This window comes from Acinetobacter sp. YH12218, from assembly GCF_013417925.1.
Taxonomy (GTDB): Bacteria; Pseudomonadota; Gammaproteobacteria; order Pseudomonadales; family Moraxellaceae; genus Acinetobacter; species Acinetobacter amyesii.
The window spans coordinates 1-42,221 of the sequence record NZ_VPDB01000031.1; the positions used below are offsets into that span (position 1 = coordinate 1).

44 protein-coding genes, 4 tRNA genes and 1 pseudogene are annotated in these 42,221 nt (G+C 39.6%); 31 read left to right on the top strand and 18 right to left on the bottom strand.

Annotation, left to right across the window (positions count from 1 at the left end):
• Positions 1–335 precede the first annotated feature (335 nt).
• Positions 336–1,778 carry a SulP family inorganic anion transporter gene (locus tag FTV03_RS09995; RefSeq protein ID WP_180041312.1) on the bottom strand — a complete coding sequence of 481 codons (1,443 nt, stop codon included), beginning with the start codon at positions 1,776–1,778 and terminating at the stop codon, positions 336–338.
• A 215-nt stretch (positions 1,779–1,993) separates the two neighbouring features.
• Between FTV03_RS09995 and FTV03_RS10000 the strand changes: the two genes are divergently transcribed.
• Positions 1,994–2,605 (top strand): glutathione binding-like protein, encoded by a 612-nt coding sequence (locus FTV03_RS10000; RefSeq protein WP_078188886.1) that lies wholly within the window; start codon positions 1,994–1,996, stop codon positions 2,603–2,605.
• 67 nt (positions 2,606–2,672) lie between these two features.
• Here the strand turns inward: FTV03_RS10000 and FTV03_RS10005 are convergent, their stop codons facing one another.
• The 6 genes from FTV03_RS10005 to FTV03_RS10030 all read right to left on the bottom strand — a co-directional run bounded on the left by FTV03_RS10005 (position 2,673) and on the right by FTV03_RS10030 (position 6,224).
• On the bottom strand, positions 2,673–3,245 hold the full coding sequence (locus FTV03_RS10005; protein WP_180041314.1) for a hypothetical protein: 573 nt from the start codon (positions 3,243–3,245) through the stop codon (positions 2,673–2,675).
• 181 nt (positions 3,246–3,426) lie between these two features.
• Positions 3,427–4,212 (bottom strand): thiazole synthase, encoded by a 786-nt coding sequence (locus FTV03_RS10010; protein ID WP_180041316.1) that lies wholly within the window; start codon positions 4,210–4,212, stop codon positions 3,427–3,429.
• 12 nt (positions 4,213–4,224) lie between these two features.
• The gene (gene thiS, locus FTV03_RS10015) at positions 4,225–4,422 is read right to left on the bottom strand and encodes a sulfur carrier protein ThiS (RefSeq protein ID WP_111885686.1); all 198 of its coding nucleotides are present in this window, start codon (positions 4,420–4,422) and stop codon (positions 4,225–4,227) included.
• 57 nt (positions 4,423–4,479) lie between these two features.
• Positions 4,480–4,845, bottom strand: coding sequence for a DUF423 domain-containing protein (locus tag FTV03_RS10020; protein WP_180010328.1), 366 nt, complete (start codon positions 4,843–4,845; stop codon positions 4,480–4,482).
• Between the two features lie 171 nt (positions 4,846–5,016).
• Positions 5,017–5,886: an RNA polymerase sigma factor RpoH gene (rpoH, locus tag FTV03_RS10025; RefSeq protein ID WP_078188879.1), complete on the bottom strand. Its 870-nt coding sequence runs from the start codon at positions 5,884–5,886 to the stop codon at positions 5,017–5,019.
• Positions 5,887–6,029: 143 nt separating this feature from the next.
• A complete protein-coding gene (locus FTV03_RS10030) occupies positions 6,030–6,224 on the bottom strand; it encodes a sulfurtransferase TusA family protein (RefSeq protein ID WP_078189214.1) in 195 nt (64 codons plus the stop codon).
• A 415-nt stretch (positions 6,225–6,639) separates the two neighbouring features.
• On the opposite strand from FTV03_RS10030, the gene FTV03_RS10035 reads away from it, so the two are divergent.
• Together FTV03_RS10035 and rhlB are read left to right on the top strand one after the other, a co-directional pair.
• Positions 6,640–6,852 carry a cold-shock protein gene (locus FTV03_RS10035; protein WP_005014923.1) on the top strand — a complete coding sequence of 71 codons (213 nt, stop codon included), beginning with the start codon at positions 6,640–6,642 and terminating at the stop codon, positions 6,850–6,852.
• Between the two features lie 99 nt (positions 6,853–6,951).
• Complete coding sequence (gene rhlB, locus FTV03_RS10040) at positions 6,952–8,103, top strand: ATP-dependent RNA helicase RhlB (RefSeq protein WP_180003018.1); 1,152 nt, start codon at positions 6,952–6,954, stop codon at positions 8,101–8,103.
• Between the two features lie 100 nt (positions 8,104–8,203).
• Here rhlB and FTV03_RS10045 read toward each other — a convergent pair whose 3' ends face one another.
• On the bottom strand, positions 8,204–8,593 hold the full coding sequence (locus FTV03_RS10045) for a hypothetical protein (RefSeq protein WP_078188876.1): 390 nt from the start codon (positions 8,591–8,593) through the stop codon (positions 8,204–8,206).
• Positions 8,594–8,805: 212 nt separating this feature from the next.
• On the opposite strand from FTV03_RS10045, the gene FTV03_RS10050 reads away from it, so the two are divergent.
• The 14 genes from FTV03_RS10050 to FTV03_RS10115 all read left to right on the top strand — a co-directional run bounded on the left by FTV03_RS10050 (position 8,806) and on the right by FTV03_RS10115 (position 22,365).
• On the top strand, positions 8,806–9,396 hold the full coding sequence (locus FTV03_RS10050; RefSeq protein ID WP_171525909.1) for a nitroreductase family protein: 591 nt from the start codon (positions 8,806–8,808) through the stop codon (positions 9,394–9,396).
• A 60-nt stretch (positions 9,397–9,456) separates the two neighbouring features.
• Positions 9,457–10,530 (top strand): NAD(P)H-dependent glycerol-3-phosphate dehydrogenase, encoded by a 1,074-nt coding sequence (locus FTV03_RS10055; protein ID WP_180041318.1) that lies wholly within the window; start codon positions 9,457–9,459, stop codon positions 10,528–10,530.
• Positions 10,531–10,609: 79 nt separating this feature from the next.
• Positions 10,610–11,065 carry a histidine phosphatase family protein gene (locus tag FTV03_RS10060; protein ID WP_078193626.1) on the top strand — a complete coding sequence of 152 codons (456 nt, stop codon included), beginning with the start codon at positions 10,610–10,612 and terminating at the stop codon, positions 11,063–11,065.
• Positions 11,066–11,092: 27 nt separating this feature from the next.
• Positions 11,093–12,232 carry a type II secretion system protein GspL gene (gene gspL / locus FTV03_RS10065; protein WP_180041320.1) on the top strand — a complete coding sequence of 380 codons (1,140 nt, stop codon included), beginning with the start codon at positions 11,093–11,095 and terminating at the stop codon, positions 12,230–12,232.
• Positions 12,232–12,711 (top strand): type II secretion system protein GspM, encoded by a 480-nt coding sequence (gene gspM, locus FTV03_RS10070; RefSeq protein ID WP_180041322.1) that lies wholly within the window; start codon positions 12,232–12,234, stop codon positions 12,709–12,711. The genes gspL and gspM overlap by 1 nt, the downstream gene beginning before the upstream one ends.
• A gap of 90 nt (positions 12,712–12,801) precedes the next feature.
• A complete protein-coding gene (locus FTV03_RS10075) occupies positions 12,802–13,803 on the top strand; it encodes a quinone-dependent dihydroorotate dehydrogenase (protein WP_180041324.1) in 1,002 nt (333 codons plus the stop codon).
• Between the two features lie 5 nt (positions 13,804–13,808).
• Entirely contained in the window at positions 13,809–14,396 is a 588-nt protein-coding gene (locus FTV03_RS10080; RefSeq protein ID WP_078188866.1) for a CvpA family protein, read from the top strand.
• Between the two features lie 24 nt (positions 14,397–14,420).
• The gene (gene purF / locus FTV03_RS10085; protein ID WP_078193623.1) at positions 14,421–15,959 is read left to right on the top strand and encodes an amidophosphoribosyltransferase; all 1,539 of its coding nucleotides are present in this window, start codon (positions 14,421–14,423) and stop codon (positions 15,957–15,959) included.
• A 91-nt stretch (positions 15,960–16,050) separates the two neighbouring features.
• Positions 16,051–17,940: a M48 family metalloprotease gene (locus tag FTV03_RS10090; protein WP_180007308.1), complete on the top strand. Its 1,890-nt coding sequence runs from the start codon at positions 16,051–16,053 to the stop codon at positions 17,938–17,940.
• Positions 17,941–18,114: 174 nt separating this feature from the next.
• Complete coding sequence (locus tag FTV03_RS10095; protein ID WP_180041326.1) at positions 18,115–18,762, top strand: hypothetical protein; 648 nt, start codon at positions 18,115–18,117, stop codon at positions 18,760–18,762.
• 20 nt (positions 18,763–18,782) lie between these two features.
• A complete protein-coding gene (locus FTV03_RS10100) occupies positions 18,783–19,754 on the top strand; it encodes a D-glycerate dehydrogenase (protein WP_180041328.1) in 972 nt (323 codons plus the stop codon).
• 85 nt (positions 19,755–19,839) lie between these two features.
• Positions 19,840–21,279, top strand: a complete 1,440-nt coding sequence (locus FTV03_RS10105; protein WP_180026850.1) for a M48 family metalloprotease — start codon at positions 19,840–19,842, stop codon at positions 21,277–21,279.
• Positions 21,280–21,400: 121 nt separating this feature from the next.
• Positions 21,401–21,760 carry a hypothetical protein gene (locus tag FTV03_RS10110; RefSeq protein WP_168378953.1) on the top strand — a complete coding sequence of 120 codons (360 nt, stop codon included), beginning with the start codon at positions 21,401–21,403 and terminating at the stop codon, positions 21,758–21,760.
• Positions 21,761–21,807: 47 nt separating this feature from the next.
• Positions 21,808–22,365, top strand: coding sequence for a GNAT family N-acetyltransferase (locus tag FTV03_RS10115; protein ID WP_180041330.1), 558 nt, complete (start codon positions 21,808–21,810; stop codon positions 22,363–22,365).
• A 112-nt stretch (positions 22,366–22,477) separates the two neighbouring features.
• Here the strand turns inward: FTV03_RS10115 and FTV03_RS10120 are convergent, their stop codons facing one another.
• Positions 22,478–22,924 (bottom strand): GatB/YqeY domain-containing protein, encoded by a 447-nt coding sequence (locus FTV03_RS10120; RefSeq protein WP_180010337.1) that lies wholly within the window; start codon positions 22,922–22,924, stop codon positions 22,478–22,480.
• Positions 22,925–22,963: 39 nt separating this feature from the next.
• The gene (rpsU, locus tag FTV03_RS10125) at positions 22,964–23,179 is read right to left on the bottom strand and encodes a 30S ribosomal protein S21 (protein WP_001136722.1); all 216 of its coding nucleotides are present in this window, start codon (positions 23,177–23,179) and stop codon (positions 22,964–22,966) included.
• Positions 23,180–23,325: 146 nt separating this feature from the next.
• Here rpsU and tsaD point away from each other — a divergent pair, with 146 nt between their 5' ends.
• Positions 23,326–24,342, top strand: coding sequence for a tRNA (adenosine(37)-N6)-threonylcarbamoyltransferase complex transferase subunit TsaD (tsaD, locus tag FTV03_RS10130; RefSeq protein WP_180010338.1), 1,017 nt, complete (start codon positions 23,326–23,328; stop codon positions 24,340–24,342).
• A 132-nt stretch (positions 24,343–24,474) separates the two neighbouring features.
• The gene (locus FTV03_RS10135) at positions 24,475–24,864 is read left to right on the top strand and encodes a hypothetical protein (protein ID WP_180010339.1); all 390 of its coding nucleotides are present in this window, start codon (positions 24,475–24,477) and stop codon (positions 24,862–24,864) included.
• 249 nt (positions 24,865–25,113) lie between these two features.
• On the opposite strand, the gene FTV03_RS10140 is transcribed toward FTV03_RS10135, so the two are convergent.
• On the bottom strand, positions 25,114–25,992 hold the full coding sequence (locus tag FTV03_RS10140; RefSeq protein WP_180041332.1) for an ATP-binding protein: 879 nt from the start codon (positions 25,990–25,992) through the stop codon (positions 25,114–25,116).
• Between the two features lie 189 nt (positions 25,993–26,181).
• On the opposite strand from FTV03_RS10140, the gene FTV03_RS10145 reads away from it, so the two are divergent.
• The 6 genes from FTV03_RS10145 (at position 26,182) to FTV03_RS10170 (ending at position 29,077) form a co-directional block, all read left to right on the top strand.
• Positions 26,182–27,693 carry a DUF3336 domain-containing protein gene (locus tag FTV03_RS10145; RefSeq protein WP_180041334.1) on the top strand — a complete coding sequence of 504 codons (1,512 nt, stop codon included), beginning with the start codon at positions 26,182–26,184 and terminating at the stop codon, positions 27,691–27,693.
• Positions 27,671–28,495 carry a protein kinase gene (locus FTV03_RS10150; RefSeq protein WP_180026843.1) on the top strand — a complete coding sequence of 275 codons (825 nt, stop codon included), beginning with the start codon at positions 27,671–27,673 and terminating at the stop codon, positions 28,493–28,495. The genes FTV03_RS10145 and FTV03_RS10150 overlap by 23 nt, the downstream gene beginning before the upstream one ends.
• Before the next feature lie 107 nt (positions 28,496–28,602).
• A tRNA-Leu gene (locus FTV03_RS10155) sits at positions 28,603–28,687 on the top strand.
• A 37-nt stretch (positions 28,688–28,724) separates the two neighbouring features.
• Positions 28,725–28,798 (top strand) — tRNA-Trp (locus FTV03_RS10160).
• A 36-nt stretch (positions 28,799–28,834) separates the two neighbouring features.
• A tRNA-Leu gene (locus FTV03_RS10165) sits at positions 28,835–28,919 on the top strand.
• Between the two features lie 73 nt (positions 28,920–28,992).
• Positions 28,993–29,077 (top strand) — tRNA-Leu (locus FTV03_RS10170).
• A gap of 307 nt (positions 29,078–29,384) precedes the next feature.
• On the opposite strand, the gene FTV03_RS10175 is transcribed toward FTV03_RS10170, so the two are convergent.
• Positions 29,385–29,588, bottom strand: a complete 204-nt coding sequence (locus FTV03_RS10175; RefSeq protein ID WP_078188846.1) for a hypothetical protein — start codon at positions 29,586–29,588, stop codon at positions 29,385–29,387.
• Between the two features lie 482 nt (positions 29,589–30,070).
• Between FTV03_RS10175 and FTV03_RS10180 the strand changes: the two are divergent.
• Positions 30,071–30,296 (top strand): annotated as a pseudogene (locus FTV03_RS10180) (hypothetical protein).
• A 92-nt stretch (positions 30,297–30,388) separates the two neighbouring features.
• Here FTV03_RS10180 and gloB read toward each other — a convergent pair.
• Positions 30,389–31,120, bottom strand: a complete 732-nt coding sequence (gene gloB / locus FTV03_RS10185) for a hydroxyacylglutathione hydrolase (RefSeq protein ID WP_180002990.1) — start codon at positions 31,118–31,120, stop codon at positions 30,389–30,391.
• A 109-nt stretch (positions 31,121–31,229) separates the two neighbouring features.
• Positions 31,230–31,838: a flavin reductase family protein gene (locus FTV03_RS10190; protein WP_180002988.1), complete on the bottom strand. Its 609-nt coding sequence runs from the start codon at positions 31,836–31,838 to the stop codon at positions 31,230–31,232.
• Between the two features lie 104 nt (positions 31,839–31,942).
• Here FTV03_RS10190 and FTV03_RS10195 point away from each other — a divergent pair, with 104 nt between their 5' ends.
• Together FTV03_RS10195 and FTV03_RS10200 are read left to right on the top strand one after the other, a co-directional pair.
• Positions 31,943–32,764 (top strand): PhzF family phenazine biosynthesis protein, encoded by an 822-nt coding sequence (locus FTV03_RS10195; protein WP_180041336.1) that lies wholly within the window; start codon positions 31,943–31,945, stop codon positions 32,762–32,764.
• Between the two features lie 149 nt (positions 32,765–32,913).
• Positions 32,914–35,682 (top strand): pitrilysin family protein, encoded by a 2,769-nt coding sequence (locus FTV03_RS10200; protein ID WP_180041338.1) that lies wholly within the window; start codon positions 32,914–32,916, stop codon positions 35,680–35,682.
• A gap of 80 nt (positions 35,683–35,762) precedes the next feature.
• Here the strand turns inward: FTV03_RS10200 and FTV03_RS10205 are convergent, their stop codons facing one another.
• Positions 35,763–36,827, bottom strand: coding sequence for an amidohydrolase (locus FTV03_RS10205; protein ID WP_180007295.1), 1,065 nt, complete (start codon positions 36,825–36,827; stop codon positions 35,763–35,765).
• Between the two features lie 172 nt (positions 36,828–36,999).
• Positions 37,000–37,401 carry a DUF3144 domain-containing protein gene (locus tag FTV03_RS10210; protein ID WP_078188837.1) on the bottom strand — a complete coding sequence of 134 codons (402 nt, stop codon included), beginning with the start codon at positions 37,399–37,401 and terminating at the stop codon, positions 37,000–37,002.
• A 106-nt stretch (positions 37,402–37,507) separates the two neighbouring features.
• Here FTV03_RS10210 and FTV03_RS10215 point away from each other — a divergent pair, with 106 nt between their 5' ends.
• Both FTV03_RS10215 and FTV03_RS10220 read left to right on the top strand, forming a co-directional pair.
• Positions 37,508–38,140 carry a hypothetical protein gene (locus FTV03_RS10215; RefSeq protein ID WP_180007293.1) on the top strand — a complete coding sequence of 211 codons (633 nt, stop codon included), beginning with the start codon at positions 37,508–37,510 and terminating at the stop codon, positions 38,138–38,140.
• Positions 38,141–38,586: 446 nt separating this feature from the next.
• A complete protein-coding gene (locus FTV03_RS10220; protein WP_180002979.1) occupies positions 38,587–38,757 on the top strand; it encodes a hypothetical protein in 171 nt (56 codons plus the stop codon).
• 100 nt (positions 38,758–38,857) lie between these two features.
• Here FTV03_RS10220 and FTV03_RS10225 read toward each other — a convergent pair whose 3' ends face one another.
• On the bottom strand, positions 38,858–39,289 hold the full coding sequence (locus FTV03_RS10225) for a hypothetical protein (protein WP_168378945.1): 432 nt from the start codon (positions 39,287–39,289) through the stop codon (positions 38,858–38,860).
• A 223-nt stretch (positions 39,290–39,512) separates the two neighbouring features.
• Positions 39,513–40,973 carry an inorganic triphosphatase gene (locus FTV03_RS10230; protein ID WP_180041340.1) on the bottom strand — a complete coding sequence of 487 codons (1,461 nt, stop codon included), beginning with the start codon at positions 40,971–40,973 and terminating at the stop codon, positions 39,513–39,515.
• 321 nt (positions 40,974–41,294) lie between these two features.
• On the opposite strand from FTV03_RS10230, the gene FTV03_RS10235 reads away from it, so the two are divergent.
• Positions 41,295–41,678 (top strand): DUF962 domain-containing protein, encoded by a 384-nt coding sequence (locus tag FTV03_RS10235; protein ID WP_168378946.1) that lies wholly within the window; start codon positions 41,295–41,297, stop codon positions 41,676–41,678.
• The last annotated feature ends 543 nt before the right edge of the window (positions 41,679–42,221 follow it).

Below are 42,221 nucleotides of genomic sequence, written 5' to 3' on the forward strand. Positions count from 1 at the left end.
CATGAGAAAGCCCATATAAATGGGTAGAGTACAAGTTGCTGTAGAAGCATTTTTAATTCGTCTGATCACAGATACTTTATAAAGTATTTTAATACTTTTTTGAATCCGTCAATGCGTAAGTCCTATAGTTATAATTTTATGAGATGAATTATACAGTTAAATCGAATGAATGGTGAATTTTTCGCTTTTTTATAGGCTTAGTATTTTATGTAATGTCATTACAAATGAGACTTTGATTATTGAAACCCTTTGCTATATATATCCTGCTTAGGGTCCCAATAGGTCGCGCTTTATTGAAAATTGATTTGATTCAAAGTGAATATTTCAAAAATCCATTAGTCACTGACACGGTCAAGTAAAGTGCTACTTGCTTCATTTAAGCCAAAAACCTCTACTTGAATCTGTTTTGACTCAAATTTTTGCACGACATTTTTTAAAATATTGACGGAAGTAATATCCCAAATATGTGCATGACTCAGATCAATTCGCACATGACTAACCCTCTCCTGAAAATCAAAAAATTGATAAAAACTCTCAGAGCTACTAAAGAAAATTTGTCCATAGACTGTGTAGCTACGAATATTGTCTTTAAGTTCTGATGTGACTTTTACCGAACTTTCCAGTTGATTGATAATAAACAACGCAGAGAGGAGCACACCAACCAATACGCCAAGCGCCAAATTATGTGTTGCAAGCACCACGATCACCACAGTAATCATCACGACATTAAAAGACATTGGATGCTTTGAAAATTGCTTGACTGAATTCCATTGGAACGTAGTGAATGACACCATGACCATAATCGCGACTAAGGCCGCCATTGGGACATAGGCCAACCAGTCTTTTAGGAACACCACTAAGCACAACAAAAATACACCTGCAACCAAAGTGGAGAGACGAGTTCGCGCGCCAGAGCTAACATTAATAATCGACTGACCAATCATGGCGCAACCTGCCATGCCGCCCATAAAGCCACTGACAATATTGGCAATCCCTTGACCACGACATTCCTGATGACGATCTCCTTCGGTTCCAGTGACTTCATTGATCACTGTCGTGGTCATCATGGTTTCTAATAGGCCAACTGTTGCTAGGGTGATGGAATAAGGGAAAATAATCGTGAAGGTTTCAAGATTGAAAGGAATTTCAGGAATCAAGAAAATAGGTAGAGTCTCTGGAAACTTACCCAAATCACTCACAGTACGCAGGTCTGCACCTAGAAATAATGCCAAGCCACTGAGGACAATAATGCAAATCAGCGGTGATGGAATAGCTTTGCCAATTTTAGGTAGATATGGAAACAGATAAATAATCGCAAGCCCTAAAAGCATAAACACATAGCCCCAACTATCCATCTTTGACATTTCAGGTAGCTGTGCGACAAAAATTAAAATCGCGAGTGCATTTAAAAAACCATACACCACTGACTGCGAGACGAAGCGCATAAGTTTTGCGACTTTAAAATAGCCAGCAATGATCTGAATCACACCAGTCAAAACCGTGGCAGCCAAAAGGTATTGCAAACCATGATCTTTGACCAAAGTGATCATAAGTAAGGCCATCGCACCCGTAGCAGCTGAAATCATTGCTGTACGACCACCAAAAAAGGCAATGGTGACGGCGATACAAAACGAAGCGTACAAACCAACCTGAGGGTCAACCCCAGCAATGGCTGAAAAGGCGATCGATTCTGGAATTAGCGCCAGTCCAACTACTAAGCCAGCGAGCACATCGGTACGAATATTGGAAAACCATTGTTCTTTTTTAAGTTGTAACACGGTAACTTTTCATCAAATCTTAAACGCGGCTATGTTAAAACAACTGAGTATAAAAATGCATAACAGATTGACTTGAAATCTTCTTGATAATGGACAATAGTCAATGAGTATATGTGTTTCAGCATTTACGCTTTTTTGCAATTTACAGGTTTGATCACTTGAAAGTTTGACAGAAGAGATTTAAAACATTGAATAGTACATAACAAGGATCAGATATGAAGCTTTATTATTCTCCAGGTGCATGTTCATTAGCATCACATATAATTTTAAATGAAATTAATGTCGATTTTGATTTGGTCCGTGTTGACCTAAAAAACCATAAAACAGAAAAAGGGGTGGATTATTACGAGATCAACCCAAAAGGTTATGTACCTGCATTAGAAATTAACCCAGGTTTGATCCTGACCGAGAACGTGGCCATTTTACCGTTCCTTGCACAGCATGATCCAAAACAAGATTTAATTCCGCCATCAGGTTTAGGTCGTGCCAAAGTTTTAGAATGGCTTGGCTATTTGAACTCAGAATTACATGATGCTTATGCCGTATTCTTTGGTGCTCCACTAGATGCAGACGCTAAAGAAAAAGCTTATGCAGAAATTGATCGTTTATTGACATACATCGATAAAGCGATTGGTGAATCAGATAACGACTATTTGGTCGATGATAACTTTGGCCCAGCAGATGCTTATCTCTTTGTACTGACAAATTGGTCAAATGGCATCGGACATGATTTAACGCCATATAAAAATATCATTGCATTGCGTAACAAAGTTGCAGAGCGTCAATCAGTTCAAATTGCGATGCGTGATGAAGGATTAATTCCTTAAGTTGTGTATTCAAATTGAATTAAAAAAAACCGCCGAAATTGGCGGTTTTTTATTGCTCAGGTTTAGCTTAATACTCGAACTGTGTATAGAAATCATCAAAGTTAATATTTTTAAGCGTCAGTTGCTGTGGTGCTTTGAAGGTTGACCATTTGGTCTGAGTTTTGGCATCTTCAAACATATTGCCGCCTACAATTTCCTTACGTTTTAAGGTCGAAAAATTATAGCTTTTCGATGTTTCTTCACCAGAAGCTCGGTGAAAGCTATTGTAGTCAAAACCAATCAGGTCAAAGCGTTGATTTTGCCAACGGAAGGTATAACTATGTCGGGGCCATTCCCAGCCACCACAAGCCATAAAATAACTAAAATGAACGAGTAAATTGCCTTTACTGATTTGGATGTCTTCTGCTTCAGCAAGTGGATCAAGTAAGCATGAATTGGGCTGCTGAGCGACTGGGATACTGTTGTTTTCAACGATACGTTGATATCCCTTTGCGGTTTTAAAAAATACGATGAGTTGTCGTGGATGGTTATGAACGACTTTGCCATCGTCATCATAGGTCACCACATCGACTTTTTGTTTTTCCACGATCATCGCAATATCTGGCATTTGATCTTTGTTTAGGTCGCCAGTCGTAGCCATCAAAATCTCCCAACCTTGAGGCGCGAGTGATTTGGCTGTGCTGGGCACTTGGGCAGACAGCCAACTAGATGCGACACAAAGACTCAAAGTACAAAATATATGGGATATTTTCATTGTTATCAGGTTTTCAAAATCAAAAAAAGGACTCAATAGAGTCCTCTTTTATACCGTGAATGAGTTCTTATTTAAAGAAGTATCCAGTTTCAGGTGAACTGGCATTTGCCATGCGTTTACGCGGCATACGTCCTGCTAGGAATGCTTCACGACCTGCTTCAACTGCTTTTTTCATCGCTGAAGCCATCAGAACAGGGTTTTGTGCAGCTGCAATTGCTGTATTCATTAATACGCCATCACAGCCCAATTCCATCGCTATCGCTGCATCACTTGCTGTACCTACACCCGCATCGACCAAGACAGGCACTTTGGCATTGTCTTTAATGATCGAAATAGTATGTGGGTTGAGAATGCCTAAACCTGAGCCAATGAGACTACCTAAAGGCATAATCGCTACACAGCCCATGCTTTCCAGTTCTTGTGCCACAATCGGGTCATCTGAGGTATAAACCATGATTTCAAAGCCATCGTCAATCAATGTACGTGCAGCTTTTAAAGTCTCGGTAATATTTGGATATAAGGTTTTCTCATCGCCTAAAACCTCAAGTTTAACCAAATTGTGACCATCTAATAGTTCACGCGCCAACATGCAAGTACGGACCGCACTGTTCGCATCGAAACAACCTGCTGTATTTGGCAAAATCGTATATTTTTCAGGTGGAATTACAGAAAGCAAGTTCGGCTGGTCTGGATGCTGACCAATATTCACACGGCGAATGGCAACGGTCACAATTTCAGCACCACTGGCTTGAATGGCCTGGTCAGTTTCCGTTAAGTCCTTGTACTTACCTGTACCAACTAAAAGTCGTGAATTAAATGTACGTGAACCAATGATTAGGGGTGTATCTTCCATGGGAGCTCCATTTTAGCCGCCACCTACGGCATGAATAATTTCAATATGATCTTGCTCTGCAATTGGGGTTTGTTCCAATTTACTTTTCGAGATGATCATTTCATTTTTTTCAACAGCGAAGCGTTTGCCTTCCAGTTGTAATTGTTGAACCAATTGCAAGAGGTTGACACATTCGGTTTGTGTAGCTTCGCCGTTTAAATAGATTTGCATTTGTGGATTCCGTTCTTGCTGCCTTACCTATTGAATAAGGCCAAAATCTGTTGTTAATTATTTTGCGTATTTAAATGCATTCCAGGCCAATATGAGCCATCCAGCAATCATCAACGCTCCACCAATTGGGGTAATGGCACCGAGACCGCGTGGTAAGCCTAGAGCCATCACATATAAAGAACCACAGAAGAAGAAAATACCAACTTGTATAAGGAGGAAACTAGCTTTTATTGGAAGTTGGGGAATGACTTTAGATAAGATCGCGAGGGCAAGTAAGCCCAGTGCATGATAAAAGAAATAGTCCGTTGCAGTTTGCCACCAAGCCAATTGGGCTTCAGTCGCGCGCGCTTTTAATCCGTGTGCACCAAAGGCACCAAGCATCACAGCAAAAGCTAAGTTAAGTGCGGAAATGGCAATCCACATGTGCATTCACCTTAACAAAATTTGCGCATAACCATAGCATATTTAGTACCTTGGGTTAAAGCAAAAATGCCCAAAGTTTTTGTGTTGCAGTTTGTCATTCGACAATATTCAGGCATAAAAAAAAGAGCATCGAAATGCTCTTTTTTAGTATGACTGGGAAAAGTCTTCAACTTAGTTTGAAGACATTGCGACTTTAATTTTTTCCATCGCATTTTTTTCCAACTGACGAATACGTTCAGCAGATACATTATATTCCGCCGCTAATTCATGCAGTGTCGACTTTTCGTCATCTAACCAGCGACGTTGTAAGATGTTACGTGAACGATCATCCAGCTGATCCATGGCTTCATGTAAAGCTGAAGTACTTTGTTCTTCGTAGTCTTCATCTTCCGCTAAACGCGCAGGGTCGTAACGGTTATCTTCGAGATAAAGGGCAGGAGCAACATGAGTCGAACCTTCATCGTCATCATCACCTTGAGCTTCAAACGCAGCATCATAAGCGGTTAAACGGCCTTCCATTTCCAAGACTTGTTCGGGTGTCACATTTAAGTCATTGGCAATTGACTGTGCTTCAGCCAAAGTTAATTTTTTAGACGACTTTTTTAAGCTACGTAAATTAAAGAATAATTTACGCTGTGCTTTAGTGGTCGCAATTTTGACAATACGCCAGTTACGAATCACATATTCATGAATTTCTGCTTTAATCCAATGCACAGCAAAAGATACGAGACGTACGCCCATATTTGGGTCAAAACGTTTTACCGCTTTCATTAAGCCCAAGTTACCTTCTTGAATCAGGTCACCTTGTGGCAAGCCGTAGCCTGCATAGCTACGTGCGATATGCACAACAAAACGAAGATGCGACATCACCAGCATTTTAGCTGCGTCTAAATCTTGGTCATAATAATAACGTTCGGCCAGCTCTTTTTCTTGTTCGGCCGATAAAATTGGAATCTGATTAACAGTACTAATATAAGCACCAAGATTCACCCCAGGTGCCGATAATGACAGGGGCATCAATTGATTGCTGCTGTCACTCATGTTTTCTCCTTGAGAACTAAAAATGGGTAAGCCCAATAACTAAGATTCATCTTAATCCAATATTTCCGTAAATTATGGAAAATTGGGTATAGAAATGTAAACTTTTATTCAATTATGAAGCAATTTAGTTTAACTGAATCTTTTTAAGATTCAATTAAGTAATGAAACTCAGAATCGGAAATTTTGCGCATTTCACAGTTTAACTGATGTATTTGACAGTATCGTGATACATCTTGTTGGCTGTGCGGATCGGATGACTTTAACAATAAAGATTGGTCTGGACTTTTCTTTAAAGCTTTTTTGAGCATCAATAGTGGCATCGGGCAGGGTTTACCCATTGCATCTACAGTTAAAAGCGAATTTTGGCTGTCACTCACGAAGCAGATCCAACATGTTTACATTTCAATGGAAATATTAGCAAATACAGTGCCAAATCCCAACCTAAAATAGGTAAAAATCCTTTGTAATTTATAACTCAAACGATGTGAAAAAATAAGAATATTCAAAAGGAAAATAGATCAAAAAAATCTATTAATTGCGGTAAACCCGTGTTAAGCTCGTTGCGTTGTTAAGATTTTTGTTGGCTGTGAAGCCTCTTAACTCTTGATATATTTGGATGTAACCGGGATTTTGTTGATAGTTTTACAGAATGATTACAAGCTTAGAAATAAAAATATTTTTTTTAACCTTGTTTGGTCTGCTGTTTGCAACACCGGGTGGTCCTTCTTTTTTAAATACGATAAGGATTAACTTATGACAGCTCGTGAACAAGGCGTTGTTAAATGGTTCAACGACACTAAAGGCTTTGGCTTTATTCAACGTAACGGCGGCGACGACGTATTCGTTCATTTCCGCGCAATTATGGGCGAAGGCCACCGTTCACTTCGTGACGGCCAACGCGTAGAATTCAGCGTTGTTAAAGGTCAAAAAGGCTTCCAAGCTGAAGAAGTACAACCTTTAGACTAATCGTCTGAATGTACTCAAAAACGCTCCAATGTAAATTGGGGCGTTTTTTGTTTATAATGCTTCAGCAATTTTGTGATTATTCAATTAGGGCACATCTATATGTCATCAGGTTTTGAAACCTTAAATTTACATCCGAACCTTAAAAAAGCCATTGATGCTTTGGGTTTTAAGGATATGACGCCTATTCAGCAAAAGGTTTTAAAATTTACATTGGCTGGACATGACGCTATTGGTCGTGCTCAAACTGGTACTGGGAAGACTGCGGCTTTCTTGGTCAGTGTGATCAATGACTTGTTGAATAATCCAATTAAGGAACAGCGTTATCGTGGTGAACCGCGTGCATTGATTCTTGCACCAACCCGTGAGCTTGCATTGCAAATTGAAAGTGATGCTAAAGAATTAGTGAAATACACTGATCTCAATGTCATGACTTTGCTCGGTGGGGTAGATTTTGATAAGCAAAAAAATCTATTAAATCGTAATTTTGTCGACATTATGGTTGCAACCCCAGGTCGCTTAATTGACTTTGTGGAACAAAAAGAAGTTTGGCTCGATCAAATTGAATTTTTAGTGATTGATGAAGCTGACCGTCTTTTAGATATGGGCTTTATTCCTTCAGTTAAACGTATTGTGCGTTTCTCACCACGTAAAGAACAACGCCAAACACTAATGTTCTCTGCGACGTTTAGTTATGACGTGCTCAATCTTGCACAGCAGTGGTTGTTTGAGCCCGTTACAGTTGAAATTGAGCCTGAAAAGAAAACCAATGCAGACGTTGAGCAACGTGTCTACATGGTGGCGAAGTCTGATAAATATAAATTATTGGAAGACATCTTACGAGATGAACCAATTGAAAAGGTCATGATCTTTGCCAACCGTCGTGATCAAGTGCGTAAACTTTATGATCATCTCAAAAAAGACGGTTATAAAGTGGTGATGTTGTCAGGTGAAATCGCTCAAGATAAGCGTTTGAAAATGCTTGATCAGTTTAAAAATGGTCAACATAACATCATGATTGCAACAGACGTTGCAGGTCGTGGTATCCATGTCGATGGCGTTTCTCATGTCGTGAACTTTACACTTCCTGAACAGTCTGATGATTATGTACACCGTATCGGTCGTACAGGTCGTGCAGGAACACGTGGTGTCAGTATTAGTTTCTTGTCTGAAGATGATGCTTTTTCACTACCTGAAATTGAAAAAGCTATTGGTCAAAAATTACCTTTAACCCGTTTAGACGGTTATTGCTAATTTTTGCTTCTAAAAAAGCCTGCAGATTTGCAGGCTTTTTTATTTCATGTTGACTATTTCATTTTGAGTTAATGACAAAACTAAATCACAAACTAACGTTTTAGTTTGCACGGCAACTAAAGGTTAGTACAGTTTGGTAATCATCATCTTTGCTGATGCTGCCGCTATTTCCTGTAATGGTGCCAAGTACGCCAGCCGCCGCCTGAATCATTTGACCTGTCTTTTCATCGACCACGCCTTTTAATACACCGTTGTATTCTTGCTTTTCATCTACCACGACAGGGGTCGCATTTTTACCACAGGTACTATTTGCAGCTGCAATTGCATTATTTTTTGCCGCTAAACTGGTTTTACCTACGGCGGTCACTTCATATTGATTATTTGGTTTTTGAATCGCTAAAGATTTTGTTGGCGTAGATGTACATGCAGCTAAAAGCACAGTTGCGCTTAGCGTGCTAACAATGGCAACAGTTTTGTTGAATTTTTTCATGCGGTGCCCCGAGTTAGAAATAATTTGATTTATTTGAACATAAAATTTCTTATAGAACAGGGAACTGCTGTACAAGTTATGCGGTTTTTTTATAGTAAATCTGTGAATAAAGCTGACTTAACAAATAAGCACCGAGTCTGACGTAAACATTCTAGAGTAAGTTATTGAGAATATGCTAATCTTGAGCAAACGTTTTAAAGTACAGTGTATAGATGTCAATTCTAAAATCAGCAGTTGATACAGTTCATCAAAATATTCATCAGCGTCAGTCGATTGGTCATTTAATTGAACCTGCGCCGAATGCTGAGCAATTGGAAAATGCGTTTCAAGCCGCTTTAACGGCGCCAGATCATCATCGTCTTAAGCCTACGCGTTTCGTGATTATTCCTGAAACTGAACGTGAAGCATTTGGTGAATTACTTTCACATGCCTTAGCTGATACTGGACAAACAGAAGAAGCGCAGTTGGAACGTGTGAAACACCATCCATTTCGTGCGCCACTATTGGTTTTGGCTTTAACTCAATTACAAGATCATCCCAAAGTTCCGCATTTCGAACAAATTTTAAGTTCAGGCGCAGCAGTACAAAACTTTTTGCTCTCTCTACAAGCACAGGGCTTTTCAACCATGTGGCGTAGTGGGGCGGTGGTTGAATCTAAATTGTTTAAACAAGCCTTAGGCTTAACGGAAAATGATTTGATTTCAGGCATTATTTATATCGGTACAGCAGTGAAAGCAATTCCACCGCGTGCTGAAATACAGTCTGCTGACTTTGTAAGCCATTGGCATAAAGCAAACCAATAAAAGTGAAAAATAGTTCGATTGAACAAGATCGATCAGTAAAGAAATTAGGATAAAAGAACAATGTCAGAACTTGATTTTGCAAGTCTTGTTAGCCCTGTGTCAGTTGACCAAAAAACTGCACTGCGTGTTACGGTATTGGGTGGCGGGAGTTTTGGTACTGCGATGGCCAATACCGCAGTACGTAATGGCTGTGACACCATGATATGGATTCGTGATGAGGCGGCGGCTGCGGATATCAATGCAACACATATCAATAAACGTTACTTGCCAGATTTTCAATTAGAAGCTGGGTTGCTCGCTGTTTCAGATTTAGAAAAAGCAGTATGTAATCGTGACATTATTTTAGTGGCCATTCCGAGCCATTCTTTCCGTAGTGTTTTACAGCAGATCAAGCCTTTTATCACGTCACAAGCAGTGGTGTCTTTAACCAAAGGTATTGAAGCCAATACCTTTAGCTTTATGAGCGATATTATTCGTGAAGAACTTCCTGAAGTCCCTTATGGTGTGCTTTCAGGGCCAAACTTGGCGAAGGAAATTGTTGCAGGACAACCAGCAGGAACAGTGATCGCAAGCCAATCTGAGCTGGTTCGTTATGCAGTTCAACAAGCGCTACACAGTGCGTTGTTCCGTGTATTTGCCAGTGATGATGTGCATGGCGTGGAATTGGGCGGTGCTCTGAAAAATATCTATGCAGTCGCGATGGGTCTAGCTGCGGCTTATGGTGTCGGTGAAAATACCAAGAGTATGATTTTGACACGTGCTTTGGCAGAAATGAGCCGTTTTGCAGTGAAATTAGGCGCAAACCCATTAACATTCCTAGGTTTATCTGGTGTCGGTGACTTATTTGCAACTTGTAGTAGTCCACTCAGCCGCAATTACCAAGTCGGCTTTGCACTCGGTAGTGGTAAAAGCTTAGAACAAGCTACCAAAGAACTCGGACAAACTGCGGAAGGGATTAATACGATTGTGCAAGTACGCGCACGCTCTGAAGAGCTCGGTGTGTATATGCCAATTACCAGTGCCTTGTACGAAGTGATTTTTGAAGGTGCGCCGGCACTGAATATTGCATTGTCACTGATGAAAAATGGCCATCGCAGTGATGTTGAATTTGTCTTGCCACATCAGCAAGTTTAAGTTTGCTGATTAATATGCAATACACATAGCTTTGTCATACTGGCTGTATATAATGTGCGGAATAGAATAAGGAAATTTTATGCAACTGACATTGGTTAGGCATGGCGAAGCTGCTCCGCCAGTAATGGGGAATGATGAAAAGCGTCCTTTAACAGCGCGCGGACAAACTCAAGCGGCAGAAACTGCAGCATATTTGAAAGATATAATTCAACCAGACGTTTTTGTGGTGAGTCCGCTACTGCGTGCGCAGCAAACACTTTCATCTTTGCAAAAACATTTTCCACATGTGCCTGTGGTTATTTGTAATGCCATCAAACCGGAAGATGATGCCAAAGTTGCAGTGGAATGGTTGTCACATTTACCGTATGAGTCTATTGTGGTGGTGTGCCATATGAACGTTGTGGCACATATGGCCAGTGTTTTGGTCTCAGAATATTTTAATCCCTATGCTTTGGCAGAAGCGCGCATTTATGAACAAGCGGTCATTGCTCCAGGGTTATCAACACAAATTAAAACGTTTATACCATCAACATAAAAACCAATTAAAACGGCAGAAAAATTAATGTTGTATTTATGGATGCCCGAAGCCAATGGGGTTTGGCAATGGTCAGAAGGGGATTTCTGGAAGCAGTCATCGACACTTGAACAGTTGATTCAGGAAATTCAGCCACATGCGGGAAAGGAAGCGGTTGTTTTCTTTCCGAGTCGTGATGTACAAATCATTCAGCAAAATTTTCCAAAAAACCAATATAAAAAACTTGGCCCAGACGGCGTAAAATATTTACTTGAGGAATATGTCATTTTGCCTTTGGATGCAATGAAAGTATTGCATCATTTTCAAAGTCCAGATGAATTAACGGTCATGGGGATTGCACATAGTGCAGTCGAAACGATGCAGCATGCTTTGACGCTAATTCCTGTAAAAGTCATTTCGTTATTACCTGACTTTTTGGTCTTACCAAGTCCAGAATCAGGGCAACATGTTTTGGCAAATGTCAGCGGTCATTTATTGGTCCGAAATGGTGAATATGTCGGGCAATCCGTTGATGATTTGGCTTTGTACTTAGATTATCAAATTGGTCAGCCGAACTATAAGATTTCAAATCTAAGTTCAGATCAGACGCATAGTCTTGAAGCCGCTGTAACGCATGATCACATTGAATCTTTTCATTATGAATTACCCAATATAAAAAAACCGAAACAACACCCACTCAATGTTTTGCCGAAAGCCAAAGCCAATACGGGTGTGAGTGGCTATTGGAAAGCATGTGCAGCTGTTTTGGTTGCGGCTCTAATTACTCAGTTTAGTTATGATGCAGTTCGCTGGTATCAATACAAAAAAGTGGCCAATATCACTGCGGCACAAGCGATTGATCAGTTTAAATATTGGTTTGGTCAAAGCTATCCTGTCACTGAACAAACGCTGAAAAGCCAGTTCGAATCACAATTGCGTCAGAGTCAAACGGGCAATGCACAGGCTTTGTCTTTACTGAGCCGTGTTGGTCCTGTTCTAATGCAAAACCAAATTTCTGCAAATCGTGTGAGCTATGAAGCCTCGATGCTGAATATGGAGTTAAAAGCTAATTCGGCAGAAGTACTACAAACCCTAACTGATCAATTAAAACAACAAGGTTTTAAAGTCGAATTAGGGAATATTCAACCAAGTGCCAACGGCGCGATTGGATTGGTGAAAATACAATAATGATAAAAATGGAAAACCTACAGCAACGTATAGATGGGCAAATTGAGCGCATCACTGATTATTTAGACCAACTTTCTACTCGTGAACGAGTCATGGTGATCTTTACCACAATTTTTGTTGTAGTGGCAGCGATTGGTTCGGCACTATTTTATATGAACAAAGCTGCAAATTTTCAACAAAAGCGCGTGAATGAACTCAAAGATACTGTTGTTTGGATGCAAAGTAATGCCGTCACGATGAAACCAGCAGGTGATACACAACTGAGCGCGTTGGAAAAAGTTCAGCGTGTATCGCAACAACAGGGCTTGTCAGTAGCATCTCAACAAGTCGGCGAGCAAATACAGATTGCTGTGATGCATGAAAATTATGCAATTCTGGCCAATTTTTTGACGCAATTGGTTCAAATGGGTTTAAGTATTGAAAAGATGGAATTAAGTTCTGAAGCGGGACAGATCAAATTAACAGCGAGTGTACAATAATCGGTAAAAATAAAGATCTGCTAAGCATGGTGTTTTATTTGTGCTGTGCCTATAATATGCCGACTTAAAAAGCAGTAGACTTTTATAGATATGTTGTATTCTCTAGCCCGCCCTTTGTTGTTTACTTTAGCACCAGAGCGTGCACATGAGCTGACATTATCGCTGTTGAAATCTTCTCACAAGATGGGAATGATGCGTCAAAACGTGGCGTCTAAACCAGTGACATGTATGGGAATCGAATTTCCTAATCCTGTTGGTTTAGCAGCCGGTCTTGATAAAAACGGTGCTTATATCGATGCGCTGGCGAGCCAGGGCTTCGGCTTTATTGAAATTGGTACAATTACACCCCTTCCACAATCAGGTAACCCTGAACCTCGTTTATTTCGTTTACCGAAAGCAAAAGCCATTATTAACCGTATGGGTTTTAACAACGATGGCGTGGATCAGCTGATCGAAAATGTAAAAGCTGCAAAATTTAAGGGTGTACTTGGGATCAATATCGGTAAAAATGCAGTTACACCTGTTGAAAAAGCAGTTGACGATTATCTGATTTGTCTAGAAAAAGTTTATAACTACGCTTCTTATATTACGGTTAATATTTCATCTCCTAACACAAAAAATCTTCGCAGCTTACAAAGCGGTGATGCTTTGACTGAACTGTTAGAGACGCTCAAGAAAAGTCAACTCGAGTTGGCGGATGAAAATCAACATTATGTACCCTTAGTACTTAAAGTTGCACCAGATCTAGAACCTGAAGACATTAATTTTATTGCACAACAATTGTTAAAATTTAAAATTGATGGTCTGATTGTTACCAATACGACTTTGTCACGTGAAGGTGTTGAAGGCCTTCCATTTGGTGATGAAGCTGGTGGTCTATCAGGTGCGCCAGTCTTTGAAAAAAGTACGGCATGTTTGGCGGCTTTTGCTAAAGTATTAAACGGTCAAATTCCATTGATCGGTGTGGGTGGTATTTTGTCGGGCGTAGATGCTGTTGCGAAACAAAAAGCAGGAGCAAGCCTTGTACAAGTGTATAGTGGCCTCATATATACAGGTCCGACACTTGTAAAAGACTGCGTAGACGCATTGTAAATATCATGAATACCATTGATATCTTTATACTGATTATTTTGCTCATTGGAGGGCTTAACGGTTTGCGTCAAGGATTTGTAAAAGCCTTTGCGAACTTCATTGGATGGATTCTTGCACTTGTCATTGCGGCAAAGTATGCAACCGTCCTTGCACCTTCGATGACATCTTTAAGTACAGATCCAGTGGTACAGAAGATTGCCGCGTTCGCATTTATTGTATTGTTGATTGTAGTCATGACTTGGGTCGCGACATGGTTATTGAACAGTATTTTGAAAACATTAAAGCTTGGTCCGTTAAATCGACTGGCAGGTGGTGTTTTCGGAAGCTTAAAAGGATTGTTGGTGGTGCTGATCACTATGCAGGGGCTAGGTCCTTGGGTAGAAAGTTCACCACATTGGAAACAATCTAAAATGGTTCAGTCATTATTGCCATATGCGCCTTGGGCAACCGAATTGTCCAAAGATGCTGCAAATCAAGCACTTCATCATATTCAGTCTGAAGATGCTCAGAAATCTTCAGACCTACCATCTGAGTCGCAGAACAAGCACGGACGTTCTGGATCAGGTGAGTCAACAAATAATCCTTTTTATTAACCCTAGCTTGTCTGCGAGGTTGCTATGTGTGGAGTAGTTGGTATAGCTGGTAAATCACCTGTTAACCAAATGTTGTTTGATGCGTTAACGATGTTACAACATCGTGGACAGGATGCAGCCGGGATCGTAACTTGTCAGGATGGTCGTTTATTCCTGCGCAAAGATACGGGTATGGTACGTGATGTGTTCCACACACGTCATATGCGTGCATTACAGGGTAATTATGGTATTGGCCATGTTCGTTACCCAACTGCTGGTTCTTCAAGCAGTGCTGAAGCTCAGCCATTCTATGTAAACTCACCTTATGGCATCACGCTTGCACATAACGGTAACTTAACCAATGCTGCTGAAATTCATGATGACTTGTTCAAGACTGACTTACGTCATATGAACACCGATTCAGACTCAGAAGTATTATTAAACGTATTTGCTCACGAATTGCAAAAACGCGCAAAACTTACACCAAGTGCTGAAGATGTATTCCACGTGGTTTCACGTGTGCATGAACGTTGCAAAGGTGGTTATGCGGTTGTTGCTATGATCACAGGTCAAGGCCTTGTGGGTTTTCGTGATCCAAATGGTATTCGTCCATTAATTTACGGTTCTCGTGAAACTGAAAATGGTATGGAATATATCATTGCGTCTGAATCTGTCGCAATTACAGCGCTTGGCTTTAAAGTTGAGCGCGATATTGCACCGGGTGAAGCAATTTATATTACTGCTGATGGCGTGATGTCGACCAAGCAGTGTGCAGTAGCCCCTGAATATCGTCCTTGTATCTTTGAATACGTATATTTTGCGCGTCCAGATGCAACCATTGACGGTATTTCAGTTTACAAAGCACGTTTGAAAATGGGCGAAAAACTTGCTCAGAAAATTCTACGTGAATGGGGCGATGAGCACGATATCGATGTCGTGATCCCAATTCCTGATACTTCACGTACTTCGGCGCTAGAACTTGCAAATACCTTAGGTGTGAAATTCCGTGAAGGCTTCATGAAGAACCGTTATATCGGTCGTACCTTCATTATGCCGGGTCAGCAACTTCGTAAGAAATCTGTGCGTCAAAAGCTCAACCCTGTAGAGTTAGAGTTCCAAGGCAAAAACGTACTCTTGGTCGATGACTCGATTGTTCGTGGTACGACTTGTAACGAAATCATTCAAATGGCGCGTGATGCGGGTGCGAAAAAAGTCTTCTTTGCGTCTGCTGCACCGATGGTGAAATATCCAAACGTTTACGGTATCGATATGCCAGCCAAATCTGAACTGATTGCGTCAGAACGAAGTGTAGAAGAAATTCGTGAAATCATTGGTGCTGATCGCCTAATTTTCCAAGACTTGGAAGATTTGAAATCTGCAGTACGTACCAAGAAAGTCCCTGAGTTACAAGACTTTGATTGCTCGGTATTTGATGGTAAATATGTGGCAGGCGGTATTGATGCTGAATATTTAGCAGCATTAGAGCGTAAGCGTAATGACTCTGCAAAAAATGAAAAGCCAGCTTATATCGATGTCAACATTGATGCGGCTTCTGTGGATTTAACAGGTGTTCGCGAAGAATAATCTGCTGAAAACATACTGAAAAAGCGGGAATTTCCCGCTTTTTTCATTTATGATGAGCAAACAAAAGACAATGTAGCTTAAGGGTATTACATTGAGACGTGTGGGTTATGATTTTATAAAAAACAAAAATATGTTTTGGCCTGTCACCATGTGTATGGCGGCAGTGTTTTTGACCGTCGCAATTATTAATGTAATTGTCGGTTTAATTGTGGATTATTATGATTCCACTCAGTCTATCTATTGGCATGTCCTTAGCCCATTTTTAGTGGCAGCTGTGCTGCTGATTATGTTGGTTTCAGTTCTCTATGATTTTTACACCTTTCGCTTAGGTGGTTATTCACTTGCCAAACAGTTAGGTGCGCGTCGTCTCAGTCTGATAGAAAGTATTCCTGAAGAAAGTGTTGCACTGCGTATGACAGAGCAATTGGCAGATACCTTTCTAATCGATACTCCTGCACTTTATGTCTTACCTGATGAAGTGGGTGTGAATGCGCTCACCGCTGGTTTTAGCCCTCGAGATACATCGATCATTTTAACCTGGGGTGCCTTACAAACCCTAGATGAGATGGAAATGTATGGTTTGCTGAGCCATGAATTTAATAAGATCTTGTCGGGGGAAGCTGCTGAAAATACCCGTTTGAAAATCTTATATAGCGGTTTGACGACCTTTAGTCAGTGGGGCAGTAAAATTGCAAAACGTGGTTTCTATAAAAATGGACAAGCACGGGACAATAAGTTTGAAACGCTCTTTGTAGCGATTGGCGCAGTTATTTGGTTGATCGGTAGTTTAGGTGTTTTGATTTCCCGCTTTATTAAATATATCTCTTTGGGTTCTCGAACCTATCGTAATGACCAGAAAACTAAACGTCTGATTCAAAATGATGCCAATATTCAAACCTTATTAAGGATTTATGTGCATCATTCAGGTTCGCAAATTCATAGTGAATATGCGGAATCGATTTCTCATATGTGTTTTGCAAACTCACTCAGTCCGCAAAACTGGATGAATATTCACCCAAGTATTGAACAGCGCATTTTTGAATTAAATCCGGCGCTCATTCATGACCTGCAACTAGAAAATTTAAAAAAACTGCGAAACCAACCGCTATTTTATTTGTTCCGTTCACTAGAAGAAGCCAGTCCAGATGTTGCAACTCCATGGAACTCGCCACAACCATTACCTTTACTGCGCTTGTCACCGATCAGTTTTGCGATACGAGATGCAATTAAACCGTTGAACCCCGAGATTCGTGAAAATTGGCAGCGGCCTGAATTGATCCAACGTGCCTTGCAAACTGCAACCGGTTCGCGTGAGGTGATGGTTGCGATTTTAATGATTCGTCAGTATCGAGAATTTATTCCGACTGAAGCTGAAGTCAGTCGTGCGATTGTGGATGCCTTATTGAATCTTGATGGTCGTGTGCATATCTCAATTTTTCATGAGGCATGTAAAAATATTGGCACCATGCCTGCAACAATTTCTCGGCAGTTCTTAACCAAGCTGGCCAAGATTATTCAAGAAGATGGTGAAATTGGATTACTCGATGCATTACTACTTGAAACAGTCAAATATGAGTTAAATCTGTTGCCTGCACATACGCCTACGTCTTTAGAAGATGTAAAACCCAGTATTGTGCGTTTGATTGATGCCTTGCTGCATGTGCAACAAATTAACAGTGATAACCAGCTCGAAGTGCGTGAAAAAATCCTCAATCGAATCTTAACGAAAGAAGAACTAGAGTTCTATCGCGATATATCTGATGAGCCAATTGATTTGGCTGAAATCCTAAATGATATTTCTGGGCTGCTGCTGCGTGAGCGGTTAAGCATTCTTGGGGTTGCTGAAATATGTTTATGGAATGATCGAATTATCACGCAAGATGAGTTGGATGTTTTGCAGCTACTATATTGGCGTATTGGATTTGAATCAGCTGAGATAGTTGAACTAATGCAAAAGAAAAATAGTTTAATGATCGTATAATTATTTATAGCGGCTTGATTTATGAATAAATTGTTTAATTTTAAGTCAAAAGTAGTCTGAGCAAGTCTACATAATCATTAGAGAAATAGAGTGGTCTAATTGATTTATAAAAGTTCAGCAAAACAGAGTGAATCCCGTTAGAATAACAAGCCTTGAATAGGTGAAAATGAAAGCATGATTGGGCATCAGCGAAGCATAATGGCGGCAATGGGAATTGATATATGGATTCCTCAGGCGGCTCCGTGTCAGCAATTTAGCTCAAATATTTGGCGAGATCAGGCGGCTCCTGAAATAGTCTCTGAAATTCTACTCAAAAATGAGCCTCAGCCAACGCCTGTTTCATCACAGACTGAGCTTAAAAAGAACGTTGATATTGTTGTAAATCAATCTGTAGAAGCACCTAAAGATGAACCAAAGGTTGTTGAGCCTGTTGAAGTTCGTCCAATTGTTCAAATCCCTTCGTTTAACTTAGAAGCCATCTGTTTAATGCACTGTGTCATTGTCATTGATGCCACAGAATTAACGGCAGAGCAGCAAGTTTTGTGGAGCAATATTCAGCGCGCAGTCAGTGCAGATTTTTTTGCCTTACAGTGGCCATTTGGTTGGGTGAATTTGCAAGATGGTCGTGGTGCAGCATCTTATGTGCAGGGCTTTATCGATGCGATGAGCTTGGATAAAAATGTCATTTGTCTAGGCGATATTCCGCATCTAGATCATGAGAAAGTGTATCCATTGGCATCTTTACAGCAAATGATTGAACAGCCTTTATTGAAAAAACGCCTATGGCAATTTATGCAAAACAAGGCAGGACAAAATACTTAAATGACGTAAATGGAAAATTTATGCAAAAAAAAGTAGTGGTTTTTAGTCAAATAGATCAAGAAATAATTCAACGTTTAGAACAGCAATTTAAAGTTTTCCAAATTAGCCCTAAATTGGGCGATGTGAATCAGCAAATTCTTGAGCATTCAAAAGATGCTGACGCCATGATCGGTGCGGGACGTTTGTTGAATGCTTCGAATTTAGCGCATACGTCACAATTAAAAGTCATCTCAAGTGTAAGTGTCGGTTATGACAACTATGATTTAGCATTTTTAAATCAAAAAAATATTTGGTTGAGCCATACTCCGCATGTATTGACGGAAACTACAGCAGATTTAGCATTTACTTTGTTGATGAGTGCAGCACGTAAAGTGCCTGTATTGGATCAATGGACCAAACAAGGGCAGTGGAAGCGTACAGTGGGTCCTGAGCAATTTGGTATGGATGTCTTTGCTAAAACTATTGGTATTATTGGCTTAGGACATATTGGCGCAGCGATTGGGCGTCGTGCTCGCTACGGCTTTAATATGAATGTACTCTATCATAATCGCCGAGAAAAAATTGAATTGGCTGAATCGTTATCAGCGCAATATTGTGATTTGGATGATTTGTTGCAACGTGCTGACTTTGTGGTCGTTGCAGTGGATTTAAATGCAGAATCGAAAGCTTTAATTGGTGAACGTGAGTTGGCCTTGATGCAATCGCATGCGGTATTGGTCAATATTTCACGCGGTTCAGTGATTGATGAAGCCGCTTTAATCGATGCATTAAGTCGTGGTCAAATTTTTGCAGCAGGCTTAGATGTGTATGAGCAAGAGCCACTTCAAGAATCGCCATTATTTACATTAGCCAATGTCGTGACATTACCCCATGTGGGTTCAGCAACAGCGGCAACTCGTAAACGTATGGCGGAATTGGCTTATCAAAATCTAGTGGATGTTTTGGTACATGAGTGCGCGCCACGCTATGTGGTCAATCCAAAATTTGAATAAACAATCACAACAGTTTTCTCCATAATTCACCAAAATTCAATGCTATATTCGATGAAGTACGAATATGAAATTTAGAGAATAGACTTTGAAAAAGATTTTACTGGCATGTGGTCTCGGGCTTTGTTCGACATTGGCGCAGACGCAGTCCGTAGATTTTAGTTCATCCCCACAATTTTCTGTGCCTGAAATAGGTAGTGGTGTCGGCTTGTTGGATCAACAAAAAGAGCGTGCCATTGGCGAGAAGGTGTATCGTGAGGTGCATCGTCAACTTCCTGTGACTGAAAATCCGTGGATGGAAGATCGTCTTTTATCTGTCTTTACGCATATTTTGAGCCAAACCCAACTCAACCAACCGGTCGGTTTGTTATTAATTAATGATCCACAAATTAACGCTTTTGCTGTGCCGGGAGGTTTATTTGCATTAAATGCTGGATTAATTAATTCAGCTCGCAACATGGATGAAGTGGCAGGGGTGATGGCGCATGAAATTGCACATGTCTCACAACGTCATTACAGTCGTTCACAAGAAGCTTTTAAAGGGCAAGGTTTATTGTCACTAGCCGGTATTTTGGTCGGAGCCTTGGTGGCCTCACAGGCAGATGGTGATGTCGGTGCGGCTGTAATGATGGGTTCACAAGCCGCTTTGATGGATAAACAGCTAACCTATAGCCGCAATCAAGAACGTGAAGCAGACCGTATCGGGATGCAGTATATGTATCGTGCTGGATACAATCCGCAGAGCATGGCTGACTTCTTTGAAGTGATGCATCGCTCTACGAGTCGAGTGAGCTTTCTGCCTGATTTTTGGTTGACGCATCCTTTAACCACGGAGCGTATGAGCGAAGCGCGCTTACGTGCCAATCAGTTGCCTCAAGTTAAAACCAGTTTGGTTGATCAAGATTTTGAAATTCTGCGCTGGTATAGTCGAGTACTGTCAGGTCAGGCGACTGAATTGCAATTAAATGCGATGGTGGCGCAAAAGAATTATGCAGCTGAGTTGGCTTTGGTGAGCTTGCATATTAAACAAGGTGACTTTAGTGCTGCTCAAAAGTTATTAAATGAAGCAGCAAAACAAAATGCTTCGCATGCACTTTTTACTATTTTGCAGACCGATGTGCTGTTGGGTCAAAACAAAGCGGCTGAAGCCGTGAACGCTGTGAAAAGTTCGGCAATCATTATGCCTGAAAATCGTGCTTTAAATTATAAATATGCAGAGGCTTTGATTCGAAACAAAGAATATGCGCAAGCACAACTGATTCTACAGCGATTTTTACAAGCAAATCCACGCGACTTGAGTGGTTGGCGACTGATGTTGCAAATGGCTGATGCAGACAAAGATGCAAGCTTCCGTTCGGTCAATGTGCTGCGATATCGAGCTGAAGTAGAGTATTGGGGCGGGGATGAAGAACGCGCGATTAAATCTTTGCTACAGGCGCAGCGCATCGCCAAAGACTCGAAAAGTCTTTCTGCAAAAATCAAGCAGCGTGTAGACGAAATGCAAAATGAGCGGAAATTAAAAATATAAAGATTTCAACTGTGATGCACTTATCTATGTCGATTATAAAGTGCAAATTGTAGTTTTAGTGGCTTAGATTAATCAGTGTAAACTAGCTGGATGTAAAATGTTTATGATTAAGAACTTACAAATGAAAAATATAATTTTAGCGGCCTGTCTGTTGGGCTTAGCAACGAATATTGCAGCAGCGAGCGCAGAGCAATATGTGATCGCTGTGAATGATATTAACGAAAAATATAAAACCGATGTACGCCAATTTTTTAGTCAGTTAGACCCACAGCAACAGGGATTTAAAGCAGACCAGCAAGTGAAATACTGCGGTATTGTTCAGACTTATGTAAATGATCTATATCGTGCTGCAGACGAAAATCGTGCATTTTTAGATCGTGAGTACCGTAATATGAATAAGCAGGATGTGATTCAGCAGGTGATCGCATCAAAAGAGATGCAATTATTAAAAAAATATAATGTGCAATGTGCCCTAAATTAAAAATAAATTTATAAGCATTTTAAATCATCACGAGAAACTGAATAAAAATGAAACTCGATGATTTTGGTATGAGTCATGGCAGAATCACGCTTCAGTTGATTCAGCGCCACGATGCAAAAGCACTTTATGAGGCTATTTGTCAAAGTATAGAAACCTTACGAATGTTTCCTGCAAGTTTGGCTTGGTCCTTACAAGAACCTAATTTAGATGCTTCATTGGCATTTTGTGATTCGAGAGTGTTGGCAGCGTTAAATCAGGAAAATTTTGTTTATGTGATTCGTGAGCAACAGTCGCATAACTTTTTAGGTGTCATGGATATTCATCAAATCAATTGGATGGAAAACCAAGCTGCCGTTGGATTTTGGGGAAATGTTGAATTTAAAGGGCAGGGCTTGATGACAGAAGCTTTGCAGTTATTTGTGGATCAATTATTGAATGATCTAGGATTTCAGCAATTAAACGCTTTTGTAGATGTAGAAAACAAGCAAGCACGACGTCTATGTGAACGAGCAAATTTTAAATTGATTGAAATCGAACAAGCTGCAATTCAAAATCCAGTAGATGGAAGTTGGCGAGATATTTGTAAGTATGAAATCGTTAGATGATAAAGAAAAATAAATGATGTGTGGATTTGAATTTTTTTTGAATTTGGATAATTTGGCTATTTAAGTCATCAGCGTACTTAAATAGACCAAATCAAACAATATAGATGAAAGATTAAGAGAGTTTCGCTTTAATTTTAGCTGAAACTTGTGCAGGATCGGCACGTCCGGCTATGAGCGGACGTAGAGAGTTCATCACCTTACCCATATCTTTCATGCTAGTAGCTTCTTGCGCAGTAATCGTTTGCGCAATGATGGAATCAAGTTCTTCCTCAGTCATAGCTTCTGGTAGAAATTGAGATAACACCTCAATCTCGGCTTGTTCCTTACTAGCTAAATCATCTCGGTTTGCACCTAAAAAGGCTTTAACCGATTCTTTGCGTTGTTTGATTTGCTTTTCAATGACCGCAAGAACTTGGTTATCGTCAAGCTCTATGCGCTCATCGACTTCGATTTGCTTGATTGCTGCCTGTAGACTACGTATTACCGTTAACTTATCCATTTCTTTAGCACGCATTGTTGCTTTCAAAACTTCAGTTATTTGGTTTTTTAAAGTAGTCATTTATCTTGTCCAGGTTAGTCAATCAATCACAAATTAATCTTAGTAAAGGCGAGTAGTACGTACTGATTCGCGAGCCAATTTCTTTTGGTAGCGTTTAACAGCAGCAGCTTTTTTACGTTTACGTTCTTGAGTTGGTTTTTCGTAGAATTCACGTTTACGAACGTCAGCAAGAACACCTGCTTTTTCGCATGAACGTTTGAAACGACGGATAGCTACGTCTACTGGTTCGCCTTCTTTCAATTTAACTTGTGGCATGAAGAATCCTCATTAAGTTATGGATAAGATCTCGGGTCGAATTACCCTTGATCACAAGTGAAGGTCAGTATTTTACTCATTTACATCTCATATCACAAGTCTATAATAGGTTTCGCAATATTTTGAAATGGGCAAAAGGCAGTTTAATGATCGTTTTAGGCTTGGAAACTTCGTGTGATGAAACAGGACTCGCACTCTACGATAGTGAGCAAGGATTACGCGGACAAGTATTGTATAGCCAAATCAAACTGCATGCAGAATATGGTGGTGTGGTACCTGAATTAGCTTCACGTGATCATGTGCGCAAGTTAATTCCTCTAATAAAACAATTGCTTGAAGAAAGTCAGATAGATAAATCTGAAATTGATGCCATTGCATATACCCGCGGACCGGGCTTGATGGGTGCCTTAATGACTGGCGCATTGTTTGGTCGCACATTGGCATTTGCACTGAATAAACCTGCTATTGGCGTGCATCATATGGAAGGTCATATGTTGGCGCCTTTGTTGTCTAAAACTCCACCAGAATTTCCATTTGTGGCACTTTTAGTCTCTGGCGGACATACTCAATTGATGGCTGCTTATGGAATCGGTCAATATGAATTATTGGGTGAGTCGATTGATGATGCAGCAGGTGAGGCATTCGATAAAGTCGCTAAAATGATGGGGCTACCATACCCAGGTGGTCCAAATATTTCGAAATTGGCGATGAATGGCGACATCAATGCCTTTGAATTTCCACGTCCAATGCTACACCAAGGCTTAGATTTTTCATTTAGTGGTTTAAAAACTGCCGTTTCAGTTCAATTGAAAAAAGTTGAAGGCGAAGGTCGTGAGGCGGATATCGCTGCATCTTTCCAAGAAGCGTTGGTTGATACATTGGTGAAAAAATCAGTTAAAGCCTTAAAACAAACCGGTTTAAAACGTTTAGTTATTGCCGGTGGTGTAAGTGCGAACAAACGTTTACGTGAGCGCTTAGAAGCTGACTTGGCAAAAATCCGTGCAAATGTGTTTTATGCAGAACCTGCGCTTTGTACAGATAATGGTGCAATGATTGCGTTTGCTGGTTATCAGCGTCTTAAAGCGGGTCAGCATGATGGTTTGTCTGTTACGACTACACCGCGTTGGCCGATGACGGAATTAAGTAATCCAAACGAAGCGTAAAAATCGGTTAAAAAGGAGGCTAAATTAGCCTCTTTTTTTTGGGGAAATGAAAAAAAATTATAGTGAATGTTATGTTCATCTATCTGAGTCTTTTGTTATGCTAAGTTTTAAACTTAACTAAAAAAATTAAAGATGAATAAATTATTAGCACTAGGATTTATGGTTATTTCTTTGTCTGCTTGTAGTACGAAACAAGAAACAGCAACTGAGCTAAAGAGTACTTTTAAGAACTCTGTTGAATGTCAGACATTGTTAAAGGAAATTGTAAATCAGCATTTTAATTTACGTGGTATTCCAACAAGTGCATTGAAATTTACTGTATCAGCAAAATCTGAAAATGAAGAACAAATTCAAATAGATGTCTTGAAAAATGACGTATCAAAAGCAACCTCAATTGGGAAATTCAAAGTCTTAAAAAATGAAAAGCAAATTTTTGATTCAACTTTTGAAGATACAAATATGATTAAAGTTAATTTAAAGGAAAATATAAGTGTAATTGATATATGTTTTTCACAAGCATAGCGCAATTATAAACTCAAAATATTAGGCATCAGAACCTTATATGTGAATCGCTCAACTCAATTTAGCGCCATAAGCGGTGTGTTCTTAATGATTTTCAAGCAATTGATTTAATCAAGAGTTTGAATCGAGTTTGCTAAATTCTTAGATTAGCATTTAAAAGCAGCCAACGAGGATGTGGCTGCTTTTTTTGAAATAATCTGACTGGCTTTGCAGAACTTATATTTTCAGATCATAAAAATATTGTAGACGTTATTTTTCCAAAGCCTTTAGATTTTCAGACCCAATCCAATGCTTTGAAAACTGATAAGCAGCACGGCCTGAACGCTGCCCACGAGACTGACACCATCTTAAGGCTTCAGCACGAACTTCGCTGGTCATGGCTAAATCAGCCTTGGCAAGATAGTGTTCCACAATTTCGAGATATAAATTTTGATCCATTGGGTAAAAAGACAGCCACATCCCAAAGCGGTCAGAAAGAGATATTTTTTCTTCAATCGCTTCTTGTGGATGGAGCTCAGTATATTGAGGCACATCTACCTTGGTTACAGGTGTGTTTTCATGCATGAATTCAGGCAATAAATGACGACGGTTACTGGTAGCATAAATAATAAAATTACTTGAACCTGATTGTAATGAACCATCCAAAACACTTTTTAAACTGCGATAGTTTTCATCTTCAGCATTGAATGCCAAATCATCACAATATACGATAAATTTTTCAGGGCGATTTTTAATTAAATTTTGGATTTCTGGTAAATCAGATAGATCATCACGCTCAATTTCAATTAAACGTAAACCTTGGTCTGCATAATGGGTGAGCAGAGCACGGACGATGGATGATTTACCTGTACCACGAGAGCCAGTGAGTAAAACATCATTGGCAGGTAAGCCTTTTAAAAACTGTAAAGTGTTTTGAATCACTTTTTCTTTTTGACGTTCAATTCCTTTTAAATCTTCTAAATACATGACTTTGGGCTGTTGAATGGCTTTAAGCTGTTTATCTTGCCATTTAAACGCGATACTCGAAAAATCGGGTGCTTGTTTAAGCTCAGGCAAACTGTGCTGTAGTTGTAAGAGTACAGTAGATAGCGATTGAAGGATGTTGTCAGGTAAATCAATTGTAGCCATGATAAGTCAGCTTGTCGTGTCTTGTTGTTGGTTAGTATATGACAGCAGTGTACATCAATAATGCAGTTATAATTGCTGAAATATGTCAAAGTTAAATGATTGTTCTGGCAGATCAGCGCTATTCGAATAACCAAAAAGTTGTTATAAATCTAGCTGAGTGAACAGTTTAAAGTGTGCTGAGGGATAGTCATGTTGTTTACAGGGTTTTCAAAAAGTATTAATCCACATCAGGCATATCGGATAAAAAAATTAAAGCGTCAGCTCGACCGTGCTGAATGTTATGAAGAATGGAAAGATATCGCACTTAAAATAGATGAAGAATCGGGTGCGCAAGAATGGAAATTCGATAATAGTTCACCGTATTTTGATGCAGAAATTATTACTCATCGTTTAGGGTTACTGAGACGATATCGTGCTCAGAAACGTACTCGAGATTTGATGTACATTTTAAGTGAAGGTTTAACTTATGATGTGGGCAATATTGCCCATCCCTTGCTGTTTACAGAAGCCTACGTCGGCACCAAAAAAATTATTGAAGACTATGTTGATGAGGTGAGTCAAAGTTTGGCCTTTATTGCATCCGAAGAATGCGTTTGTCTCAATGCTGCACAAAAAATTGAATTCTTTGAACAAAGCCAAAAAGCCTATGGACAACCTGTATTGATGTTTTCCGGCGGTTCAACTTTAGGCTTGTTTCATACCGGTGTGTGTAAAGCGCTGATGGAACAAGACCTCATGCCAAAAGTTTTGTCAGGTTCCAGTGCTGGCGCCATTATGACAGGGATGTTGGGTGTATCTAAACCGTCAGAATTTACCAATTTATTAAACGGACAAAACTTCTTTAGTGAGGCATTTCACTTTCGGAAATTGACTGAGTTAGTGCAGGGTAATGGCGGCTTGGCGGATGTAAAATATCTGAAAAAGTTTTTGGTTGAAAACTTAGGTGACTTAACTTTTTTCGAAGCCTATAAGCAATCTGGTCTGCATATCAATGTGGCAGTTGCGCCTTATGATGCATCACAAGATGCAAGAATTATGAATGCCTATACCTCACCCGATTTGTTGGTATGGAGTGCAGTGCTGGCATCATGTGCAGTGCCCATTCTATTTCCACCGGTACGACTGACCAGTAAGCGTTATGACGGGCAATTTACGCCATATATGTCGGCAACACGTTGGGTAGATGGTAGTGTGCGCAGTGATTTCCCACAGGAGAAAATGGCACGTCTATATAATATTAATTATAGTATCGCCAGTCAGGTCAATCCGCATATTGTGCCGTTTATGCAGGATGATGCTGCACGCTTTCGTAAAAGCATGTTGAGTTGGCCTGAGCGGATCGTTCGTCGTCAAGGTAAGGTGATTAGTAAAGGGGTTATGGATTTTGCCCGTGAGCGCGCAGGAAGTATTCCACCTGTTAGACGTTTGCTTGATCATGGTTATGGCGTGATGGATCAGCGTTACTATGGTGATGTCAATATTGTGGGGAAATATGGCTTAAGACACTATAGTTATATGTTGCAAAATCCTCGACCTTATCTGTTTAAGGTATTGCAACGTGAAGGTGAAAGAGCCACATGGCCGAAGATTTCATTAATCGAAACGCAAGCCCGTATCGGTAAGACCATTCAGCATTGTTTGGAATTATTAAATTATCAAAATGAACCCAGCCAACGACATGCAGAGTTTATTGCGGTTTAAATCCACAGATTTAACGCAAATCATTTATGAGCCAAAAACCAAATCTAAAAGTTTGGTTTTTGGGCGTCGTCTATATCAATTTCAATTCAATCAACAACGTTATTGGCTCAAGGCGCAAGTCAGTGACAGCAGTCCTGAACATGTAGCTAGTTTTGGTCGTGAAATTGAGCTGTACCAACTATTTAGTCAAGCGTCTACACAAAACAGCATCACGCTACCTTTTCAAGTGATAAAACAGTCGCATCTCAGTATTCAGCAAGAGTCTATTGATCGCCTATTAATACTCCCGAATGCCGAGCCTTGGTTCGTACAGCCTGCATCGAATTTGAGCCTTGCGCAGGTGAGGCAAGTGCTATGGCAAGCACTCGATGTGGTTGAACGATTAAGCTTGCACGGTTGGATACATGCAGATTTAAAACAAGAGCATTTTGTGAATTGGCAAGGGCAGTGCAGACTCATCGATTTTGAGCAAGCGTTACCTTTAGAATTTGATCAGTTAGATGCCTTAACTGCGACACCACGTTATATGGCTCCAGAACTTTTCCATGGACAAGCGAAATCTTTGCACAGTGATATCTATGCGCTGGGGATTATTTTTTTGGAATGGCTGACATCACAGCGTTTAGAGGCGAAAAACTATGAAGATTGGGCCTATTTACATTGCCAACGCTTAAAGCTTGATCTGCCACTGCAATATCAAGGGTTTACTCAGCTATTGCAACACATGTTGATGAAGCAAAAAAATGACAGATTGGTGGATTTTTATCGCTTAAAAAGCGACTTAGTTGCTGAATTTGCTTAAGAAAAATACAAAAAAAGCACTATTGTTTTTTATTTAAACAAACAAGATGCTTTTTTATAAAAAAGGCTTGTCATGTAGGGGTGATCTCTATAATATACACAGCCATCGGGGACGTGGCGAAATTGGTAGACGCACTGGATTTAGGTTCCAGCGCCGCGAGGTGTGAGAGTTCGAGTCTCTCCGTCCCCACCACTGAATTACTAAACATGAGTTTGGTAATGAAGGTTACAGAGGATTGGTGTAATGGTAGCATGACGGTCTCCAAAACCGTTCGTCAAGGTTCGAATCCTTGATCCTCTGCCAAGTTTTAAAAAGTCTGACATTGTCAGCAACCCTGTTGGGGACGTGGCGAAATTGGTAGACGCACTGGATTTAGGTTCCAGCGCCGCGAGGTGTGAGAGTTCGAGTCTCTCCGTCCCCACCACTTAATTTATTAAGTTGCCAAATAAACAGGTTTTTAAAACAAATTAAAGTCTGACATTGTCAGCAATCCTGTTGGGGACGTGGCGAAATTGGTAGACGCACTGGATTTAGGTTCCAGCGCCGCGAGGTGTGAGAGTTCGAGTCTCTCCGTCCCCACCATTAGATTAAGCAAGGTTTTATACCTTGCTTTTTTGTTTTTGAAATTCGAAAAAAATCAGTGTCTCAAACGTGGTTTTTTTGAAGACATAATCTAATGAAATAAATCTAATGAAAGATGATGAACCAAGAGATACAGCAAGATGTCTAATCTTGCTTTTTTATTGTCTGAAATTTAAATCAATAAAAATGTGTCAGTAAAACAAAGGTGAAAAAAAGCCCGCATATACGGGCAAATTTAGAAATGTGGATTCGAATCAATCGAATTAAATCATTTATTTCAAATCGTTCGAATAAATTATAGAGCAGATTATGCCTTTAAATGATCTTCAAACTCTTCACCGAGCTGCATGGCCAAAGCATTACCAGACAAGTCTACAGTCACTAGACCATATTCTTTTTTAAAACTGAATGTAAATCCACGATTATCTGCCAGTGTGCGAACAGAATATCCTAACTTTTCCAACCAAAGACGGAAGGCAACTAAATTTTTTGCTTTAACCACTTTTTTCACGAGCGAACTCCTTATCAATCATTAAAATATTAAATAGGGGTGTCAAAATATTTTTTAAAGGGGAAAGGGAAAACTTTTATTTAAAATATGAAATTTTGATGGATAAATAAACAGATTATCGGCTTGTAAACTGTATAAATTCATTTAAATTGCTGTTTTATAACAAGCTAAACTTAATGTAAGTAAATATAACGTATTTTAAAAATTTGGTTTTTAACTGCTGGCTTAAAATCTATCCTATGCCTATAGAGAAGCTGTGCGCAAAATAAACGATTGCTTGGCTTAGAATGCACAGCTGTTTGGGCGTGCAATATTGATTGCAAATAAAGACTTGTTCACAGCCAAATTAACTGGATAGGTGAGCATGCAAAGCTATTTCACATCAAGATTTGTCGAAAAGCTTTTATACTATGTTCTATTAGTATAAGTAGATTGAACGCATGCAGAACATTGAGCACGCTGTAAAAGCAAAAATTGAACAGATGCAACAAGCGGGACAGACGCCTGTTGCGGTGATGCTTGGACATGAAGATTGGTTGGTCTTTTCGGAGCAATCCAAAGTGGCATATACACCCATTTGGTAGTGCACGACGTTATCAGCCGGCATTAGGTGGTTTATTGATGGTACGTATCGATGAAATGCAAGCCGTTCGAGTTGTGACTCAAGCTGAATTGGATGAGTTTGCTGCAAGCAATCAAATTTTATAAATATAGAATGATAAATCGTCCCGAAATATTCATCACAAATAAAAACAGTATATTTGTGATGAAATCTTAAATTCATTAAACTCTCAATCCAATTAAAAATTGTCTTTAAGTTCTCTTAAGCGCTGAAACGCTTCAACACTTTCTGCGCGTAAAAATGGATTGGTTTCTAGTTCTAATTCAATGCTGCTTGGCAAAGTACATTGTCCAAGCATGCGTAGGGATTCAACCTCATCAAAACGCTGTTGTATGGCAAGGTTGTCGGGTTCAACATGCCGCGCAAACTGCGCATTCGACAGGGTGTATTCGTGAGTACAATACACTTGAGTTTCTGCAGGGAATGCGGCAATACGGTTCAATGAATCGTACATTTGTTGAAAAGTACCTTCAAATACACGTCCACAGCCCATAGCAAATAATACGTCGCCACAGAAAAGTGTATGAATGTCATCGATAAAATATACGATATGACCGAGGGTGTGGCCGGGCGTTGCTGTTATTTCAACTTCAAGACCATGAAATTCAAAACGGTCATTATGATCGAGAGGATAATTCACCCATGGAATACGGCTCAATTCTGCACGGGGACCGTAAACAGCAATGTTTTTATCCTGAATAAGTTCTGGTACGCCACCGACGTGATCTTTATGCCAATGCGTTAGCCAAATTTGCGTAAGATTGAGTTGATGTTCCTGACAATAGCGCTCGACCAAGGCAGCTTCAGTAGGATCTACTGCAATGACATCATGGCTTTCGGTGTGTTCAAGCAGCCAAATATAATTTTGCAGTGAATTTTTGACATCCAATGTATGTATTTTAAACGTCATATCCATTCATTCAATATTTAAAATTAAGTTAAAGTTAGCATGAAAATGCTCAAAACGGATGATTATTGATTTTCAACCTTAGGTAAACGACAGAGTTCATAGCACTATTTTAGTCTGGTGTCTCGTCTACAGATACGGGATTACCAATGGTATAAAAGTGCCCGCCAGCAACATGGTGTAGGCTTTTCCATTCATCTGCTACTTCATGATAATACCAATGTCCGTTACGGAAGACGCGGTCGTCTGCATAGGCAGCAATGACTTCGCCAATAAACAGATCGTGCGCTTGTTGATTGTGCGGCTCAGGAATAAGTTTGCACAGTAGCCAAGCAGCACAACCTTCAACCACAGGAATATTTGAGTTATTAAATTGAAATAATTCCACGCCACATTGGCGTAATTTTTCTGGCGCATCACGTTGGCTCATCATGCCAAGTGCATAGACCAGTTTGAGTTGTTTTAGTGTTGGTACTTGTAAGGCGAAATAGCCTGAATTCTCGATAATCTCACGTGTTTTAGTTGATTTATCCAGTACTACCGTCACTTTTGCAGGATTGAACTCTAAGGCGCATGCCCATGCCGCAGTCATCACACCGGTATGGGTTTGATCCTGAGCAGAGACGAGCACAGTCGGCCCATGATTTAAAAGTCGGTATGATTTTTCTAAAGGAACAGGGTGAATATGCGTTTTCAAAATTGTACCTATATTTAAGTTCATCTAAAACTTAGATGTTTTATTAAAAAGTGTTGCTACATAGCATATAACGCATGAAATATTTTCAAAAGCCTTTAATATAAATCACTAAATCAGGAGTTCTATCAATGAAAATGTATCAAGTGGACGCATTTACCCAAGTGTTATTTAAAGGCAACCCAGCGGCGGTTTTGGTGTTGGATGAATGGTTAGATGAACACTTGATGCAACAGATTGCTTTGGAAAATAATCTGTCTGAAACTGCATTTGTGAAAAAAATTGACAGCAGTAATTATGAAATTCGTTGGTTTACACCGACCACTGAAGTGGACTTTTGTGGACATGCGACATTGGCCAGCAGTTATGTGCTTTTTGAGTTTTATACTGCAGAAAAAAATATCCAATTTCATGTCAAAAATCTCGGTATTTTTAGCGTAAATAAAGCTGAAGATGGAAAAATTCTGATGAATTTCCCTGTGCGTCGGGCACAGGTCGTGAGCGAATATCCTGAAGAGCTACGTCTAGGGTTGAGTCAACCTTTTAAGCAGGTTTATCAGAATGCGCAGGCGTATATCGTGGAATACGAAATGGCTCAACAAGTCTTGGACGAACAACCGAATTTTGAAATTTTAAAACGTCTTGGCAAAATCCGCACCGCCATCACAGCGCCGGGTACGATCACTGATGTTGCAATCACTGCGGCAGCCCAGCAATATGACTGTATTTCACGCTATTTTGCACCGGGTAATGGCATCAATGAAGATCCTGTTACGGGTTCTATTCATACCGGAATTGTGCCCATTTGGGCAGAATGTCTACAAAAAAGTCAGATCTTGGCATATCAAGCATCAAGTCGTGGTGGTGAACTACACTGTCAAATGCTTGAAAATGACCGTATAGAAATCTCAGGCTATGCGTGTTTGTATATGCAGTCGGACATTTATATCTGAACATAAATCAAATACATGCTGTCGAAATCTGCGGCATGTATTTAATAAAAAGTAACTATTAATCCTGAAAAGCTCAGCATAAAATCAAAACCAATCTGATCGACAGCACTGCGCTGATCGATACTAAATATAAAGGACACTTGAATTACATGCGTATTAAACATTTAACGCTTTCACTTTTTTTTGCAGGTTTAAGTACAAGCCTCTTTGCTCAACCTGTATTGGTTAAAACTGAACAAGCCATTGAAGAATATAAATTAGACAACGGTTTTCGTGTGGTTTTGGCGCAAAACGATAAAGAAAGCAAAGTGTTTATGAATACGGTGTATTTCACGGGTTCATTAAATGACCCTGAGGGCAAAGGTGGTTTAGCGCATTTGCTTGAACATTTGGCTTTTAAAGGCACTGAAAATGTCAAAGGTGATGAATTTCAGCGTCGCTTAGACCAATTCACGCTGATGACCAATGCCAGTACGGATTATTATTCAACGAAATATACCAATGTGATTCGTCCTGAACAAAGTTCAATCGATCAAGTTTTGCATTTAGAAGCAGAACGGATGGATAAATTGGTACTTCAGGAAAAGTTTGTACCAACAGAAATTGATATCGTTAAGCGTGAACGTGAAATTCGTTTAGATCAGCCATTTTCCGTCTTAATCGACCAAGTTTTAAAAGAAGCCTATGGCAATCAATCTTTAGGTCGTTTACCGATTGGTGATTTGAAAGAACTTCAATCGATCAATATGAACGAATTAAACCAGTTCTATCGCCGTTGGTATGTGCCAAATAATGCAGTGATGGTGATTTCTGGTAAGTTTGATAAAGCGGCTGTATTAAAACAAATTGATCAACAATTTAGCCCAATTGCCGCACGTCAAATTCCTGAACAAGCCAAAGTCCCTAAATTAGATGGAACGAAATTAAAGCAACGCGAATTTACCGTTCATAAGGGCAGTGACTTTGGCAAATTTAATATTTATTTAAATGGTGCAGTCGAACCAATTAAAACTGCTTTGGCTGTATCTCCAACGTTGTATACCTTACAGCCAAGTGGACATTTGTACCAAAGCATGGTGGAAACAGGGACAGCAACCGCAGTTCAATCGACCACATGGTTAGATAAAGATTTTAATTTGGTGTTTATGGGGGCGATATATGGCCCAAGTCATGATGCTAACAAAGTGGCAACCAGTCTGGCACAAGGTGTAGAGCAGAATAAAGCCTTTAATGACGTCGAGCTAAACCGTGTTAAAAGCCTGACTCGAAATATGGCTGACAATGTCAAAAATAGCGCAACAGCACTTGGCGAGCGTCTTAGTTCTTATACTGTGGCTTATAACGGGGACTGGTCTCAATATTTCCGAGACTTAGATAAAGTACAAAAGCTAAATGTAAGCGACGTGAATCAGGTGTATAAGGACTTTCTAAAGCCCGAATACCGTGTCACAGGAAATATTCTACCAACACCTGAAGACCAGAAGAAAGCACAGCAACAGGCTGCGTCAAAACCTGCTGAAACTTTAGATCAGCAAGCGCCTGCAGAAGAGCCGTTGAAAGATGCGAGTGTTTATCGTGCTGAAGTGAAGCAATACGTTGCAGAGTCTAAGCAATATTTAAATCAGAAAGAAAAACAGATTCAGCGCGCTAAATTTAAAAACGGCATTCAGTATGCATTGTTTCCAACCAAAACTCGTGATGACAAGACCTATGCTACGATTGCATTGGATTTTGGTACAGCGCAAAGCTTAATGAATAAAGGTGAGTTGCTAGATTTGACAGCTTATCTCATGTTCCGTGCATCTAAAGATCAAAGTTTACAGCAAATTGCCGATAAAATTATTGATGTTGGTGGCGGTGCAACGGTCAGTGCAAATGATAATGGTCTCATGATTCAGGTGGTTGCACGTAAAGAAAAATTTGCTGATTTTTTGCAATATGTTATTGATGTTATTAAAGCTCCAGCATTTGAACAGTCACAATTTGATTTAATTAAAGCGCAAAGTTTATCGAGTTTGGATCGACCTTATACAGAGCCGGATACCGTTGCTGCAATGACGCTGTCGCGTATTGTCGAGATCTATCAGCCGGGGGATATTCGTTATCACTTCGAACCTGAACTTGCGAAAAAACAAATTGAGTCGGCTACACGTGATCAAGTGCAGCAGTTACATCAAAAATTCTTTAAAACACAGCATGCACAAATTGCGGTAACTGGTGATTTTGATACTAAGCAAATTGAAAAAATTCTGAAAAAAGAATTTGCAGATTGGAAAACCAGCGAGCCATATCAACGCTTAGAGTCTACGTTTACGGCATATCCTGCACAGAAAGTGCATGCATTGTCTGAACAGCGTGAGTTTGGTAGTTACCAAGCGATTATGACTCTACCTGTAGGTGTGGAGCATACTGATTCTCCTGCACTACAAGTATTACGCCACATACTTGGTGATTCACAGTTGTCTTCACGTTTAGCTCAAGAGTTACGTGAAAAGAATGCACTGGTTTATGGTTTTAGTGCAGACATTAATTTTGATGAATGGGTGAATTCGGGTGTACTGAGTATTGATGCAAACTACACTGCGGGTAAATCAGCACAAGTTTCTCAGTCTGTTCATAAAGTTTTGCAAAACTTATTGAAAAATGGCGTGACGGAACAGGAAGTAGAAGCGGCCAAAGCCAGTATTTTGAAAAAGCGTTTAACTGCACTTGAAGATGACCGTCGCATTCATAGCATGTTGATTCCACAGTTAGAAAAAGGTCGTGACCTAAACTATCGTGAAAAACGTGATCAACGCATTGCTGCTTTGACCAAGGCGGATGTTGATGCTGTCATTAAAAAATATATTCAACCTGAACATTTGGTTGAAGTGATGTCTGACCAATATGGTCAAGCCGCAAAATCTACTCAAAAATAAACCGAATAAAAAAATCCTCCAGATGGAGGATTTTTTTTGAGCCGCAATGGATAGCTTGATAGCAAAATAGCTTAATGAACTTATAGGCGGTAGAACTGACGCGCATTTTGTTGGAAGACTAAAGTCAGCGCATCAGGATCATAACTCGCGACCGCATCTGAAAAGGCGTCAATAATATTCACCAAGGATGCACTCACACTATCCATCGGGAAGTTAGAGCCAAACATCACACGGTATTTCCCAAAGCATTGTAGAGCATGCGAAATAAGCGGGAAGGCGCAATCGAAAATCTCTTGTTTGGATGCAAGGCGTTGTTCTTTATGAAACTGATGACCCAGCACAGGCATGAATAAACCAGACATTTTGGTATAAACATTTGGGCAACTTGCCAGTTCAGCTAAATCATCTTTCCAACGAAACAAGATATTGTCACGTGAAGTTTGGGTTAAGCCTGTATGTGAGCCGACAGGTCCAAAGGCACCGACAGGTGTCCCAAAATGATCCAGAACGATAGATGTTTCAGGGAAAGCACGTGCTAAAGCGGTTAAATCACGAATTTGGTCTGAATAAACCCATGCATCAAAACTTAAATTCATTTGAGCAAGGGCTTCAAAACCTTTCATAAATTTTTTATTGGTATAGAGATGGGGCTCATTGGTCCATGCGTGAACTTTTGGGTCTTCATGTACAGCTGCCATTTTTCGTATGCCACGAAAATGTGGGGAGGCTTGTTTATGCATTTTAAGAATTTTCTTAAAACTACTGTCACATGGGTCTGCAGTGCCGACTATGGCGCCAAGTTTAATCTTTTGAGCATTAAAGTCTAAAGATTCAATAAACTTTGTTTCACCAACCACCCCTTTGCCTTTATGGTCATGCCAGCTCGCTTCTACATGTACGATTTGATCGACCAGATAATGTCCTGCATCTTGCTTATAATTTTCAGGCAAATACGGTGTCGTCACATGTTTGGTTAAACCAACTGTGTCAATTAACTCTTGCGGCTTAACTAAGCGCATCATTTTGTCGAGCAAGTAGGGATGTTTACCCAATAATTTCACGGCAAGTGAAGCGGCATGTGGGGTATTGTATGGATCCCATTGATGTATATGTGAATCCACGATGGCAAAATCGAGCGTCTGCATTGCTATCCTTGTCCTTAAAACCATGTCCATTTCTTGCGTATTTCATTGTATTTCCGAATACGCGAGGCACTGAAAATAGCATGAATGATGAAAATACAACGTTATGACTAAATATTAAATCAAAGCTTTGTGAAAGAGAAGTTGTATAAAAAAAGCCCCGAAGGGCTTTTGATTAATGCTGATGATCGTGGTCGTGATCATGCTTATTTGCATGGAATTCTTCGTTATGACGGAAGCGAAGATAGTTTTCAAACTGTTCGCAATATTCATCATAATTATCTTCAAGCATCATTTGAAATTGTTGAAGAATATAAGACATCACTTGATCTTTGGCATCACGCATTTCTTTGCCATCTTTGAAGCCATTTGCAGCAACCCAAGTATTAAAGCGAGCAGTACCAAATAACATGGCAGCACTTACTTGACCGCGCATTTCTGCAGGTTTGACTTGAGAACCTTTTTCAACACGACAAAATTCATTGGCTTGTTTAATAAATTCATCCGCACGTTCAAAGAATGCTGCATTCAACGCTTCTTCTTCGGTTACATCAGTAGCTTCAATCTTTTGAACCATGAATGTGTCCTAGCATAAAAATCTAATGCAGTATTATAGGCAAAGCCTTGCAGAAACTAAACCTTTGACTTAATCTAAAAATAGCCTAAGTACAATGGAATGCTTCATGCAAGACGCAATCGCAGTGCAAAGTCTGAAAAGTGATATTGCATTACTTCGACAAAATATTTGGCCGCCCTCAACCTTAGCCAATGTAGAAGGGCTGCCCATTTATTATGGTACGCAGTCTGAAGTAGCCGAATATTATGCACAGTGGACAGGTTTAATTGAACGTGCTCAAGACTTATTTCAACCCTTTGTGGAAGATGAAGTCCTTGATGCAATCCATTTGCCGAGTCATTTGAATCTGCCGCTTTTTTATTTTCATGTGGATCGTATTCGAATCAACAAAACACGTGCAAAAGAATCTAAAACCTTTCGGGGTATTGCCAGCTTAGTTGAAAAATGTGGGCAGTTTGAAGCAGATCAAATTCAAGCGATGCGACATTGGCTTGACAGCGATGACACGGCAGCCTTGGTCGGACACCGTGAATTTATTGACCTCAGAACCTATGTATTTCAACATGGGCAAAGTGATTATACCCGTACTCGTTTTTATGTGAATGGCATTGTACTTAGTGTCGAAAACGAGTTTAAATTGGTGGATGCCCGTGACAAACCACGTAAAGCCCGTAGCGATAGCTATAGTGACCCTTTAGCAGATAACAATACGTGGAAAATCTTTGGGAAATATCGTTAATTAATAAATATCGTTAATTACTGATGTTACGCAGTAACATCAGAAGCGCCATTTGATTCAAATAAAAGAGCGATACGCGGCAACGTCATCCGCAAGTGTTTGAGACAGAACTACATCTATTTAAAGATGTTTTTGCGATACTTTGAATAAGTAGACGCTAGTGAACGAGTTTTGCGGATGACAATGGTTTTGGGTACTTTTGCCGAATGAGAAACAACGTTTCGTAAGAGTACTTCCAGCCGAAGGCTAATCCCTTTATTTAAACCCTAGATGTAAGACTCCGTCGAATAGACTTAAAAATCATTTTAAAAATGCGTAATTACTTTTACGCGCGTAACATCAGTTAATTAAATATGTTGACGATATTACTTAGAACGTGAATTTAGTTCGCTGCACAAGGATGCTTTGGATTATGTAATCCACGCCCTAATGTGAAAATAGCCACTATGGCAAATGCCGAAATTGAAAGTTTGGCTCATGCAGAGCAATTGACTGATTTTTATATGACCTTATTGCAAGGGATGACGATACAAGCACGTGATGGTATGGCCTTGACACAATTACAACGCATGGTGAGTAATGCCATGAAATCATGGGGGTTATTAGCACAAGGTTAAATCAGTATGGATTATGAATTAAACCCCCAATAGCAGTGTAGCCTTAAGGCAATTTTCTTAGTTTTTTTGAATGACTGATATGCAAATACTATATTGAAGTTTATTTGCAGGGATGAATTTTAATGTCGCCCAATTCCATCACACTGATATAACCGTCAACCGCAATTAAATTGTCGCTTTGACTCGATAGGGTGAGACATTCTCCAGACTTGACGCTAGATAGTAGCTGACCTTGTTGCGGATTCAAGTTCATGCTGTAAATACTCAGTGTGCCAGCATCGGTTTTGATTTGGTAAGACTCATCACCATAGTCCTCATTATTATTGCGCAGGACTTTAAAGGTTCGTCGTGTCTGATCAAAGTTTTGAGTTGGAGAAAGCGGCTTTTCGACTTGTAAGGATGCCGTGCGCCTTAATTCGGTACTTTGCACAGGCTTATGTTGTTCACTACAAGCACTCAGTATTGGGAAAAATATAAAAATAAGTGAAAATGAAAATAGGGGATAAATTACAGGTATGTGACTTTTCAACATAAAACCACCCTGAATCTAAGTTTTCAGATAGCTTATTTTAAAAGTTTTTATCCAGAAAACAAAAATAATAGGTTCTCAAAATATTTCAATGTAACTGAGTCAAACTAAGGAAATGATGAATTGAAAATAGCCGACTTTGAATCTGAATGATCAACAAATGAATATCTATATGACAATGTAGGATACAAATAAACAGGGAGAATCATTGAATCTCCCTTAGGTTTTATTTAATAAGTTTTCGACTGACAAGGAATTGTTCTGTCGCGTCTAATAGCTTATCTGCATAAACCTCTTGTTTTGCCGTCAACCAACCGAGAACAAACCAATCGCTAGCTTCCAGCTCTGTTTGCTGAATATATTGTGCAGAAGAAGATAGGACTTGGTATTCCTGAGCCGCGACTTGTGCATCATTAAGCGCTTTACTGTATTTCTGCAAGTTTTTTACATCATAAATCGATGTCAAAATAGGGAAGCTAAATTTAAGCTCTTGTATGCGCTGAGAAAGCACATCTAAGCTTTCAAAATTGTTAATGTCGGCATCATTTAAAGCCTCTTGCAGGGCTTTATATTGGTTTTGCAGGGTGTTTTGAGCATGCCATTTAAAATCATGTTGCTGCGGTGCATCATCGATTTTCAAACTAAACATTAAAAGCTCAAGATAATGATGTACATTTTGAGTCGATTTAACCAAATTGCCTAACTTCTCTTTGGCATACAAAATATCTTTGGTTAAATTTTCAGAAGTCGTTGGGTTTTGTAAAAAGCCACCCAAGGTATTTTGCATGTGCTCAAAATGGTGTAATTGTTCAAACTGCTGTTTAAATGCGCCTAATTGCAATGCCCATTTTTCAATGATATCGCTGTTCCAATCTTTAAACAGCGAAATGGTTAATTGTAAATGATGGAGTGCTTTTTGAGCTTGTGTAATGTGCTCGGCCTGAGCCACACCTGCAGAAATTGCGGCAATATTAGGCAGAAGGTGCTGCATTTCCTGTGCAATTAAAAGTCGTAAGTTTTTTGCGGCAGTGTCTTTTTTACTGAGTTGAAATTCTTTAGCCTCAACTGCTGGACTCACCGTTTGATTCAATGCCAGCAAGTTACCAATTTCCGCTTTACTGCGAACGTCTAACCACAAATGGTACTTTTTAACCCATTCAAAACTAAAGGCTAGAAGCGATTGAATAGAGCCACTTTTAAGTTCAAATTCAACTTCGTGAACCTCTGTTTCTGTGCTGTTACTGCGGATACAGCCGACATCTAAGCTAACTTCGATCTTGGCGTCTTCAAACTCTATGACGCGATAAGTTCTCAGAATGTCAGTTTCAAATTGAAGTTGTAGCGTATCTTGCTGATCGCCTAAAGTGGTTTTTAAAACCGATTGAACTTCAGCTTTATTGGCATAGACCGATAAATCTAAAGCAGGAGCTTGTTCAACTTCACCCAAATCTAAGTTATGTTCAAAGCGTTCAATGTGGCTTTTACCTGCAGCTTTCAGGGTTTGAATCCAGCGGGTTCCTTCTAAACGCTGACGCAAGGCTGCATGCTGCTGTGCCATTTTTCGATCTGGGGTATCAAAATATTTAGCTTTAAGTTGAATTTGTTCCGATTTTTTTGGATCGAGTGCTTTTAATAATGCAGTTCGACGTGCTTCTGGAATCTGGAACTTTAATTCAACTTCAACCATGGTTTTCTGTCCTGATGTCACAACTTCATGATCTGGCATGAAGCGATCTTTAAATTTTTATAAAAATGAAAAACTAAAATGTGCGTACATTTTCTATCAACTAAACGCGTATCGATTGTAGCGAAAAACAGTTGAGAAGTAAGACTTGACGGATTTGAAAACTCTGATTTTGGACGAAGAAAAGTTTTAAAAGATGGATATTCCATCAATTGTATAATTCACAATGGTTCGACTTTCATGGGATCAAAATAAAATTTTACGTCTTTAACGCGGACGAATTTTAAGCTATGTTGATTAAAATAAGTTCAGGATGAGCACAACATGAATTCACAAGTACAACCCGAGTTTAATCGAAACTTAAAGCCCGAATTTCAGTTACCGATTCGTGACTATTCGCAATTTTATCGATTTTATTTGACTGAACATCGAAATATTATGAGTCGTCGTTTACATGCCACCGGCAGCAGTATTGGACTCTATTTCTTTGCAAAAGCAATTTTAAAAAGACAACCAAAGTATTTTGCTTATGGCCTGGTTTCAGGCTATGCTTGTGCATGGGTCGGACATTTTTTCTTTGAAAAAAATAAGCCGGCAAGTTTCAAGCAGCCTTTATACAGCTTTATTTCCGATTGGCGCATGCTGTCTGATATTGTGAAGGGGAACTTAAGCTTAAAAGACCGTAATTTAGATAAGATTGATAGTTAATTATTTATTAATCAAACGTTTAATTTTTATTGATTTTGGTGTAGTTTTTTGAGTAAATGACTTGTAAGTTTAGAGTGATTAGTCTAATAATGTTCATATTGTTTATTCACTGTTTATCTGAAAGATAAATAGACGATAAACCCCAGTTTTCCAAGCCTAGAGTGACCTTCTCTAGGCTTTTTTTATGGCCTTAGAAATGGTCTATTGTTTGAAAGATTTAACCACAAAAATGTTCACAAAAAAAAATAGGCTAGACTTTTTGATGCTCTGAACGCTCCCCAAAACGTTTCTTACCAAGCACCAAAAAGTCTAATAGGTTGCATATTTTATTCTTATCAAGTGTTTTGTTTTTATGCGCTGTTTTTTGTATTCTTCTGTTTCGCTATTAGATAATTTGTATCAGTTTTGTTCTATACTAGGACTTACGCATTGACTGATTCAAAAAAGTATTAAAATACTTTATAAAGTATCTGTGATCAGACGAATTAAACATGCTTCTACAGCAACTTGTACATTACCCATTTATATGGGCTTTCTCATGAC

What these genes read in the sequence shown, in the direction of transcription:
- FTV03_RS10000 (WP_078188886.1), top strand. Translation starts at nt 1,994, where the DNA reads ATGAAGCTTTATTATTCTCCAGGTGCATGTTCATTAGCATCACATATA.
- FTV03_RS10005 (WP_180041314.1), bottom strand. Translation starts at nt 3,245, where the DNA reads ATGGCTACGACTGGCGACCTAAACAAAGATCAAATGCCAGATATTGCG.
- FTV03_RS10010 (WP_180041316.1), bottom strand. Translation starts at nt 4,212, where the DNA reads ATGGAAGATACACCCCTAATCATTGGTTCACGTACATTTAATTCACGA.
- thiS (WP_111885686.1), bottom strand. Translation starts at nt 4,422, where the DNA reads ATGCAAATCTATTTAAACGGCGAAGCTACACAAACCGAATGTGTCAAC.
- FTV03_RS10020 (WP_180010328.1), bottom strand. Translation starts at nt 4,845, where the DNA reads ATGTGGATTGCCATTTCCGCACTTAACTTAGCTTTTGCTGTGATGCTT.
- rpoH (WP_078188879.1), bottom strand. Translation starts at nt 5,886, where the DNA reads ATGAGTGACAGCAGCAATCAATTGATGCCCCTGTCATTATCGGCACCT.
- FTV03_RS10030 (WP_078189214.1), bottom strand. Translation starts at nt 6,224, where the DNA reads ATGGGTAAACCCTGCCCGATGCCACTATTGATGCTCAAAAAAGCTTTA.
- FTV03_RS10035 (WP_005014923.1), top strand. Translation starts at nt 6,640, where the DNA reads ATGACAGCTCGTGAACAAGGCGTTGTTAAATGGTTCAACGACACTAAA.
- rhlB (WP_180003018.1), top strand. Translation starts at nt 6,952, where the DNA reads ATGTCATCAGGTTTTGAAACCTTAAATTTACATCCGAACCTTAAAAAA.
- FTV03_RS10045 (WP_078188876.1), bottom strand. Translation starts at nt 8,593, where the DNA reads ATGAAAAAATTCAACAAAACTGTTGCCATTGTTAGCACGCTAAGCGCA.
- FTV03_RS10050 (WP_171525909.1), top strand. Translation starts at nt 8,806, where the DNA reads ATGTCAATTCTAAAATCAGCAGTTGATACAGTTCATCAAAATATTCAT.
- FTV03_RS10055 (WP_180041318.1), top strand. Translation starts at nt 9,457, where the DNA reads ATGTCAGAACTTGATTTTGCAAGTCTTGTTAGCCCTGTGTCAGTTGAC.
- FTV03_RS10060 (WP_078193626.1), top strand. Translation starts at nt 10,610, where the DNA reads ATGCAACTGACATTGGTTAGGCATGGCGAAGCTGCTCCGCCAGTAATG.
- gspL (WP_180041320.1), top strand. Translation starts at nt 11,093, where the DNA reads ATGTTGTATTTATGGATGCCCGAAGCCAATGGGGTTTGGCAATGGTCA.
- gspM (WP_180041322.1), top strand. Translation starts at nt 12,232, where the DNA reads ATGATAAAAATGGAAAACCTACAGCAACGTATAGATGGGCAAATTGAG.
- FTV03_RS10075 (WP_180041324.1), top strand. Translation starts at nt 12,802, where the DNA reads ATGTTGTATTCTCTAGCCCGCCCTTTGTTGTTTACTTTAGCACCAGAG.
- FTV03_RS10080 (WP_078188866.1), top strand. Translation starts at nt 13,809, where the DNA reads ATGAATACCATTGATATCTTTATACTGATTATTTTGCTCATTGGAGGG.
- purF (WP_078193623.1), top strand. Translation starts at nt 14,421, where the DNA reads ATGTGTGGAGTAGTTGGTATAGCTGGTAAATCACCTGTTAACCAAATG.
- FTV03_RS10095 (WP_180041326.1), top strand. Translation starts at nt 18,115, where the DNA reads ATGATTGGGCATCAGCGAAGCATAATGGCGGCAATGGGAATTGATATA.
- FTV03_RS10100 (WP_180041328.1), top strand. Translation starts at nt 18,783, where the DNA reads ATGCAAAAAAAAGTAGTGGTTTTTAGTCAAATAGATCAAGAAATAATT.
- FTV03_RS10110 (WP_168378953.1), top strand. Translation starts at nt 21,401, where the DNA reads ATGAAAAATATAATTTTAGCGGCCTGTCTGTTGGGCTTAGCAACGAAT.
- FTV03_RS10115 (WP_180041330.1), top strand. Translation starts at nt 21,808, where the DNA reads ATGAAACTCGATGATTTTGGTATGAGTCATGGCAGAATCACGCTTCAG.
- FTV03_RS10120 (WP_180010337.1), bottom strand. Translation starts at nt 22,924, where the DNA reads ATGACTACTTTAAAAAACCAAATAACTGAAGTTTTGAAAGCAACAATG.
- rpsU (WP_001136722.1), bottom strand. Translation starts at nt 23,179, where the DNA reads ATGCCACAAGTTAAATTGAAAGAAGGCGAACCAGTAGACGTAGCTATC.
- tsaD (WP_180010338.1), top strand. Translation starts at nt 23,326, where the DNA reads ATGATCGTTTTAGGCTTGGAAACTTCGTGTGATGAAACAGGACTCGCA.
- FTV03_RS10135 (WP_180010339.1), top strand. Translation starts at nt 24,475, where the DNA reads ATGAATAAATTATTAGCACTAGGATTTATGGTTATTTCTTTGTCTGCT.
- FTV03_RS10140 (WP_180041332.1), bottom strand. Translation starts at nt 25,992, where the DNA reads ATGGCTACAATTGATTTACCTGACAACATCCTTCAATCGCTATCTACT.
- FTV03_RS10145 (WP_180041334.1), top strand. Translation starts at nt 26,182, where the DNA reads ATGTTGTTTACAGGGTTTTCAAAAAGTATTAATCCACATCAGGCATAT.
- FTV03_RS10150 (WP_180026843.1), top strand. Translation starts at nt 27,671, where the DNA reads ATGCAGAGTTTATTGCGGTTTAAATCCACAGATTTAACGCAAATCATT.
- gloB (WP_180002990.1), bottom strand. Translation starts at nt 31,120, where the DNA reads ATGACGTTTAAAATACATACATTGGATGTCAAAAATTCACTGCAAAAT.
- FTV03_RS10190 (WP_180002988.1), bottom strand. Translation starts at nt 31,838, where the DNA reads ATGAACTTAAATATAGGTACAATTTTGAAAACGCATATTCACCCTGTT.
- FTV03_RS10195 (WP_180041336.1), top strand. Translation starts at nt 31,943, where the DNA reads ATGAAAATGTATCAAGTGGACGCATTTACCCAAGTGTTATTTAAAGGC.
- FTV03_RS10200 (WP_180041338.1), top strand. Translation starts at nt 32,914, where the DNA reads ATGCGTATTAAACATTTAACGCTTTCACTTTTTTTTGCAGGTTTAAGT.
- FTV03_RS10205 (WP_180007295.1), bottom strand. Translation starts at nt 36,827, where the DNA reads ATGCAGACGCTCGATTTTGCCATCGTGGATTCACATATACATCAATGG.
- FTV03_RS10210 (WP_078188837.1), bottom strand. Translation starts at nt 37,401, where the DNA reads ATGGTTCAAAAGATTGAAGCTACTGATGTAACCGAAGAAGAAGCGTTG.
- FTV03_RS10215 (WP_180007293.1), top strand. Translation starts at nt 37,508, where the DNA reads ATGCAAGACGCAATCGCAGTGCAAAGTCTGAAAAGTGATATTGCATTA.
- FTV03_RS10220 (WP_180002979.1), top strand. Translation starts at nt 38,587, where the DNA reads ATGGCAAATGCCGAAATTGAAAGTTTGGCTCATGCAGAGCAATTGACT.
- FTV03_RS10225 (WP_168378945.1), bottom strand. Translation starts at nt 39,289, where the DNA reads ATGTTGAAAAGTCACATACCTGTAATTTATCCCCTATTTTCATTTTCA.
- FTV03_RS10230 (WP_180041340.1), bottom strand. Translation starts at nt 40,973, where the DNA reads ATGGTTGAAGTTGAATTAAAGTTCCAGATTCCAGAAGCACGTCGAACT.
- FTV03_RS10235 (WP_168378946.1), top strand. Translation starts at nt 41,295, where the DNA reads ATGAATTCACAAGTACAACCCGAGTTTAATCGAAACTTAAAGCCCGAA.